Here is a 57671-nt window from a genome sequence, read left to right on the forward strand (position 1 = left end):
CCGCCGAGCTGGGCGGCGACTGTGAGTTCGTCGACCGGGCCCCGCACGGCACCCTGGTCCGGCTCCGCCTCCCCCTCCCGCCCCCCGACGACACCGCCCCCACCCCGCCCGCCCCCACCCCGCCCGCCCCCGGCCCGCCCGCCCCCACCCCGCCCGCCCCCGGCCCGCCCGCCCCCGGCCCGCCCGCCCCCGGCCCGTCCGATTCCGGTGATCAAGAGGTTTGCGTCAGAATCCGCCCGGAGGATGACGCGAACCTCTTGATCACCGGGGGCTCCCGGGACCCGGCGTGGGGCGGGGCGGGTGGGGGTCGGGTGGAGGACGGCGCTGCGGGAGGGGGAGGGCATTGACGGGAGAGGGTGCTCGTGGCGGGGCGGTCCGGGTGCTGGTCGTGGACGACCACCCGGTGGTCCGCCGTGGGCTGCGGACCATGCTGGAGGGCGAGAGCTGGGTCGGCGGCGTCCTGGAGGCGGCGACCTGTGCCGAGGCGATCGGCATCGCGCTGACCGAGCCGGTGGGGGTGGTCGCGATGGACGTGGCACTGCCGGACGGCGACGGCGTGGAGGCGACCCGCCGGATCGTGCAGGGCCGGCCGGACATCCGGGTGCTGATGGTGACCATGGCCGACGACGAGGACGTGGTCGGCCGGTCGCTGCGGGCCGGTGCCCGGGGATACGTGCTCAAGGACACCGACCCGGACGTGATCGTCGACGCGCTGCGCACGGTGGCCGGCGGCGGGCTCGTCCTCGGCCCCCGGATCGGCCCCCAGGTGCTGACCAGCCTGCGCCGCCAGCCGGTCGAGCTGCCGCCCCCGTTCGACCGGCTCACCCCCCGGGAACGGGACATCCTGCGCCGGTTGTCCGCCGGGGACACCAACGCCCGGATCGCCCGGCACTTCGGGATCAGCGAGAAGACGGTACGCAACCAGCTCTCGGCGGTCTTCGCCAAGCTCGGCGTCGCCGACCGGGTCCAGGCCGCCCTGCTCGCCCGGGACGCCGGCCTCACCGGCTGACCCGCCCACCGCTGCGGGGCAGTCGGCCCGGACACCGATGATCAGGCGGACAGAATGAGTAGCGGGGTGACACCGGGGAAGGAGGACGGCATGGGGACCGATGCGAAGCACGAGCAACCGGTGGGCAATCCGGCGGCGGGCGTGGTGCACAGCCTGCACGAGCGGCAGCAGACCTTGGCCACCGTCGAGTCCCTGACCGGGGGGCTGCTCGCCGCCGCGATCGTGGACATCGCCGGAGCCAGCGCCGTCTACCGGGGTGGACTGGTGACGTACGCCACGGAGCTGAAGGCGCGGCTGGCCGACGTACCCGAGGAGTTGCTGGCCGAACGCGGACCGGTCGATCCGGACGTGGCGATCGCCCTCGCCGAGGGTGGCCGGCGGCGCTGCGCCGCCGACTGGGGGTTGGCCACCACCGGGGTCGCGGGTCCCGAGCCGCAGGACGGCAGACCGGTCGGCCTGGTCTATGTCGCGGTGGCCGGACCGGGTGGCCCGGTGGTCCGTCGGCTGGACCTCGACGGGGGCCGGGACCACATCCGTGCGGCCACGGTGATCGAGGCGTTACGCCTGTTGGTGGCCCGGGTCCACCGGGCCTTCCCGGAAGCCGGGCGGGCCCCGGTGCCGGGGTCGCCGGCCGCCGTCCCACCGGCCGGCGCGGGTCGTCGCTGACCGGCCTTGTCCAGATCCGACAGGCGGGGTGGGATGTCGCCGGGCCGACCAACGGGTACGGTTGCGGGAAGGCTCCGGCGTTCGGCGTCGGCGGCGGCGCGGTCCACCGCGTCCGGCGCGGACGATCATCCGCCCGGAGAGTGAATCCCGTCAGGGGGAGGTGCGATGGTCCTGCTACGCCGGGTGATCGGTGACGCACTTCGGGCGCGCCGCCAGGGTCAGCACCGCACCCTGCGCGAGGTCTCCACCGCCGCCAACGTTAGCCTCGGTTACCTGTCCGAGATCGAGCGTGGCCAGAAGGAGCCCTCCAGCGAGCTGCTCGCCGCCATCTGTGACGCGCTCGGTGCCCGCCTGTCCGAGTTGCTGCGGGAGGTGAGCGACACCGTCGCGCTCGCCGAGCAGCTGCCGGGCGTGCTCATGCCGGTGCAGGACGAGCCGGCCGCCGCCGGGCCCGCCGGCACCGTGCGCAAGGCCACCGGTCGGGGTGTGCGCCAGGTGACCACCGACGGCGCGGTCGCCGTCTCGGTCCGCCAGGACTCCCCGCTGAAGGCCACCCTGCGTAGCTCCCGGGTCCGTCCCAGCGACCGCGACGTGGTCTGCGCCGCCTGACCCCTGTCCGGTCCCGTGGCCGGGGTGGCCGACGCCGCGTAGTGTTGATCGCAGGCCGCCGGAGCACCCCCACGGCACGAACGCCCCTGCTGGCGTCGGGCTGCGACGATGGGGAGCGCGCCGGGCGGCCCGTCCGGCCCCGGTGTGGCCGAGGCGCAGCGACGCTACTGAGGGGATACCGCGGAGATGGCGAACCCGTTCGTCAAGGGCTGGCACTACCTGATGGCGCTCTTCGGTGCCAAGATCGACGAGCACGCCGATCCGAAGGTGCAGATCCAGCAGGCCATCGAGGACGCGCAGCGTCAGCACCAGGCGCTGGTCCAGCAGGCGGCGGCGGTGATCGGCAACCAGCGGCAGCTGGAGATGAAGCTCTCCCGGCAGATGACCGAGGTCGAGCGCCTCCAGGGCAACGCCCGGCAGGCGCTGGTCCTCGCCGACCAGTCCCGGGCCAAGGGCGACGAGACCGAAGCCGGTCGCTACGAGCAGTCCGCCCAGGTGCTCGCCACCCAGTTGGTCTCCGCCGAGCAGGCCACCGAGGACCTGAAGACCCTGCACGACCAGGCGCTCGGTGCCGCCGCCCAGGCCCGCCGCGCGGTCGAGAACAATTCCATGATCCTCCAGCAGAAGCTCGCCGAGCGCACCAAGCTGCTCAGCCAGCTCGAACAGGCCAAGATGCAGGAGAGCGTCGCCCGTTCGCTGGAGTCGATGTCCTCGATGACCGCGCCGACCAACACCCCCTCGCTGGACGAGGTGCGTGACCGCATCGAGCGCCGCTACGCCAACGCGATGGGCCGGGCCGAACTGGCCGGCAACTCCGTCGAGGGGCGGATGCTGGAGATCCAGAAGTCGACCCTGGACAGCGCCGGGTCGTCCCGGCTGGAGCAGATCCGGGCCAGCATGGCCGGCGACCAGCTCGGTGGCCGGCAGGAGCAGCCGGCGGCGCAGCAGCAGGCCCAGCCGGCCGCCCCGACGGCCGACCCGGCCGCCGCCGCCCGGCTGGACGAGATCCGGGCGAGCATGAGCCGCGACCGCGGCGTGGGGGACAGCACCGCCGGCTGAGCGGCCGGCACGAGGAGGTACGGGTGGCCGACGAGCGAACGCGACACTTCCGGCGACTGGACCGGCTACGACGCTCCGCCCGCCGGTGGAGCGTCCTGGCCGGTGGGCTCACGGGCACGGCGGCGGTGCTGACCCCGTACGCCGGGCTGGGGCTGCCCGACGCGGCCTGGGCCGGTGCCGCGGGAAGCGCCGTCGCGCTGGCCGCCTGGCGCTGGATCGACCTGCGGGCGTTCGCCGCGCGCCCGGCCCCACCCGCCCTCGACCCGGCCGAAGCCGCCGCCCGGTCCCGGGCCCGGCTGGTCGCCGCCGTCGAACGACTCCCGGTCGGCCCCGGCGTGCTGGCCGAGGCCCGACGGTTCCGCTCCCGGTTCGCGTTGCGGGGCACCTCCGCCGCCGAGTCCTGGGCCCGGCTGGACCGGGCCGCGCTCACCCTGGCCGGGATCGCGCCCCGGCTGACCGGCCTGGCCGAGCCGGCGGTGCTGGAGGCCGCCGCCGCCGACCGTTCGCTGCGGGACCTGGCCGACCGGACGGCCGGCGTGGAACGCGCCCTGCGGCTGGCCCCGCCCGAGGCCCGACCCCGGCTCGCCGAGGCGCACCGGGCCCTGGGCGACCAGTTGGTCAGCGGGGTGACCGCCTACGAGGGGCTGGTCGTCGCCGCCGCCGGCTACGTCGCCGAGGACGCCCACCCGGGGGTCGTCGCCGACCCGTCCGCCGCCCGGTTGATGGAGGCGACCGACCTGCTGCACGGCGTCGCCGCCGCCCTGGCCGAGCTGCGCACCGTCGGCGAGCCCCTGCGCGCCCCCACCCGCTGACCGACGCCTCAGTGGGGGATGTGCACCGACACCGGGCCGGTCCACGGGGAGTGGCCCACCACGTTGAACGAGCGGACCCGGTAGTGGTAGGTGACGCCCCGGTCCAGGCCGGTGTTGGTGAAGCTCCGGCTGGCGACGGTGAAGGTGACCACCTCCCGGCCGAACTGCGGGTCCACCGCGCGCTGCACCACGAACCCCGCCCCCGGACCCGCCGGGAGGCTCGCCGCCCAGGCCAACGACACCGTCGCGGTGTCCGGCGCGGGGACGGCGACCGTCGCGGCGACCCCGTTGGGCACCTCCGGCACGGGCGGGGTGGTCACCGTCGCCACCGTCGACCACGGTGACGCCGTACCGAGGTAGGTGGTCCGGACCCGGTAGTAGTACGTGGTGTCCGGGGCGACCGCCGGATCGAGGTGGCGGTCGGCGACCGGGACGGCGGTGGTGCCCGGACCACTGGTGAAGGTCGGATTGGTGGCCCGTTGCACGTCGAGACCGGTGGCGAAGGACCGGTTCACCCAGCGCAACGCCACCCGCAGGGGCGTGGCCGGCGGCACCGTCGCGGCCAGTCCGCTCGGCGCGGGCAGGCGTACCGACGCCGGGCTGCTGTTCGACCAGGTCGAACAGCCGGCGGCGTTCTCGGCCCGGATGCGGTAGTGGTAGGTGACGCCGGGGGTGATGGTGGCATCGGTGTAGCGGGTGGCGGTCCCCGCCACGGTGACGGTGGTCAGCCCGGTGCCGAAGTCGGCGTCGGTGGCCCGTTGCAGCAGGTGGCTGGTGGCCGCCGGCCGGCTGCCGTTGCCCGTCCAGGCGAGCGCGATCGCCGGCAGCGCGGTCGCCGAGCCGGGCACCGGGGTCGCGGTCAACCCGGTCGGCGCGCGGGGCGAGACCCGCAGCATCAGGGGCCGGCTCATGCCCAGGTCCCGCAGCCCGGCCGCCGCGCTGGACCAGCGGAACTCCCAGCCCAGGTTGACCGGTTGGTTGACCACCGTCGCCGGCCGGCCGTCCCAGGGGCTGACCGGGGCGGCGTCGAGGCGTACCCCGGCGGGTCGGGTCGGGTCGAGCAGTCGCAGGCTGTCGGCGACCTTGAACGGCAGCGGCGGCACCTCGGGTCGCAGGGCCACCACCAGCTCCTCGGCCGGGTTGACCCGGACGGTCTGCTTCCAGCCCAGTTCGCCACCGTCCGGGGCGCGGACCGTGCCGTCCCCGCCGATCCGGTGGACCACCTGCACGTCGCAGCCGTCGAAGCGGACCGGGTGGGTCTGCCGGCCGGTCCCGCTGATCCGCCACAGCTGGATACCGTCGGCAGGTTCGTCCACACCGGCCGTCGGGTCGGCCGCGACGAGGATCTCGGTGGCCGGTTCGGTCGGGCCGAGCGGCAGGGTCACCGGGCCGAGCGGGCCGGCGGTCGGGTGGGGCACCCCGAGCCGGCCGGCCCGCCGCCCGTACTCCGGCTCGAAGACCGTCCCGACGGTCTTCACCTGGATCGGCAGGGTGACCGGTCCGGTGGCGCCGGGTGGGGTGAAGGTGACCGAGGTGGCGTGTGCGGGGGCGACGACACCCCGGGCGGTGGTGGTGCCGAACGCCCGGTCGTACTCCCGTTGCGGCACGATCGGCGGTCGCTGGCTGGCCGCGTACGCGGCGGGTAGCCGGTCGGCGAGCCGGTGTGGGTCGTACCGGCCGGTGGGGGTGCCGGTGACCCGGAACTGGAGCAGGGTACGGGTGTTCGGGCCGTACCCGGGCAGGCTGCCGGAGCCGGCGTCCCCGGTGGCGCTGTGCCGGTCGTAGCGGGGGTCGCCGCCGGGCAGCGGGGCCGGGCAGTCGTTGTAGAGCAGCACCGTCGCCCCGGGCGGCAGGGTGGAGAAGTCGACCACCACGTCGGCCCGCTCACCCGGAGCGAGCAGCAGCGCGGCCGAGTCCACGTTGAGCACCGTCGGATCGCGGCGGTCGTACCGGTAGCCGACCGGGCGGTTCGGCACCACGACCGGGGCGGGGAGCAGCCCGCACTCGTTGCCGATCTGGATCATGGGTGGGCCAGCGGCGGCCGGGTCGGGCACCCCACCGTCGCGGCCGTCGGTGGGCCAGTCCGCCGGCCGGCCGGGGGCGCGCCCGGCGTCCACCATCGGCACCTCGCCGGCGTCGGCGTCGGCGAGACTCCCGTCGGCCTGCCACATCGGCCCGTCCGCGCGGGCCCGGTAGAGCTGGAGGTTGAGGGCCCGGTCGGCGCAGCCGTTGACGATCCGGAACCGGTACGCCGTCGGCCGCACCCGCAGGTACGGATAGGCGACCCCGTTGACCAGCATGGTGTCCCCGTACGCCTCGGGCACGGCGCTGGGGTGCGGCGTGCCGGGCGCCCGGGGCGGCTCCTGGGGCGCGGCCTCCGGATCGTGGTGCGGGTTGTCGACCGGGCCGACCCGGGGCGCGTCCCGGCCGTCGGCACCGGGCAGCCACGGGCCGTAGTCCCAGCGTCCGGTGGGGTTGCGCCCGCAGTCCCGGTACGGGTCCTGCCGGGGCTGGTAGACGTGCGGGTGCCACAGGTTGCCCCGGGTGCCCCAGCGCTCCCGGTCCCAGGTGGGGTCCTCGGCGGCGAGTTGGGCGTCGTCGGGGACGAAGGTCCGGTCCTGGATCACCAGGGGGAGCTGGTCGGCGGGGAGCACCCCGTCGGCGACCAGCTCGTCCTCGGCGGGGTCGGTGAGCAGATAGAGGGCGAACTGGCCGGACAGGACGGTCAACCGGGACAGCCCGAGGGTGTTGTCCTGCAGGCACATCAGCCGGCCGCTCTGCGCGTTCGGGTAGTAGAGCGTGGTGGCCCCCGCCCCGGGCGGCGGCATGTCCGGCACGTGGGTCAGGCCCGGCCCGGTCGGGTACGGGGTGATCTCCCCGGCCGGGGTCACCCACTGCCACGGGTTGCCGGCGCTGATCCAGCCGGTGTGCGCGCCGGACAGCTGCGGCACGGCCCGGTTCTGCGGGTAGGGCGCCGGTCCCTCCAGCGGACCCGGCCCGGCCCCCGGGAGGCTGGTGTCCACCGGCAGGAACAGGTCCCCGGCCCGGCCGGTGGGGAGCTGGTTGATGAACTTGATCCGCACCGGGCGGCCCCGCCGCGCCATGATCAGCGGCCCGAGGTGGTATGGCCGCTCCGGCGGGGCGACGGTGTTGTGCCCGTCCGGGTCGGTGCCCAGATTGAGCTGGCGGTAGCCGCGCAGCCGGGTGGTGGGCAGGTCCCGGTGCAGTCGCTGGGTGTACTCGGACAGCCCGATCTCGTAGTAGTCGCAGCCCGGCCAGCTGACCGTGTCCGGGGTGGCGACCGGCAGGTGACCGCCCAGCTCGGTGCGGCCCGCCGGGCCGGGCACCGGGAGCGCGTCGACGAACTTGCGCAGGCCGGTGCCGGTGACCACCCGGCCCTGCGGGTCGCGCACCGGTCGCGGGCTGTCGGCGAAGTTCGGCACCGGGCCGAAGTAGCCCGGCACGGCGGCCGGGTCCAGGCTCGCCGGGGCGGGATCGGCGGTGCCGGTCCGGGCCGCCGGCACGACGGGCCGGTCGGTGCGGACGACCCGGGTCGTCCAGTGTGGTCGCAGTCTGCGGAACAGGGCCATGGTTCTCCCCGGGCACGGGGACCCGCCGCCCCCACCCCGGCGTGGTGGGCGGTCGTGTCCGGTGGTGACGAACGGTGAGCACTCCAACGCAGCATGCGACGTCGGCGGCCGGATAGGAATTACCCATTCGTCCGTGTCTGCGGGTCGTCCCGCCAGGCGGGAGGGTGGCCCGGCGCTGGTCGCGCCCGCTCAGCCGGCCTCCGGGGTCGGGGCGGGTGGCGGCTGGCAGGTCGGGCACCAGTAGGTGACCCGGTCGCCCAGCTCCTCCTTACCGATGGCGGTGCCGCAGCGGCGGCACGGCTGGGCCCGCCGGCCGTACACGTAGCTGGTCTGGCCCCGGCGCAGCGAGCCGGTGGTGCTCTGGGTCCACCGGCCCCGGTTGGCGGCGAGCAGCCGTTGGGCCAGGGTTACCGTGCCGGCCAGGTCGGGCACCGCGCCGACCGGCGTCCAGGGGGAGAGCCCGCGCAGGAACAGCAGCTCACACTTGTAGAGGTTGCCCACCCCGGCCAGGTTGCGCTGGTCCAGCAGCGCCTCACCGATGGTCACCTCCGGTGCGGCGGCGAGCCGGCGGACCGCCTCGTGCGGGTCCCAGTCCGTGCCGAGCAGGTCGGGACCGAGGTGCCCGAGCAGGCGCTCCTCCTCGGCGGTGGGCAGTAGGGCCAGCTCGTGCAGGTGGTAGCCGACCGCCACCGCCTCCGGGCTGTGCAGCACCACCCGGATCAGGTGCGCCGGCCGGTCCGTCCACCGTTCCCCCGGGGCGTACGCCCGCCAGGTGCCGTCCATCCGCAGGTGGGAGTGGAGCGTCCAGTCGGCGGCCGGTGCGGCCTGCGGGGGTGCGGTCAGCCGGAGCAGCAGGTGCTTGCCCCGGCTGGCCGACTCGCGCACCGTCCAGCCGGACAGGTCGGTGGTGGCCAGCGTGGGCACCCGGAAGTCGCTGCCGGTGAGCCGGGTGCCGGCGAGCGCCCGGTGCAGGACGCGGGCGGTGTTCCAGACGGTGTCTCCTTCGGGCACCCCGGCATTCTCCCTCGTCCGAGCAGAATTCGCATGTATCGCTATTTGTAGCGTGCTTCCTGTCGATCTACGAAAAAATGCACTATTGGGGGGTTCTGAGGAGAATATTATGGCCGTTGGCCCCCGTGGTACCTCATCGTCCCTGCTGGTCGGTCTGCTGACCGTGACCCTGGCCGGTGCCCTCACCCCGGCCGCCGCGACCGCCGCACCCCACGCCCTCGATCGCTCCGCGCTCGACCGCGCGGCCCTGGAAGGCTCCGCGCTCGACCGGTCGGCCCTGGAGCGGTCCGCGCCCGACCCGTCGGGCCTGGACCGGTCCGCGTCCGACCCGTCGCGGTCCGGGCGGCAGAGCGGCACGACGGCCGCCGGTGAGCGCTGGTCCGTCGACCTCACCGTCGTCGGCGGCGACGACGTGAACGTCCGGTTCGGTGCCGGCCTGCTGCGCCTGGCCGACCCCCGTCCGACCCGGCGCAACCGGCCCGCCGCCCTGCACGCGCCGGTCGCCGAGGGAGTGCTCCTCGCCCCCGTGCGGACCCTCGCCGGCCCGGCCAACCGGGTCCGCGCCGCGCTCACCGCCGAGGTGCCCACCGGTGCCGCCGTCGGCGTCCAGGTGCGCGGCTGGCAGGGCACCGGCTGGACCGAGTGGCGGGAGGCCGGCACCGCCCCGGCCGCCTTCGACCGACCGGTCAGCCGGGTCCAGGCCCGGGTGCTGCTCACCACCCGCGACGCGAAGGCCGCCGCCTCGGTACGCGCGGTCCAGCTCACCGCCGACACCATCGCCGTCGCGACGCCCACCCCCACCGCCGTACGCAGCTACCGGGTCTTCGCCACCCGGGAGGGTGAGGTCGGCGGGGTGACCGCCAACGGCCGCACCATCCAACCCCGGGACCACTTCGTCGCCCTGCCCTCCCGGCGCGGGCTCTCCCCGATCAACACCGGCGACTACACCGTGCGGGTCTGCACCACCAGCGGCAGCCGATGCGAGTACGCGCCGGTCTGGGACGTCGGCCCGTGGAACACCCGCGACGACTACTGGAACCCCACCGCCGTCCGGGAGAACTGGAAGGACCTGCCGCAGGGTCGCCCCGAGGCGCAGGCCGCCTACCAGTACGGCTACCACGGCGGCAAGGACCAGTTCGGCCGTACCGTGCTCAACCCGGCCGGCATCGACCTCGCCGACGGCACCTTCTGGGACGGCCTGCTGCTGACCGACAACGCCTGGGTCGACGTGACGTACCTGTGGACCGGCACCGGGCCGCGCGGCGTGATCGGCTCCGGGCCGCTCAACATCCGCACCGGCCCCGGCACCTCGTACCCGACCCGGGGGCTCGCCGCCACGCACGCCAACGTGCCGATCCAGTGCTACGTCAAGGGGCAGACGGTCGCCGGGACGTACCGGACCACCAACCGGTGGAACCGGCTGGCCGGCGGCCAGTACGTCAGCCACGCCTACGTGGCCACCGTGTACGGCGGCACCGTGTCACCCTGCTGACCGGTGAGCCGCCGCCGCTGACAGGACCGCCCTCGACCGGCCGGGTCGCCGGGCGGGTCGGCTCAGGGCCGCTCGTCGGGGCGGGGCGGCCGGACCATGTCCTGGTAGCGGGGGTGACTCGCGCCGTACACCGCGAAGTTCAGCCGGGCGTGGGTGAGACTCAGCTCACCGTTCGCCCCGCCCCGCACCACGTCGGCGTCGGCGTCACCCTGGCCGTCATCGGTCCAGAAGCAGACCGGACAGGTGCCCCCACCCGTCCGGGACGCACAACAGGGACAGCCCACCGGAACCCACACTTCACCCACCGCAGCAGCATTCCACACCGGACGTCGGGCAGGGAGCGCAGCTCACCCCCTGATACGCCCCCGCACCGTGACCGTGGCACCCGGGGCGACCCCGAGCAGGTCCACCGCCCGGCCGCCGTTCCGGGCCACCGCCACCAGGCCGGCGGAGTCGACGAGGACGACCAGCGAACCGGGTGCCGCGTCGGCGAACGTGCGGCCGCGTACCGCCGGTCGGCCGGCGACCTCCACCGGCCCGGCCAGCGACGCCAGCAGGTCGGCCCCGGCGGCGAGCTGCACGTTGCCGAATTGGTCCACGGTGAGCACCTCGGCGGTGAACCCCTCGGCCTCCCGGCGCAGCACCGGCGGGGGCAGGGTCACCAGGGTGGCCGGGTCGACCTCCGGCCCGGCGTCGGTCGGCCGGTCGCCGAGGGCCAGCCGCGCCGCCACCGGGGCGAAGACGTCCCGGCCGTGGAAGGTGTCCGACACCTCCGCCGCCAGCCACCCCGGCGCGGTCAACTCCACCGCCGAGGTGATCCCGCCCAACGCCTGCGCCGCCGCCGTCAGCACCCCGTTGTCCGGCCCGACCAGCAGCCCGCCCGGTGCGACCAGCGCCACCGCCCGCCGGGACGTGCCGACCCCCGGGTCCACGACCGCCACGTGCACCCCGTACGGCAGGTGCGGCACGGCCTGGGCGAGCACCGCCGCGCCCCGCCGGACGTCCCCCGGCGGCACCAGGTGGGTCACGTCGATCACCCGTGCCGTCGGGGCGATCCGGCCGATCACCCCGTGGCAGACGGCCACGAACCCGTCGGTGAGCCCGTAGTCGGTGGTCAGCGAGATCCAGGGGGTCGGGGCCATGCCGGCAGGCTAGTGCGGCGAGCGCACTATCACTGACCGGACACCCCGATCGGCCGACCGGCCGGTGCCGCCCCCGCACCGGGTTCGGCAGACTGCCGGGGTGACGAAACGCCTTCGTATCCTGTCCACGACCGCCACCGTCCTGATCGCCCTGGCCCTGGCCGGCTGCGGTGACGATCCCGCCGACGAGCGGGACGGCGGGGCGTGGGCCGACGGCCGGTCGAAAGCCCCGGCCACCACCGAGGCCGCCCCGGCGGAGGAACCCGCGAAGGCCGCGAAGCCGGGCGCCACCCCCCTGGAGAGCCCCTCCACGCCACCGTTCGTGCTGCCGACCAAGAAGACGAGCGCCCCCGCCGCCCGCAAGGTGGTCGACGCGTTCAAGGCCGCCGGCCTGAAGGTGCCCGACCCGCGCGACCGGTCCAAGGACTGCGGACCCAACGGTACGGGGGTCGGCTGCGCCCAACTGCTCGTCACCGACGCCGTCTCCGTCTACGTCTTCCCCGACGAGGCGACCGCCACCAACCAGACCGACATGTGGGGGGTCAAGGCGTACCGGGCGGGTGCGGTGGTGCTCAACTACCTGGGCACCCGGACCAGCGCCGCCGAGCAGAAGCGCTACAACGACGTGCTGGCCAAGCTCGGCTGAGCCGCCCCGCGTCAGCCGCGCAGCCGCAGGCCACGGGGGGTGGCCCGGAAACCGGCGGCGGCGAGCGCGTCGCGCAGCGGTGAGGAGTGCACCGCCTCACCGTCGGCCCGCTCCACCGACATCGCCCCCAACGCCCCGGAGTGCACCGCGTCGGCGAGCGCCTTGCCGGCGGCGGTCAGCGTGTCGGCGTCGACGGTGAAGGAGAGGATCGTCCGCCCGCCCCGCTCGACGTAGAGGGCCAGGTCACCACCGACCAGCACCACCACCGCCCCGGCCTTGCGCCCGGCCCGGTGCCCGGTGCCCGGTGCGGCGCCGTCACCCGAGTCGACGGCCCGCTCCGGCCAGGGCAGCGCCGCGCCGTACGGGTTGGCCGGGTCGGTGGCGGCGAGCACCACGGTCGGCCCGTCGCCCCGCCCCCGGTCGGCCGGCTCGGCGAGCGCCCGCAACCGGTCCACCGCACCGGGCACCGCGAACTGCGCCGCGCCCAGCCCTTCCACGAAGTAGCCCCGCCGGGCCGCGCCCCGCTCCTCCAGCGCGGCGAGCACCGGATAGACGGCGGCGAACCCGCCGGTCACCTGCTCGGCCAGCACCGCCCCCCGGGTCACCACCCCGTGCCGGTCGAGCAGCAGATCGGCCAGGGCGGCGGCCCGTCGGGTCGGGTCGGTGTCCCGCTCCGGCAGCCGGGACCAGCGCCCGGCCACCGTGGGCGGGCCACCCCGGCTGGGCAGCGCCACCCGACCCGGACGGCGGTAACGGGTGCGCGGGGCGGCCGGCCGGGACCGGTGCGCGCCACCCGCGCCGAGCGCCGCCCGCAGCGGGGCGAGGGTGTCGTTGGTGAGCTGCCCGGCCCAGACCAGATCCCAGATCGCCGCGGTCAGGGCGGTGTCGTCGTCGGAGCCCACCCGGTCGGACAGCGGGCGGAAGAAGAGCGCCTGGCCGTCGGCGAGGGCGTCCAGCACGGCGGCGTGCAGCGGGGTGCCGGCGAACGCGTCGTCCGCCGGGGGGAGCAGCAACGGCGCGACATCCGCGTACGCCAGGGTGAGCCAACCGTCGCCGCCGGAGATCGCCCCCGAGCCGGCCCACACCACCTCGCCCCCGGCGCACAACTCGTCGAGCTGGGCGGGGGAGTAGTCGGCGACCCGGGCGGGCAGCACCAGCCGCTCCCACGCCGACGCGGGCACCGCCGTGCCCTGCAACTGCTCGATCGTGGCGGCCACCGCCTCCACCCCGCGCGCCGACGAGCCGATCTGCTGCCAGCGGGGCAGGAAGCCGGCCAGCACCCGGGGCGGCACCGGTTCGATCTCCCGACGCAGCGCGGCGAGCGACCGGCGGCGCAGCAGCCGCAGCACCTCGGCGTCGCACCACTGGGTGCCCACGCTGTCCGGGGCGAACTCGCCGGAGACCACCCGCCCGGTCGCGGCGAGCCGACGCAGCGTCTGCTCCACCACGAACACCCCGAGCCCGAAGCGGGCGGCGCAGGTCGCGGCGGCGAACGGCCCGTGGGTACGGGCGTACCGGGCGACCAGGTCGCCGAGCGGATCGGCCACCGGCGTCAGGTACGCCTCGGCCACCCCCACCGGCAGCGCCACCCCGAGCGCGTCGCGCAGCCGGGCGGCGTCCTCGATGCCCACCCAGCGTTCCTCGCCGGCGATCCGGACCCGCAGCGCCCGGCGGGCCGCCACCAACTCCGCCGGCCAGTCCACCGGCACACCCCGCTCGGCCAGCTCCGCCTCGGTCAGGTCACCGAGGACCCGCAGCAGTTCGGCGACGTCCTCGGCGTCGCGGGGCCGGCGCTGGTCGGTGCGCCAGCGCAGCTGCCGTTCGGTCTCGGCGAGCACCGCCGGGTCGAGCAACTCGCGCAGGTCCACCCGGCCGAGCAGCTCCCCGAGCAGGGTCGGGTCCAGCGCCAGCGCGGCGGCCCGCCGCTCGGCCAGCGGGGCGTCCCCCTCATAGAGGAACGCGCCGACATAGCCGAAGAGCAGCGACCGGGCGAACGGCGAGGGGCGTTCGCTCTCCACCTCGACCAGGCGGACCCTGCGGCTGGCCAGGTCGCGCATCAACCCGGCCAGGGCGGGCTGGTCGAAGACGTCCTGCAGGCACTCCCGGGCGGCCTCCAGGGTGACCGGGAAGTCGGCGTACTCGCGGGCCACGTCGAGCAGTTGGGCGGCGCGCTGGCGTTGCTGCCACAGCGGCTGCCGGCGGCGCGGGTCACGCCGGGGCAGCAGCAGCGACCGGGCGGCGCACTCGCGGAACCGGGCGGCGAACAGCGCCGAGGTGCCCACCGACTCCTCGACCAGCTGGGTGATCTCGTCGGGCTCGAAGACCACCACGTCGGCGCCGGGCGGCTCGTCGGCGGTGTCCGGCAGCCGCACCACGATCCCGTCGTCGGAGGGCATGACCTGGGCGTCCACTCCGTAGCGCTCGGCCAGCCGGCGGCCGATCGCCAACGCCCACGGTCCGTTGACCCGGGCCCCGAGCACGCTGTGCACGGCCAGCCGCCAGTCACCCAGCTCGTCGCGGAACCGCTCGACCAGCACCGTGCGGTCGTCGGGCAGCGAGCGGGTGGCGGCCTGCTGCTCGCGCAGGTAGGCCATCAGGTTGCCGGCCGCCCAGTCGTCCAGGCCGCCGGCCCGCAACGCGGTCAGGGCGGTGGCGTCGTCCTGGCGCACCAACGCCCGGACCCGGGCGCCGATGGCCCGACCCAGCTCGACCGGTCGGCCCAACTGGTCGCCCTTCCAGAACGGCATCCGGGCCGCCTGGCCGGGAGCGGGGGAGACGAGCACCCGGTCGGGGGTGATCTCCTCGATCCGCCAGGACGAGGAGCCGAGCAGGAAGACGTCGCCGATCCGGGACTCGTAGACCATCTCCTCGTCCAGCTCGCCGACCCGGGCGGCGCGCTGCGCCCCGGCCAGGAACACCCCGAAGAGCCCTCGGTCGGGGATGGTGCCCCCGCTGGTGACGGCGAGGCGCTGGGCACCCGGCCGGCCGGTCAGCACGTCGGTGGCCCGGTCCCAGACCAACCGGGGACGCAGCTCCGCGAAGGCGGTCGACGGGTAACGGCCGGAGAGCATGTCGAGCACGGCGTGCAGCGCCGAGTCGGGCAGCTCGGCGAAGGGCGCGGCGCGGCGGACCAGCACCGCCAGGTCACCGACCGGCCAGGGTTCGAGGGCGACCATGGCGACGATCTGCTGGGCGAGCACGTCCAGCGGGTTGCGCGGGTAGTGCAGCTCCTCGATGGCGCCGGTCGCCATCCGCTCCGCGACCACGGTGCAGGAGAGCAGGTCGCCCCGGTGCTTGGGGAAGACCACTCCCCGGGACACCGCACCCACCTGGTGCCCGGCCCGGCCGACCCGTTGCAGGCCGGCCGCGACACTCGGGGGGGCCTCGATCTGCACCACCAGGTCGACCGCGCCCATGTCGATGCCCAGCTCCAGGCTGGAGGTGGCCACCACGGCGGGCAGCCGGCCGGACTTGAGCGCCTCCTCGATCTGCTTGCGTTCCTCCCGGGAGACGCTGCCGTGGTGGGCGCGGGCGATCACCGCATCCGTACCGGCCGCCGCACCCGACTGGGCCATCACCTCGGCCGGCGGCCCGCCGTCGGCGGCGGGCACCTCCTCGGCGGCCAGCTCGTTCAGCCGGGCGCAGAGCCGTTCGGCGCTCCGCCGGGAGTTGGTGAACACGATGGTCGAGCGGTGTGCCCGGATCAGCGCGAGGACCCGTTCCTCCACGGCGGGCCAGATCGACGCCCGGCGCGGGCCGGGGCCGCCCAGGTCGTCCTCGGGGGGTTGCGCGGTCTCGTCGAGCCGGGTCATGTCCTCCACCGGGACCTCGACGCTCACCTCGATCGTCTTGGGGGTGGCCGGCTGCACCACGTCCACCGGGTGGGCGCCGCCGAGGAACCGGGCGCAGACGTCGATCGGCCGGACCGTGGCGGACAGGCCGATCCGCTGGGCGGGCCGGGCCAGCAGTTCGTCCAGACGCTCCAGGGAGAGCGCCAGGTGGGCGCCGCGCTTGGTGCCGGCGACGGCGTGCACCTCGTCGACGATGACGGTCTCGACGCCGTGCAACGAATCCCGGGCCGCCGAGGTGAGCAGCAGGAACAACGACTCGGGGGTGGTGATGAGGATGTCCGGCGGGGTGCGGGCGAAGGCCCGGCGCTCGTCGGCGGGGGTGTCGCCGGTGCGCATCCCGACGGTGATGTCCGGCGGTGTCACGCCGAGTCGGGTGGCCGCCTGCCGGATGCCGGTGAGCGGGGTGCGGAGATTGCGTTCGACGTCGACGGCGAGCGCCTTGAGCGGGCTGACGTAGAGCACCCGGCAGCGTTGTCGGGCGTCGGCCGGAGCAGGCGTGTCGGCCAGCCGGTCGAGCGACCAGAGGAACGCCGCGAGCGTCTTGCCCGAGCCGGTGGGTGCGACCACCAGGGCGTTGCGGCCGGCGGCCACCGAGGCCCAGGCGCCGAGCTGGGCGGGGGTGGGCGCGGCGAAGGCGGCGGTGAACCACTCCCGGGTGGCCGGACCGAATCCGGCCGGCACTCCCGCGCCGGCAGCCGGGTCCGCCGGGCCGCCGCTCGCGCCGCCCGCTCCCGCCCCACCCCGCCTCGTCACGTCCCCATCCTGCCCCGACGGTGTGACATCGCGCCGGGGCGGATGCTGATCTGTCCGACGCCGCGAGAGAATGGCGAATTAGCCGATTAGTACGTTAAGTCTTACTTAACTGCTTGCTTGTGACCCACAACATAAAGTAACTTCACCCGGACTGCCGTAACGGGTGAGAGGAATCGGATGTTCGTCGAGGAGCGAGGCCCGACGCCCGGCACCGACGTGCTCATCCGCAAGGTCGAAGGGCACCTCACCGCCCTGCGGACCAGCCTGCGTGGCCCTGAGCTGGAGCTGGCCGAGCGTCTCGCCGACAGCCTGCGGGAGCTGGTCGTCTCCACCGCCCAGGCCAGCGCGGCCGACCGGGGTCAGGTGCGGGTCGCCGTGCACTACTTCGTGCTCCGTCGGGAGAGCCGCGGCAAGCTGCTCCCGGTGCGATCGCTGGCCGTCGCCCAGCGGGTGGTCGACAAGGTCGCCCTCCAGCTCGGCCGCCCCGATCTGCTGGTCGAGCCCCGGCGGGCGCTGACGCCCGCGCTTCCCGGCGGCGAGGCACCACCCGGCTGACTGCGATTTCCCGAAACCCCCCCATAGGGGGCTGAACTGGCGTGTGATCGGTGCGGACCGGAACAATTCGCCCGGTGCGCGCCGCCAGTTCGACGGGAGGACGCGTGCTCGTACTGCTGCTCCTCCACCTGCTGGCGGCGCTCCTCGCGCCACTGCTGGTCCGGTGGTGGGGTCCGCGCGCCTGCTATCCGCTCGCGTTGGTGCCCGCCGCCGCGTTCGGCTGGGCGCTGACCCGCACCCGGACGGTCCGCGACGGCGGCGCGGTCGTCGAGACGTACCACTGGATCGGTCAGCTGGACCTCGACGTGGCGTTGCGGATGACGACGCTGTCCTGGCTGATGACCCTGCTGGTCGGCGGGGTCGGCGCGCTGGTGCTGGTCTACTGCGGCCGGTACTTCGCGGCCGACGCGGCGGGCCTGCCCCGGTTCGTCGCCGTGCTGGTCGCCTTCGCCGGCGCGATGCTCGGCCTGGTCCTCGCCGACGACCTGCTGCTGCTCTACGTCTTCTGGGAACTCACCACCGTCTTCTCCTACCTGCTCATCGGGCACAGCACCGAGCGCCGCGCCAGCCGGTGGGCGGCGGCCCAGGCGCTGACCGTCACCACGCTGGGCGGGTTGGCCATGCTCCTCGGCTTCCTGATCCTCGGTGGGCACGCCGGCACCTACCACTGGTCGGAGATCGCCGCCGCACCGCTGCCCGGCGGCGGGACACTGGTCGCCGCGGTGCTGCTGATCCTGGCCGGCGCGCTGGCCAAGTCGGCGATCGTGCCGTTCAACGGCTGGCTGCCGGTGGCGATGGCCGCGCCCACCCCGGTCAGCGCCTACCTGCACGCTGCGGCGATGGTCAAGGCCGGCGTCTACCTGATCGGTCTGCTCGCCCCGGTGCTCGCCGACGTCGGCCCGTGGCGTCCCGTGCTGCTCACCCTCGGCCTGGTCACCATGCTCGTCGGCGGCTGGGCGGCGCTGCGCCAGTGCGACCTCAAGCTGCTGCTGGCCTACGGCACGGTCAGCCAACTCGGCCTGCTGACCGTGATGATCGGCACGGGCAGCGCGGACGCCGCACTCGCCGGGGTCGCGATGCTGCTCGCCCACGCCCTGTTCAAGGCGGCGCTGTTCCTCGTGGTCGGCCTCATCGACCATGAAGTCGGCACCCGTGACCTGCGGGAACTCTCCGGTCTCGGTCGTCGGGCACCGGTGCTGGCGGTCGTCGCCACGCTCGCCGCCGCCTCGATGGCGGGCGTGCCGCCGCTGCTCGGCTTCGTGGCCAAGGAGGCGGTCCTCGCCGCCCAGGCCGACCGGCCGGTGCTGCTCGTCGGCCTGGTCCTGGGCACGGTGCTCACCGTCGCCTACAGCATCCGCTTCCTCTGGGGTGCCTTCGCCACCCGCCCCGGCGTCGCCGCCGCCGAGCCGGGGCCGCTCCCGCTGCCGATGCTCGCCCCACCGGCCCTGCTCGCGCTGGCCGGGCTGGTCGCCGGCCCGGCCGCCGCCGGGATCGACGGCCTGCTCGGCCCGTACGCGGAACTCTTCGGCCCGCCGCACGAGAAGCTCGCCCTCTGGCACGGCCTCACCCCCGCCCTCGGCCTCTCCGCGCTGGCGCTGGCCGGCGGGGCCGTGCTGCACGCGGTGCGCGGCCCGCTCGCCCCGACGCTGGCCCGGTGGCGGCTGCCGTTCACCGGAAACCAGGGGTACGAGTGGGCCACCCACCACTTCGACCGGCTGGCCATCGAGGTCACCGGCGCCACCCAACGGGGCTCACTGCCGCTGTATCTCGGCACCATCCTGCTGGCCCTGGTGCTGGTGCCCGGCACCGCCCTGGTCAGCACGAGCCCGTGGCAGACCCGGATCGCGTTCTGGGACAGCCCGCTGCAACTGGTGGTCGGGCTGGTCATCGGGGTCGCGGCGGTCTTCGCGGTGAACGCCCGACGGCGGTTGACCGCGATGCTGCTGGTCGGGGTGACCGGTTACGGCACCGCGATGCTGTTCGTGCTGCACGGCGCGCCCGACCTGGCGCTGACCCAGTTCCTGGTGGAGACCTCCACCATCGCCGTCTTCGTCCTGGTGCTGCGGCGGCTGCCGGAGCGGTTCTCCGCCCGGCCGCTGCGCCGCAGCCGGTGGGCCCGCCGGGTGCTCGGCGTCGCCGTGGGCGTGGTACTGGCGGGGCTGGCGCTGGTCGCCTCCGGGGCCCGGACCGCGGTGCCCATCTCCACCGCGTTCCCGGCGCTCGCCGTCGCCGAGGGGTACGGACGCAACGTGGTCAACGTGACCCTGGTGGACATCCGGGCCTGGGACACCATGGGCGAGATCTCGGTGCTGGTGGTGACCGCCACCGGGGTGGCCAGCCTGATCTTCGAGCGGTCCCGCACCGGGCCCCGTCCCCGCCGGGTCGAACCCGCCTCGCCCCGGCGCGACGACCGGCCGGTCTGGTTGCGCGGCGGGGCGACCCTGCACGCGCGACGCCGGTCCATCGTCTTCGAGGTGGTGACCCGGCTGCTCTTCCACACCATCGTGCTCTTCTCGCTGTTCCTGCTCTTCTCCGGCCACAACGCGCCCGGCGGCGGCTTCGCCGGTGGGCTGGTGGCGAGCCTGGCGCTGGCCGTGCGCTACCTGGCCGGCGGCCGTTACGAACTGGCCGAGGCGGCCCCGGTCGGGGCGGGCACGGTGCTCGGCGCAGGCCTGGCGATCTCCGTCGGCGGTGGCGTGCTCTCCCTGCTGGCCGCCGGGACCGTGCTGGAGAGCTTCAAGATCGACCTGCCGCTGCCTGGCCTCGGCGGACCGTACCTGGTCACCTCGCTCTTCTTCGACATCGGCGTCTATCTGATCGTGGTGGGGTTGATGCTGGACATCCTGCGCAGTCTCGGTGCCGAGATCGACCGGCACATCGAGGCGGCCGGCAAGTCCGACCGGGGGCTCGTCGTCGACCACGAGGGGGACCGGCGGTGAGGGACGGCGGGGTGGGTCCGACGCTGGTACTGGTGATCGCGGTGGGCGTGCTCACCGCCACCGGGGTGACCCTGCTGCTGGAGCGCAGCCTCACCCGGATCCTGCTCGGCGTGATCCTGTTCGGCAACGGGGTGAACCTGCTCATCCTGGTCGGTGGCCGTTCCGGTGGGGCGCCGGTGGTCGGCGCCGGCCCGGACGAGGAGATGAGCGACCCGCTGCCGCAGGCGATGGTGCTCACCGCCATCGTGATCACCTTCGGGCTGACCGCCTTCCTCGCCGCCGTGGCCTACCGCAGCTGGTACCTCGGCGGCGACGACGAGGTCCAGGACGACGTGGAGGACCAGCAGATCGTCGCGCTCGCCGCGCGCAACGAGGTGGCCAACGCCGACCTCGGCGGCGAGGGGCCCGGTGACGACCCGGAACAGGTGGACCCCGAGCCGCCGCAGCGGCCACGCCGGTCGGGGGGTACCCGGTGAACCAGCTCCTCCCGCTGCCGGTGGTGGTGCCGCTGCTCGGGGCCGCCCTCACCCTGATCCTGGTCAACCGGCCCCGGCTGCAACGTGCCGTCAGCGTGGTCGCGCTCGGCACCAACCTGGTCGTCGCGGTGCTGCTGCTGGTGCGGGCCCACCGGGACGGGCCGGTGGTGACCGAGGTGGGGGGCTGGCCCGCGCCGGTCGGCATCGTGCTGGTCGCCGACCAGCTCGCCGCGCTGATGCTGGTGGTCTCGTCGGCGGTCACGCTCTGCGTGCTGGTCTACTCGATCGGGCAGGGCCGCGCCGAGACCAGCGAGTCCGCGCCGGTGAGCATCTATCACCCGACCTACCTGGTGCTGACCGCCGGGATCTGCAACGCGTTCCTCGCCGGTGACCTGTTCAACCTCTTCGTCGGGTTCGAGATCCTGCTCGCGGCGAGCTTCGTGCTGATCACCCTGGGTGGCACCGAGGCCCGGCTCCGCACCGGCTCGACGTACGTGGTGGTCGGCATCCTCTCCTCGATGATCTTCCTGGCCGGGGTGGGGCTGGTGTACGCGGCCACCGGCACCCTCAACCTGGCGCAGCTCGCCGGCCGACTCGACGCGCTGCCCGACGGCGTACGCCTGGCGTTGCAGTTGATGTTGCTGCTCGCCTTCGGCATCAAGGCGGCGGTCTTTCCGCTCTCCGCGTGGCTGCCGGACAGCTACCCCACCGCCCCGGCACCGGTCACCGCGGTCTTCGCCGGCCTGCTCACCAAGGTCGGCGTCTATGCGATCATCCGGACCGAGACGTTGCTCTTCCCCGGCGGCCAGGTGGCCAACCTGCTGATGGTGGTGGCCGGGTTGACCATGGTGGTCGGCGTGCTCGGCGCGGTGGCCCAGTCGGACATGAAGCGGCTGTTCTCGTTCACCCTGGTCAGCCACATCGGCTACATGATCTTCGGGGTGGCGTTGAGCACCACCGCCGCGCTCTCCGGCGCGATCTTCTACGTGGTGCACCACATCACCATCCAGACCACGCTGTTCCTGGTCGCCGGCCTGGTCGAGGAGCGGGCCGGCAGCACCGACCTGCGCCGGCTCGGCGGGCTGGCCCGGGTCACCCCGCTGCTGGCGGTGCTCTTCTTCGTCCCCGCGATGAACCTGGCCGGCATCCCACCGTTCTCCGGCTTCCTCGGCAAGGTCGGCCTGCTCCAGGCCGGGGTGGCACAGGGCGGCCCGCTGCCCTGGGTGCTGGTCGTCGCCGGCACGGCGACCAGCCTGCTCACCCTCTACGCCGCCTCCCGGGTGTGGAACATCGCGTTCTGGCGGGCCCCGCAGTTGGCCACCGCCGAACCGGTCACCCGGCTCCCCGGGCTGATGGTCGGGGCCACCACCGCCCTGGTGGTGCTGGGGCTGGCCCTCACCGTCGCCGCCGGCCCGCTGTTCCAGGTCACCGCCGACGCCGCCACCGACCTGCGGCTGCGCACCCCGTACGTGCGGGCCGTCCTGCCCGGCGGCCCGCCGTGACCGGCGCGTCGTCGCCGCGACCCGCCGGACGCCGCCGGGACCAGCTCATCGCCCTCGGCTGGCTGGTCGTGGTCTGGAACCTGCTCTGGGGTCACTTCTCCCCGGCCAACGTCCTCACCGGCCTGTTGGTCGGCGGGGCGGTGCTGCTGTTCTTCCCGCTCCCGTCGGTCTCCTTCGGCGGCCGGCTGCGGCCCCGGGCGGTGCTGGTGCTGGCCGGCACCTTCGTGACCGAACTGGTCAGCGCCAGCATCCACGTCGCCGCCATCGCCGTGCGCCCCGGCTTCCGCCCGCGCGGCGCGATCATCGGAGTGCCGCTGCGGGTCCGCACCGACCTGAACCTGGCGCTCACCGCCGAGTTGATCTCCCTGGTGCCGGGCACCCTGATCGTCGAGGTGGACCGGGAGGCCGGCGTCCTCTACGTGCACGTGCTCGACGTGCGCTCACCGGCCGACCTCACCGGCAGCCGGGACCGGATCCTCGCCGTCGAGGAACGCATCGTCCGGGCCGTCGGCTCCGAGGCCGAGCTGCGGCAGCTCACCACCGCACCCACGGAGGCACCGTGACCGTCGTCCTCGCCATCGTCCTGACCGTGCTGCTGTCGACCACCGCGCTGCTGGCGCTGGCCCGGATCTACCGGGGCCCGTCGCTGCTCGACCGGGTCATCGCCGCGGACCTGCTGCTCGCCGCCATGCTCGGCGCGGTCGGCGCGGAGGCCGCGGTGAACCGGCACGCGACCACCTTGCCGGTGCTGGTGGTGCTCTCCCTGCTCGGCTTCGTCGGCTCGGTCGCCCTGGTCCGCTTCGCCGCCCGGGAGGAGTCGTGAGCGTGGGTACGGTGGTCGACTGGCTGGCCGCCGTCGCCCTGGTGTCCGGGGCGTTGCTCAGTCTCGCCGCCGGGATCGGCGTGCTGCGTTTTCCGGACGTGCTGGACCGGATGCACGCCGCCACCAAACCCCAGGTGCTCGGCGTGCTGCTCCTGCTGGTCGGGCTGGCGCTGCGGCTGCGTACCGCCGCCGATCTGGGCATGATCGTGCTGGTCGGGGTCTTCCAGCTGGCCACCGCCCCGGTCGCCGCCCAGATGATCGGCCGGGCCGCCTACCGGTCGGGTCGGGTCGACCGCAGCCTGCTCGATGTCGACGAGCTGGCCGAACACCGGCCCGAGGAGGGTGATTCCCGGCCTGAGCGCGATGGCTCCCGGCCTGAGCGTGGCGAGCAGCGGCGCGGTGGTTCCCGGTCCGGGCCCGGCGAATAGCGGGGTGACGCGGCGGACAACGGGAGGAGCAGGAACTTTGTGCCCACCCTCAGCGGGCTTGCAGCGAGCGCCGATAGAATTGCCGGATGATCGACTCTTCTGCCCAGGAGGGCAGCAGTAGCCAGCCGGGTCGTGCCCGGCAATCCCCCGCCCCGACGTCCACGGGAGCCCTGAGCGACCCGTGTTGATCGTCGTCGGCCTCGCACTCATCATCGTCCTCACCGCCGCCACCGGCTACTTCGTGGCCCAGGAGTTCGGCTACGTCGCCGTGGACCGGGGCAAGCTCAAGCAGCTCGCCGACGACGGCGACGCCAAGGCCGCCCGCGCCCTGGAGGTCACCGGCCGGTTGTCGTTCATGCTCTCCGGGGCGCAACTCGGCATCACCGTGACCGCCCTGCTGGTCGGCTACGCCGCCGAGCCCTACCTCGGTGCCGGGCTGGCCGAGCTGCTCGGTGGCGTCGGCGTCTCCACCGGCATCAGCCTGCCGTTGTCGGTGGCGCTGGCCCTGCTCATCGCCACCGTCGTGCAGATGGTCCTCGGCGAGCTGGCCCCCAAGAACCTGGCCATCGCCCGGCCCGAGGCGTTGGCCCGGGCGCTGAGCCGGTCCACCCTGATCTACCTGAAGGTGGCCGGACCCCTGATCACGCTCTTCGACCGGGCGGCAGTGCGGCTGCTGCGCCGGATCGGCATCGAGCCGATCGAGGAGCTGCCCAGCGGCGCCACCCCGGCCGACCTGGAGCAGATCATCGCCGAGTCCCGGGAGGAGGGGCGCCTCGACGCCGAGATGTCCGACCTGCTCGACCGGGGTCTCGACTTCCGGGAGCTGACCGCCGGGGAGGCCATGGTCCCCCGGGTCGACGTGCACACCATCCGGTCGCACGAGCCGGTCAGCCGGGTGGTCGAGCTGCTCGACACCGGCCACTCCCGCTTCCCGGTACGCGGTGCCGAGGGCGTCGACGACCTGGTCGGCGTGATCGGCATCGCCGACGTGCTCGGGGTGCCGCCGGCCGAACGGGCCACCACCCCGGTCAGCGCGGTGGCCGTACCGCCGCTGCTGGTGCCGGAGACGTTGCCGCTGCCCACGGTGCTGGACCGGCTCCGGTCCGGGCACCGGCAGCTCGCCTGCGTGGTCGACGAGTACGGCGGCTTCGCCGGCGTGATCACCCTGGAGGACATCGCCGAGGAACTGGTCGGGCCGATCCGCGACGAGGACGACCCGCCCGACCGGGCCCCGGCCCGGCAGGAGGACGGTTCCTGGGTGGTGCCGGCCCGCTGGCGCATCGACGAGGTCGCCGACAGCACCGGCATCTCGCTGCCCGAGGCCCCGGAGTACGACACCGTCTCCGGGCTGGTCATGCGGGAGCTGGGCCGGGTGCCCGAGGTCGGTGACCGGCTGGAGGTCGTCCTGCCGGCCGACGGCGATGAGCCGGCGGAACGGCCGAAGGCCCTGATCGAGGTGCTCGCGGTGGACCGGCACGTGGCCGACTCCGTCCGGCTCACCATGGCCGACGCCGAGGACGCGGGCGCGCAGCCCCCGACCACCCGCGGCGGGGGCGACCAGCGCCGCCGCGCGAACGTCCGCGCCACCGGCACCGGACGCGACCGACGCGGTGGTACGAATGCCCGCGCCACCGGCCCGGGTGCGGACGTGCGCTCCTCCCGGGGCCGGGAGGAGCGGTCATGAGCCCCGTCGTCGCACTGCTGGTCTCGGTGCTGCTGCTCGCGCTCAACGGCTTCTTCGTGGCCGCCGAGTTCGCCCTGGTGGCGTCCAAGCGCTACCGGTTGGAACAGACCGCCGCCGGTGGTGGCCGGGCGGCCCGTGCCGCCCTGGACGGGGTACGCGAACTCTCCCTGATGCTGGCCGGCGCGCAGCTCGGCATCACCCTGTGCACGCTGGGCCTGGGCGCGTTGGCCGAACCGGCGATCGAGCACCTGCTCAGCCCGTTGCTGCACGCCGTCGGGCTGCCGGCGGCAGCCAGCCACATCATCGCGTTGATCTTCGCGTTGGGGCTGGTGACGTTCCTGCACCTGGTGGTCGGCGAGATGGCCCCGAAGTCGTGGGCGATCACCGACGCCGAGCGCTCGGCGACGCTGCTGGCGCTGCCGTTCCGGGCCTTCGCCCGGGTCGCCCGGCCGGTGTTGTCCCTGCTCAACGCCCTGGCCAACGCGATGCTGCGGCTGGTCGGGGTGCAGCAGCAGGATCAGCTCGCCCAGGTCCACGGACCGGACGAACTGCGCATCCTGCTGGAGCAGTCCCGCGAGCACGGGCTGCTCGGTGCCGAGCAGCACCAGATGCTGACCAGCATGCTGGAATTGCAGGGCACCACCGTCGCCCAGGTGATGGAACCCTTCGACCAGATCGTCACGGTCCACCGGGACGACACCGCCGAGCGGATCGAACAGGTCAGCCGGGACAGCGGCCGATCCCGGCTCGCCGTCCTCGACGGCGGTGGCGAGGTGTGCGGGCTGGTGCACGTCCGGGAGGCGGTCCGCGCGGTCACCACCGGTCGGGCGGCCACCGCCGCCGAGCTGATGAGCCGGTCGTTCACCCTGCCGGCCACCTCCTCGGTCACCGAGGCGGTCGCCGCGATGCGCGCCGACCAGGCCCAGTTGGCGCTGGTACGCAACGGCGGCGGGCCCACCCGGCCGATCGGTTTCGTAGCGCTGGAGGACCTGCTCGAGGAGGTCATCGGCGAGTTCGACGACGAGACCGACCCGATTCCCCGGGGTCGCCGCCTGCGCTGACCGACGCGGGAGCCCCGCCCCCTGACCGGCCAGGGGCTTCCCGATCCACCGACCGGCCGCCGGGTCTCCCCGACCCGGCGGCCGGCCCGTGTCCCTCGGCCGGCCCGTGTCCCTCGGCCGGCCCGTGTCCCTCGGCCGGCCCGTGTCCCTCGGCCGGCCCGTGTCGTGGAGATCGACTCATCTGGGTCGATGTGGCGGCATCGATGTGCGGCGAACACCGCAATATCACCCCCACTGAGTCGATCAACCACCGCCCCGAGCGTCGGCTGGCTTCTCGGACGGGCCGGGTGCTGGTCTGGAGGCGGTCGAGGAGTGCCGGGCCGGACAGCGGGAATCCGCCCATTGGTCGGCCAGGTCGTTCCTCGGTCACGGTCCGCCAGTCAGGGGGAGGGGTGGGATGCGGTTGACCGGGGTGTCCCGGGAGTCCGGTGCGACCGGATTGTCGGTGAGCACCACCCTGACCAATCCGAGCACCCGTCCAGGGCTGCGGCTGCCGGGGCGGGTGATGCTCAGCGCCGGGTCGCAGGACGTGCCGGTCCGGCACGTACGGCTCGGGCTGGTGGCGACCGCCGAACCGGAGGACCCCCGGGCACCCCGCAGCCTCGTGCAGTACCACCAGGTGACGGTGGGGGGCCGGTTCGTCGTACCGGCCGGGCGGCGGCGGGCCATCGACTTCGCCGTACCCCTGCCGTGGGAGACCCCGGTGACGATCTTCGGCGGGGTGCCGTTGATGAGCCTGCGCACCGGGCTGCGTACCGAGGTGTCGGTGGACCCGGAGCGGGAGCAGGGCGCGATGGTGCCGATCTTCGTCCACCCGCTCCCCACCCAGCAGCATGTGCTCGCGGCGCTGGACACCCTCGGTTTCGTCCTGCGGCAGGTGGGCCTGGTGTCGAGCCGGCTACCGGGGGTCGCGCAGAGCCTGCCGGTGCACGAACGCCTCGGCTACTGGGTCGCCCCGCTGTACGCCGGACCGATCACCGAACTGGAGCTGATCTTCGTGACCAATTCCGCCGGCCTGGAGGTGCTGCTCTGGATGGACCGGCGACTCTCGCTGACCGGCATCAGCCACCAGAGCATCAGCCGGTTCCGGATCTGGCACACCGGTGCCGATCAACAGGACTGGGTCTCCGTCGTGGACGGCTGGCTGCGGGCGGCGATCAACCGGCATGCGGCGGCGGCCTCGAACGCACACTGGTCGGCCCGGATCACCGAGTCGGCCCATGTCAGCCGGCCGCCGGACGCGCCGGTGCGACCCGGTTACGGACTGGGTGGTGCCGGTGGCGGCGGTGGCATCGGTGGTGGCGGTGGCGGCGACGGCACCTGACCGGCGGGATGTTGCGGGCCGCTGGCCCTGCCGGCAGAGGTGTCGGTGGCGACGAGGGTGCGCGACCGGCGGGATGTCGCCGGTCGATCGTCCGCCCGTCGGCGAGGACGGGTGCGTCAGACCGAGGCGGTGGCGAGCTTGATGCCGAAGCCCAGGAAGAGCACCGCGACACCGGTGGTGGCTCCTGCGGCCAACCGGCGGCGCTGCCGGAACTGGGCGGCCAGGAAGGTGCCCGCGAAGATCAGCGCGGTCAGGTAGAGCACGCTGGTCACCTGGGCGATCAGCCCGAGCAACAGGAACGACAGCGCCGGCCAGGCGTAGCCGGGGTCGACGAACTGGATGAAGAACGAGATGAAGAAGAGGATCGCCTTGGGGTTGAGCAGGCTGATCACCAGCGCCTTGCGGAACGGGCTGCGCAGCGCCGCCGGCTCGGCCGCGTCGATCAGCCGGGGCGTCGCCGGGTCGTGGCGATCGCGCCACCGTCGCCAGGCTCCGCGCAGCATGGTCAGCCCCACGTACCCGAGGTAGGCCGCGCCGGCGTACTTGATCACGAGGAAGAGTGGTGGATACGCCTTGAGGAGCGACGCCACCCCGGCGGCGGAGAGGAGCATCAGCACCGCGTCGCCGAGGAACACCCCACCCGCCGCCCGGTAACCGACGGCTACCCCCCGCTTGGCGGCGGTGGAGAGCACGAAGAGGGAATTCGGCCCCGGCAGCAGAATGATCGCCACGGTGCCCAACACGTACGTCCAGATGTCGGTGATGCCCAGCACGCCCGTCATCCTCGCCCCGCCGGTGGCGTACTGCGAAGCCTTTCCCGCAGCCTGGCCTGTGCGTTCGGCCACTCATCGACGGTCATCGCGTACTGCACGGTGTCGCGCCAGGAGCCGTCCGGACGCTGTCGGTGCATGCGCAGCACGCCTTCCCGGGTCGCGCCGAGCCGGGCGATCGCCGCCTGGGAGCGGGTGTTGCGGATGTCGGTGTGCCAGACCACCCGCACCGCACCCAGCGTGTCGAACGCCCGGCCGAGCAGCAGCAGCTTGGCCTCGGTGTTGATGCCGCTGCGCCACCAGGGTCGGCCGAGCCAGGTGTAGCCGATCGCGACGCTGCGCCGCTCCGGGTCGATCTCGTAGTAGGAGGTGGTGCCCACGACCGCTCCCGTCCGGGCGCAGCGCTGCACCCAGGGCACCCGCTCGCCGTCGTGCCGGGCGGCCAACGCGGCGGCGACGACCACCCGCATCGCGGCCGGGTCGGCGGGCAACGGGTGGCCCAGGTGGGCCCAGACCTCCGGCTCGGCGGTGGCGGCGAACAACTCGTCGGCGTGCGCCGGGGCCAACGGCTCCAGCAGCACGTGCGCGCCGTGCAGCGGCACCGGCTCCCGCCACGGTGACCCACCGGAATCCGGCGCCGGCAGGCCGGCGGAAACCGGTGCCGGTGACCCGCCGGAGTCCGGCCCCGGCGAGCCGGTGCCGGGCAGGTAGGCCGGGACCGGCGCGACCACCCCGGCGTCCGGCTCGGGCGGGCCGGCGGCCAGCCGGAGCGGCACCACCCCGGCCCAGTGCGGCAGGTCGAGATCGGCCGGTTCGTCGCGGACCCCGCCGGTGCGGGCACGCACCGACACCTCGCGCAGCGGCAGGGCCAGGACGGCCGTCTCGGCCAACTCCCGACGGCTCGGTGGGCGGCTGTCGGCGGCCCGACCCACCCCGACCTTTTCCACCAGGGCGGTCATCGCGGCGCGCTTGTCGTCGTCGTCGGTGACCAGGTGGGCGGTGCCGTGCGCGACGACCGACCGGTAGTTGGCGCTGTGGTGGAACTGCGAGCGGGCATAGATCAGGCCGTCGAGCAGGGTCACCGTGACGCAGACGGGCAGCCCGGCGTCGCCCCGGGCGGCGAGCAGCGGCCGGCTGCCGGTCGACCCGTGCAGGTAGAGGGTGTCACCGACCCGGACGTGCAGGGTGGGCAGCAGCCGTGGCTCGCCGTCCACCACGAACCCCAGCACGCAGTGGTACGCCTCGTCGAGCACGGCGTGGGCGGCGGCCCGGTCGTAGCTCATCCGGCCCCGGGTGCGGCTGGCGGTGGTGCGTGCGGTCGGCGCGTACATGTGACATCCCGCCTTTGTTCTAGTACGATCCTGGAACTGTGGCAGCACATTATCAGATCCTCGGTTCCACGTCCGCCGCGATCTCGGCGAGTGTGGAAACCGGCATCCGCACCGGGGTGCTCGCGGCCGGCGACGCGTTGCCGCCGGTCCGCTCCCTGGCCACCACGCTGGCGGTCAGCCCGGCCACCGTCGCCCGCGCCTACCAGGAGCTGCGCCAGCGGGGTCTGGTCGTCACCGCCGGCCGGCACGGCACCCGGGTGCGGCCCCGGCCCCCGGTCGCCCCCCGCCGCGCCGCCCGGCATCCCGCGCCCGCCCCCGGCACCCGCGACCTGTCCCAGGGTCAGCCCGACCTCCGGCTGCTGCCGCCGCTCGGCCCGCATCTGGCCGCGCTCGCCGCCGACATCGGCCCGCCCGCCGGTTACGCCTCGACCGGCGTGCACCCCGCACTGGCGGAGGCCGCCCGTTCCCGGCTCGCCGCCGACGGGGTGCCCGCCGACGAGCTGACCGTCACCGGGGGAGCGCTCGACGGCATCGAGCGGCTGCTCGCCAGCCAGCTGCGGCCCGGCGACGCGGTCGGGGTAGAGGATCCGGGCTGGGCCAACCTGTTCGACCTGGTCGCCGCGCTCGGCCTGCGGCCGGTCGGCGTCCCGGTCGACGACGACGGGCCGACCGTCGCCGGGGTCCGGGATGCGCTGATCCTGGGGGTACGGGCGATGGTGGTCACCAGTCGGGCGCAGAATCCGACCGGCGCCGCCATCTCCGCCGATCGGGCCCAAGCCCTGCGGGCACTGCTCGCCGGCCGGTCCGACCTGCTGTTGATCGAGGACGATCACGCCGCCGAACTGTCCCGCCTGCCCCTGCACCCGCTGGCCGGGGCCACCCCGACCTGGGCGTTCGTCCGCTCGACGAGCAAGCCCTTCGGTCCTGACCTGCGGCTCGCGGTGCTGGCCGGTGACGAGGTGACGGTCTCCCGGGTGGCCGGCCGGGCCAGGGTGGGCGCCGGCTGGGTCTCCACCGTCCTGCAACGACTCGTCCTGTCGCTCTGGCGTGATCCGGGCACCACGACCCTGATCGACCGGGCCGCCGACGCGTACGACAGCCGCCGCTCCGGCCTGCTCGCCGCGCTCGCAGACCGGGGCCTGGTGGGGCACGGCCGCAGCGGCATCAACGTCTGGCTGCCGGTGCCCGACGAAACCACCACGGTCACCGCCCTGCGCGACGCCGGCTGGTCGGTCGCCCCCGGCGGCCTCTACCGGATCGGCGCCCCGCCCGCCGTACGGATCACGGTCAGCTCGCTCGACGACGCCGACCTCGGTCCGCTGGCCGACGCGGTGGCGGCGGCGGTCCGCCCCACCGACCCGATCGGCTTCACCGCCTGACCCGGTCCGTCTGCCTTCTCCTGCCGGGCTGTGCGGGGACGGGAGCGGGTGGCGTGGTCAACCCCGCCGGCTGCACGAAGATCCTCCGGCGGGAGACCGCATCCCCGGCCGCGTTCAGCTGGTATCCCTCTAACCAGACCCATCCGTCGTACGTGGGCCAGTCGAGCACCCGGATCACCCGGAACCGGATGGGCCGGAGAAACTGCACGCTGGCGGCCCTGGTTACGTACACCAGATCGCCGGCCTTCACCGGCGCTCCCGGTCCCGCCAGGCGCGCAGCGTCTCGCCCGCGTCGACCAGGCGGGCGCACGAGCCGTCCGGCTGGCAGCGGGAGCAGGCGTTGCGATGGTGGAAGTCGACGACGTAGCCGGCCATGAGCACGGCGAACGGCGGCTCGGCGGATCGCTGCTCAGGCATCCGGCCAGGACCCCCGGTGGAGCTTTCGGGCATTGCGGGTGCCCCACCTGGTCTCCGAAGTCATCTGATGTGGCACCGCCGGGCGGGTGGCGAAGGGGCCGTTCCGCCCGGATGTCGCAGTCGCAGGCAGGGGCACGGCCTGCTGTACGACGTCAACGGGTTCAGTGGGCCGATGGAACCACTTCCAGCGAGACATACGCTCTCCCAGGCACTCGCGTGGTTGACAATCGTCCAACTATAACCCAACTCAATTGGAGCTATATAAGCAATATAGTATTACTCGTAACAACCTAAATCGGACCTACGCTTTCCGCTATGGCACTGCTCAGAGGCACGCAGCTTGAGGTCTGGGGAGCTGCCGAGATCCAGGAACGCCTGGGAGTCTCAAGGCAGCGCACCTACATCCTGATCAGCCGCAGGGACTTCCCGCCTCCGGCAGCTGTTCTCAAGATGGGTCAGATCTGGTTGAAGTCCGATGTAGAGGCGTGGATCGTCGAGAAGCGACCTCACCTGCTTGAGGTGAACGAGAAGCTGTAACCGGACAATCCGGTAACCGGCCCAGCGCCTCTCCGGAGGCGGGGTCGCCGGCCACGCCTGATGCTCCTGGATGGGAAGAGGACCGGCGGGTCCCTTGTGGGGTGTCTCGTGGGACCGGGTAGAACAGTCGCCATGGCCGAGCAGACCGACCCACCCGGTGCCCAGCAGTTCATCCCGCCACAGGCCGGCACACTGGCCGAGCTGCGTACCGCCGCCACCGGCTGCCGGGGCTGCGAGCTGTACCGGGACGCCACCCAGACCGTCTTCGGCCGGGGCGACGAACGCGCCCGGGTGGTCTTCGTCGGCGAACAGCCCGGCGACCTGGAGGACCAGCACGGGCTGCCCTTCGTCGGCCCCGCCGGCCGGCTGCTGCGCCGGGCGGTCGACGACGCCGGTCTCGACCCGGCCCACCTCTACATCACCAACGCGGTGAAGCACTTCCGACACGAGCTTCGCGGCCGCCGGCGCATCCACCAGACCCCGGATCGGGTGCACATCGTCGCCTGCCGGCCGTGGCTGGTCGCCGAGTTCGCCCGGCTCCGCCCCGAACTGGTGGTGGTGCTCGGCGCGACGGCGGCGAAGGCCCTGCTCGGCCCGGCGTTCCGGGTCACCCGGCAGCGCGGCGAGTTGCTGCCCTGGCCGGCCGCCGCCGAGCACCCGGAGGACTTCCCCCGGGTGGACGACGCCGGCCCGGTCGCCGACGCGCCCGCCGCCCGGGTGCTGGCCACCATCCACCCGTCGGCGGTGCTGCGCGCCGACAACCAGGACGTCGCCTACCGGGGGCTGGTCGACGACCTCACCGTGGCCGCCCGCGCCCTGGCCGGCTGACCGGGTGCGGGTCCCGGCACGGCGGCACGGGGAACGGGACGGGGCGTTCCCGACCACACCCCGCCGCGCACCGACCGGTAACCCCGGTGCGGGCGGCGGACCGGCTGCGCGACGATGGGCCCCCCGAACCAGGAGCGTGCGATGACCGTCGACCTGCGCGCGCCGGCCCGGCCCGACGTCGCCCCGATCCAGCGGCGCACGCTGCGGTTGCTCTTCGTCACGCAGATCATCGGTGGGGTCGGGGTGGCCATCGGGATCTCGGTCGGGGCGTTGCTGGCGGCCCGGGTCGCCGGCACCGCCGTGGCCGGGCTGGCGCAGAGCTGCGGGGTGGTCGGCGCGGCGCTGCTCGCCGTACCGGTCACCCGGATCATGAACGGGCACGGGCGTCGCCCGGGGCTGGTGGTGGCGTACCTGATCGGGGCGGTCGGGGCGCTGCTGGTGGTGCTCGCCACGGTCACCGGTGGGGTGCCGCTGCTCTTCCTGGGGATGCTGCTGTTCGGCGGGGGCACGGCGGCCAACCTCCAGGCCCGCTACACGGCGGTGGACCTCGCCGAGCCGGCCCGCCGGGGCCGGCAACTCTCCCTGGTCGTCTGGGCCACCACCATCGGCGCGGTGGCGGCACCCAACTTCGCCGCGCTCGCCGACGGGTTCACCCGAGGCTGGGGCCTGCCGTCGCTGTCCGGCCCGTTCGCGTTCAGCGCCGTCGCGTTCGGCGTGGCTGCGGTCGTACTGCTGCTGCTGTTGCGGCCCGATCCGCTGCTCACCGCGCGGCGGCTCGCGGCGGCCGACGCCGGGACACCGCCGGTGGCCGGGGCCGCCGCGTCGCCGGTGACGGACACCGCGCCGGGCGCGCGGCGGGTCGGCATGCGGGCGGCCTGGCGGGTGGTCCGTGGGCGACCGGGCGCCCGACTGGGCATCGCCGCCGTCGCGGTCGGCCACCTGGTGATGGTCGCGGTGATGGCGATGACTCCGGTACGCCTCGGCGAGTCGCACTCCGACGCGGACGTGCTGCGGGTCGTCGGCATCGTGTTGAGCCTGCACATCGCCGGCATGTACGCCCTCTCCCCGGTGGTGGGCTGGCTCACCGACCGGCTGGGCCGTCGCGCGGTGATCCTCGGTGGGGTCGGCATGCTGCTGGCCGCCTGCGCGGTGGCCGGCACCGCCGGGCACCACACGCCGCGCCTCTCGGTCGGCCTGGCCCTGCTCGGGCTGGGCTGGTCGGCGACCATGGTGGCCGGTTCGACGCTGCTGTCCGAGGCGGTCCCGTCCGGGGTGCGCCCCAGCGTGCAGGGGCTGTCCGACCTGACGATGGGGCTGGCCGGGGCGGGCGCGGCGGCGGCCAGCGGGTTCGTCATGCGGCTGGCGGGTTATCCGACCCTCACCCTGCTGGCGGCGATCGCGGTGGTGCCGCTGGTGGCGCTAGCGTTGCGTCGGGTGCCACCGACGGCACCCGACGAGGAGGAGTGATCACGTGCGGCTGACCGACTTCTGGACCCGGCTGGACGAGGCTTTCGGGCCGGGTTACGCGGCCAGCATCGCCAGCGACCAGGTGCTCTCCCAACTCGACGGGCGGACCATCACGCAGGCGCTCGCCGCTGGTGAGCAGACCCACGTCGTGTGGCGGGCGGTGGTCGCCGCATACCCCGACCGGGTGCCCGCACGGCTACGTTGAGCTGCCGTTTCGGCACTTCTGCGTGTCGCTTGCCGGCTCGTACACCTGTTCGGCTATTGTCCACAGCGGGGTGCTCGTCCACAGCTCACGGCCCGTCGGCTGGTTTTCTGTCGGACCTAGCGCCTAGCGTGTCCGCGTGACGCGAAGCTCAGGAAAGACGCCGGCGAAGGCAGGGGTGGCAAACATGGCCGCAGGGCCCGACCGGGAGAAGGCACTCGACCTTGCTCTCGCTCAGATCGATAAGCAGTTCGGTAAAGGGTCGGTGATGCGGCTGGGCGAGCGCCCGGTCATCCAGACGTCGGTGATCACGACCGGGTCCATCGCGCTCGACGTGGCGCTCGGGGTGGGTGGCCTGCCCCGGGGCCGGGTCGTCGAGATCTACGGCCCCGAGTCCAGCGGTAAGACCACGGTCGCCCTGCACGCGGTGGCCAACGCCCAGCGGGCCGGCGGCATCGCCGCCTTCGTCGACGCCGAGCACGCGCTCGACCCCGACTACGCGAAGGCGCTCGGCGTCGACACCGACGCCCTGCTGGTCTCCCAGCCGGACACCGGCGAGCAGGCGCTGGAGATCGTCGACATGCTGGTCCGCTCCGGCGCGATCGACATCATCGTGATCGACTCGGTGGCGGCCCTGGTGCCGCGCGCCGAGATCGAGGGCGAGATGGGCGACAGCCACGTCGGTCTCCAGGCCCGGCTGATGAGCCAGGCGCTGCGGAAGATCACCGGCGTGCTCAACAACACCGGCACCACGGCGATCTTCATCAACCAGCTCCGCGAGAAGATCGGCGTCATGTTCGGCTCGCCCGAGACGACCACCGGTGGTCGGGCGCTGAAGTTCTACGCCTCGGTCCGGCTCGACGTGCGCCGCATCGAGAGCCTCAAGGACGGCACCGACGTGGTCGGTAACCGCACCCGGGTCAAGGTCGTCAAGAACAAGGTCGCCGCGCCGTTCAAGCAGGCCGAGTTCGACATCATGTACGGCAAGGGCATCTCCCGCGAGGGCTCGCTGATCGACGTCGGCGTGGAGCAGGCGATCATCCGCAAGTCCGGCGCTTGGTACACCTACGACGGTGACCAGCTCGGCCAGGGCAAGGAGAAGGCCCGGGAGTTCCTCAAGGAGAACCCGGACGTGGCCGCCGAGATCGAGAAGAAGATCCTGGAGAAGCTCGGCGTCGGGGTCGGCGCGGGTGACGCCGCCGGTGGCCCTGAGCTGCCGCCTGTCGACTTCTGACCGGTCGCGGTCGAATGGCAGGACGACGCGCCCGCACGGGGCGGGGCTGGGATGCCGCCCCTCCCCGCGCGGATGCCGACCACTCATCCCGGGCGGATGCCGACGACCCGGTCGGGGCCGACCCCGGCCCGCCCTGGGCCGAAGGCACCAGGCCTCGGCGGGGTCGCCGGGGGCGGCCCGACGGGACCGGGCCGACCCCGGTCGAGTCGACGCCCCGCGACGAGAGCGAGATGGCCCGGGAGATCTGCCTGCGGCAGCTCGCGGTGCGTCCGCGCACCCGGGCCGAGCTGGCCGGGTCGTTGGCCAAGAAGGGCATCTCCGACGAGGTGTCCGCCCAGGTGCTCGACCGCTACGACGAGGTCGGCATCATCGACGACGCGGCCTTCGCGCGGGCCTGGGTCTCCAGCCGGCACAACGGTCGCGGGTTGGCCCGCCGGGCGCTCGCCAACGAGCTGCGCCAGCGTGGCGTGGACGGCGAGGTGGCCAGCGAAGCGCTCGGTGAGCTGGACGAGGAGACCGAGGCGGAGACCGCCCGGACCCTGGTCGACCGGAAGTTGCGCACCGCCCGGGGCGAGCCCGACGCGGTGTTCCGCCGGCTGGTCGGCATGCTGGCCCGCAAGGGCTATCCACCCGGGGTGGCGATCCGGGCGGTGAAGGACGCCCTCGCCGCCCAGAGCGCCGAGGCCGCCGAGTTCGCCGAGCAGATCGACGCCGACGCCCTGGCCGAGGCCGAGGGCGAGCGGGGCTGACCGGGCGTGTGGAAGGCGTCCCTCAACGGCACCCGCTCGCGTGCCGAGCACCCCGCCGTGCCGCTGACCGCCGCCGAGCTGGCCGCTGACGCGGTCCGCTGCGCCGCGCGGGGAGTGGCGGCGGTGCACGTACACCCACGGGACGCCGACGGTGCCGAGTCGCTGGCGCCGCCGGTGATCGCCGGGGCGGTGACCGCCATCCGCGCCGTCCGGCCCGGCCTGCCGGTGGGGGTGAGCACCGGCGCATGGATCGCGCCCGACCCGGCCGACCGGGTGGCCGCCGTACGCGCCTGGTCGGTGCTGCCGGACTTCGCCTCGGTGAACGCGCACGAGGATGGTGCCGAGGCGGTTCGCCGGGGTCTGGACACCCGGATCGGCCTGGAGGACACCCTGCACCTCCCGGACGGCTCACCCGCCCCCGACAACGTCGCGCTGGTGACGTGCGCCTGCGCGTGGGGTGTCGGCTGACCCTGCCGCCCCGCCTCGCTGCCGTCGGGCGCTGATCCTGCCGGCCGGTGCGGCCCGCGCAGGGAGCTGAAGCGGACCGGTCGGGCGGAAGAATAAACTTTTTATGGCGTGGTGTCCGGATTTGGATCACCAATGGGTGACGTTGTCAACTCTCTCCGTTCGGGGGGTTTGATCATGAGTTCTTGACCGATCGGCCTTCCGAGACCTAGCCTCGCCATACAGGCTCACTTTGCCCGACCAGCGCAGGCTAAGCGCACAACATAGATCTCGTAACAGAACCGCATCACTTTGGCCAGCTCCACCGGCCTTGACGGTCGCTCCGGACAGCCGGTCCGGAGCCGACCCGACAACTGCACCCGGCTGTCGGCGATGCCGCATGGGCACCGCCGACGGAGAGCTATCCCCACGGCCAGCCGCTCGGTCGGGCGTCCAGAGCCGCAGAGGTGCGTGCCCATCGGCACGGTGCCCCTGCGGCGTAGACGTTTGGGGAGGCACGACCATGGCGGTGGGTCGGCACAGGGACCGGGGGTCCCCAGAAGGCGGTGGCGAGCGCGGGTGCGCCGACGCGGTGTGGCGGCCCACCGGCCCCGGTGACGGGACATCGGCATGAACGCCTTCGACGTGGTGCTCCTGGTCGTTGTCGGGGTCCTCGCCCTGGTCGTGGTCGGCGCCGTCCTGATCGGCGTACGGGCGCTGCGCCGCATCGGTGCCGCCCCGGCCCCGGAGGACCCCGCCTTCATCGCCGAGAAGGACCGCCAGGAACAGTCGCTGGCCGCCCTGCGGACCGCCGCCGACGAGGTGAACAGCACCATCGACGTGGCGAAGTCCGCCGCCTCCGCAGCCCGTGCCGAGGCGGCCGGGGCCAAGGCGGAGGCGAAGTCGGCCCGGGCGGAGGCCCGCCGGGTCCTCGACGACGCCCGCGCCGAGGCGGACACCGTCCTGGAACGCGCCCACAAGCAGGCCGAGGCGGACGCCGAGCAGTTGCGGGCCAGCGCCCGGCGCAGCGGTGAGCGTGAGGTGGCGGTGCTCGCCGCGACCACGCGGGAACAGGCGGCCGAGGTGGAACGCCGGGCCGCCCGGATGGACGAGCGGGAACGGCTGCACACCGAGGAGGTGGAGCGGCTGGCCGAACGCGAGCGGCAGCTCACCGCCGCCAGCGCCGCGCTGGCCGAGCGGGAGGCGGCGATCAGCGCCCGGGAGGCCGCGCTGAGCGTGGCCGAGGAGCAGCGCCGTCGGGAGCTGGAACGCGTCGCCGGACTGACCGCCGACTCGGCCCGCACCGAGCTGATCGAGGTGATCGAGACCCAGGCCAAGCGGGAGGCGGCCCTGCTGGTGCGGGACATCGAGTCCGACGCCCGCAACACTGCCGAGCAGCGCGCCCGGCACATCGTGGTGGACGCCATCCAGCGGGTGGCCAGCGAGCAGACCGCGGAGAGCGTGGTCAGCGTCCTGCACCTGCCGGGGGACGAGATGAAGGGGCGGATCATCGGCCGGGAGGGGCGCAACATCCGCGCCTTCGAGTCGGTGACCGGGGTCAACCTGATCATCGACGACACCCCGGAGGCGGTGCTGCTCTCCTGCTTCGACCCGGTCCGCCGCGAGGTGGGTCGGCTCACCCTGGAGAAGCTGGTCCTCGACGGGCGCATCCACCCGCACCGGATCGAGGAGGTGCACGACCTGGCCCGGCAGGAGGTGGAGGAGCTGTGCCACCGGGCCGCCGAGGACGCGCTGGTGGAGGTGGGCATCACCGAGATCCACCCCGAGCTGGTCACCCTGCTCGGTCGGCTGCGCTACCGCACGTCGTACGGGCAGAACGTGCTCAAGCACCTGGTGGAGACCGCGCACATCGCCGGGATCATGGCCGCCGAGCTGCGGCTGGACGTGCCGACGATCAAGCGGTCGGCGTTCCTGCACGACATCGGCAAGGCGCTCACCCACGAGGTGGAGGGCAGCCACGCCATCATCGGCGCCGACCTGGCCCGCAAGTACGGCGAGAGCGAGGACGTGGTGCACGCCATCGAGGCGCACCACAACGAGGTGCCGCCGCAGACCATCGAGGCGGTCCTCACCCAGGCGTCCGACGCCTGCTCGGGCGGGCGGCCGGGGGCCCGGCGGGAGAGCCTGGAGGCGTACGTCAAGCGGCTGGAACGGATCGAGGAGATCGCGGCCGGCAAGATCGGCGTGGAGAAGGTCTTCGCCATGCAGGCGGGCCGGGAGATCCGGGTGATGGTCAAGCCGGACGACGTCGACGACATCGGCGCGGCGGTCCTCGCCCGGGACGTGGCGAAGCAGATCGAGGAGGAGCTGACCTACCCGGGGCAGATCCGGGTGACCGTGGTCCGCGAGTCCCGGGTCACCGAGATCGCCCGCTGACCGGCGGCGGCCCGGCCGCTTCACCACCCACCCGGCCGGGGTGCCACCGGCCCATCACCCGGCGGGGCCGCCGCCGGCCAGGGGAAACGCGCGACGAGCGCAACGGAACGACCTGGCGTGAGGCGACAGCGACCGTCGAACGACACGGCGAGGGCCGGCCCGGATCTCCGGGCCGGCCCTCGCTCAGCTTGTGCAGGTGGGTGTCAGTTGCCGCCGCCGCCTCCGCCGCCCTCGGCCTGCGAGACGAGCGCGGTGGCCGGGGGCTGCGGGGCCGACGTGCCGGCCGACTTACGGCCCCGGGAGAGTCGCCGCTGGACGTACTGGGCCAGCTTCGACAGCGAGTAGTTGAACAGGATGAACAGCGCGGCGATCACCACGTAGACCTGGATCGGGTTGTCCAGCACGCCGATGAGCTGCTTGCCGATGTTGAGGGTCTCCTCGTAGCTGATGATGAAGCCCAGCGAGGTGTCCTTGAGCACCACGACGAGCTGGCTGATCAGCGCCGGCAGCATGATCCGGAACGCCTGGGGGAGCAGGATCATCCGGGTGGTCTGCGCGGGGGAGAGGCCGATCGCGGCGGCGGCCTCGGCCTGCCCGCCGGGTAGCCCCTCCATGCCGGAGCGGAGGATCTCGGCGATGACCACGGAGTTGTAGACGGTCAGGCCGATGACCAGGTACCACAGCGAGTCGAACGAGATGCCGAACTCGGGGAAGCCCCGAGCCACGAAGAAGATGGTGAGCACCACCGGCAGGCCCCGGAAGACCTCGACGCAGACCCGGGTGACCGCCGAGAGGGTGCCGCTCAACCCGCGCAGCAGGTATGCCAGCGGGGTGGCCAGCCCGGTGAAGCGTCGCCGGGTCAGGCTCTTGAGCTGGATTCGCAGCAACCCGAGCAGGGTGCCGACCACCAGCGAGGCGACGATGGCCAGCACCGCGGCGGTCAGCGTGTTCTTCAGGCCGAAGCCGATCCGGTCCCAGACCTGGGAGAAGTTCTCGTGGGAGGGGTCGACCAGCGGCCCCCACAGCTCCATCGAGAACTGGCCCTTGTCGTCCAGCGGCCGGTAGATCAGGAAGTACGCGCCGACGGCCAGCAGCACGGTGGCGACGATGCTGCCGATCAGGGTGATCCGTCGCTGGCGGGGACCGGGGACGTCGTACAGGACGCTGGTCTGCTGACTCATCGGGCCACCGCCTGTCGCTTCTCCAGCCGGTCGAGCAGTGCGCCGAGCGGCACGGTCATGATCAGGTAGCCGATCGAGATGCCGACGGCGACCGGGATGAAGGCGTAGCCCTCGGCGGAGGTGAGCTGGTCGGCGGTCTGGGACAGGTCGCCGACCACGCCGAAGAAGCCGATCAGCGCCGAGTTCTTGATCATCGCGATGATCACCGAACCGAGCGGGACCACCGACGCCTTCCAGGACTGCGGCAGCACCACGTGCCGCAGGTTCTGGCCGAAGGTCAGGCCGAGCGACCGGGCCGCCTCGGCCTGACCTGGCGGCACCGCGTTGACCCCGGAGCGCAGCGCCTCGCAGACGAACGCGGCGGTATAGAGCACCAGGGCGAGCAGCGCGAAGCGGAAGTACGGCAGGTCGGTGCCGAGCCGGGTGAAGAGCGAGTCCAGCACCGGGATTCGCAGGAAGTCGGCGTTGGAGCCGAGCGCCGGCAGACCGAAGGCGGCGAAGAACATCACCACGGTCAGCGGCATGTTCCGGAACACGGTCACGTAGGCGGTGCCGACGGCGCGCAGCGGCGGCACCGGCGAGATGCGCAGCACCGCCATGACGGCGCCCAGGATCAGGGCGCCGATCGCGGCGAGCACGCAGATCTGGAGGGTGAGCCAGAAACCACCCGCGAAGACGTCGAACTTGTCGATGAGCACACTCACGGGCCGGTGTTCCTCCCCACCCTCCAGATCGAGGTCAGATCAGTAACGGTTGATGGTGGGCGCGGTGCCCAGCTCCGCGCCGAACTTGCCGGCGGTGTCGTCCCACGCCTTCTTCCAGCTGCCGTCGTTGAACGCCTTCTCCAACGTGTCGTTGATGAAGTTGCGGAAGTCGGTGTCCTCCTTCTTCACCCCGATGCCGTACGGCTCCTTGGTGAAGTTGTCGCCGGCCAGCTTGAACGACGCCTCGTCCTCGGCGATGTAGCCGAGCAGGATCACGTTGTCGGTGGTGACGGCGTCGACCTGGCCGCCCTTGAGGGCGTCGCGGCACTTGGGGTAGGTGTCGAAGAGCACCAGCTGGGTGCCGACGTCCTTGATGGACTTCTTGATCTCCTCGGCCGGGGTGGACCCGGTCACCGAGCAGACCTTCTTGGTGCCGTCCTTGAAGGAGTCCGGGCCGGTGATGGTGGTGTCGTCCTTCTTGACCAGGATGTTCTGGCCGGCCTCGTAGTACGGGCCCGCGAAGGCGATCCGCTCCTTGCGCTTGTCGTTGATCGTGTAGGTCGCCGCGACCAGGTCGACGGTGCCGTTGACGATGGCGTCCTCACGGACCTTCGACGGCGTCTCGACGTACTCGATCTTGTCGGCAGGGATGCCCAGCTCCTTGACGATGAGCTTGGCCACCTCGACGTCGAAGCCCTCCGGCTTGCCCGACAGGCCCTTCTGGCCGAAGCCGGGCTGGTCGAACTTGGTGCCGACCTTGATCTTCTGCGCCTTGTTGAGCTTCTCCATGGTGCTGCCGGCGGCGAAGGACTTGCTGCCGGAACCGGTGCCCTCGTCGGCGTCGTCGCCGCCGCAGGCGGCCAGGCCGAGCGCCAGAGTAGCCGCCGCGGCGACTGCCGCCACGCGCTTCATACGCATACTGATCTCCTTCTTCGTCGGAATGCACCGGTGACCGGCACGCTCCACTACGGACGCCTAGTGCGTGAGGATCTTGGAGAGGAAGTCCCTGGCCCGCTCACTGCGCGGGTTGGCGAAGAACTCCGTCGGCGGGGCGTCCTCGACGAGCTGCCCGTCGGCCATGAAGATCACCCGGTTGGCGGCGTGCCGGGCGAAGCCCATCTCGTGGGTCACCACCACCATCGTCATGCCCTCGCTGGCCAGCGAGGTCATCACGTCCAGCACCTCGCCGACCATCTCCGGGTCGAGGGCGCTGGTCGGCTCGTCGAAGAGCATCGCCTTGGGCTGCATGGCCAGCGCGCGGGCGATCGCCGCCCGCTGCTGCTGGCCACCGGAGAGCTGGGCCGGGTACTTGTCGGCCTGGTTGGCGATGCCGACCCGGTCGAGCAGGGCCAAGCCGCGCTCGCGGGCGGCGGCCGGCTTCTCCTTGCGGACCTTGATCGGCCCGAGTGCGACGTTCTCCAGGATGGTCTTGTGGGCGAAGAGGTTGAACGACTGGAAGACCATGCCGACCTCGCTGCGCAGCTTCGCCAGCGCCTTGCCCTCGGCCGGCAGCGGCTGGCCGTCGAAGACGATCGTGCCGTCGTTGATCGGCTCCAGCCGGTTGATCGCCCGGCACAGCGTCGACTTGCCGGAACCGGACGGCCCGATCACCACCACGACCTCGCCCTTGTCGACGGAGAGTGACACGTCGTGCAGCACGTGCAGCGGGCCGAACCACTTATTGACCCGGTCCAGCACGATCAGCGGTTCGCCGGTCGCCACGTCGTCCACCGTCCCTGTCGTCGTACCGGAAGCGGGGTCGGTCGACCCCCGGTTGAGCCACTGTAGGCGGGGCGACGTGGCGGATCGCCACTCAGCGGGTCACGGAGAGGTAACACCGGTGTCAGGTGTGCTCCGGCGTCCGAATTCCGCCACCCGGCGGCCCCGTCGGGTGGCGGGTCGGGCGGGTGACGGAGATCATGGGGGGATGACCGACCGGGTCCGCCTGACCGAGTACGCGCGTGGTGGCGGCTGCGCCTGCAAGATCCCGCCGGGAGAGCTGGAGGCGATGGTCGCCGGTCTCGGCCCGGCCACCGGCACCGCCGAGTTGCTGGTCGGCCTGGACCACGGCGACGACGCCGCGGTGGTCCGGCTGGACGAGCGGACCGGCCTGGTCACCACCGCCGACTTCTTCACCCCGGTCGTCGACGACGCCTACGACTGGGGGCGGATCGCCGCCGCCAACGCCCTCTCTGACGTGTACGCCATGGGCGGCACCCCGCTGGTCGCCCTGAACCTGCTCTGCTGGCCCCGGGACACCCTCCCGCTGGAGCTGGCCCGGGAGGTGCTGCGCGGCGGTCAGGACGTGGCCCGGGAGGCCGGCTGCCACCTGGCCGGCGGGCACAGCGTGGACGACGACGGCCCCAAGTACGGGCTGGCGGTGACCGGGCTGGTGCGTCCCGAGGAGCTGATCACCCTGGACGGCGGCCGGGCCGGGCTGCCGCTGTCGCTGACCAAGCCACTCGGTGTCGGGGTGCTGAACACCCGGCACAAGGCCACCGGTGAGGTGTCCGCCGAGGCGGTGGCGTTGATGACCACCCTCAACCGGGACGCGGCCCGCGCCGCCGTCGCGGCCGGTATCCGCTGCGGCACCGACGTGACCGGCTTCGGACTGCTCGGGCACGCCTCGAAGCTGGCCCGGGCGAGCGGGCTCACGGTGGCGATCGACGCCGCCCGGGTGCCCTACCTGCCCGGTGCCCGGGAGGCGGTCCGCGACGGGTACGTCAGCGGTGGCACCCGCCGCAACCTGGACTGGGTGGCGCCGTGGACCGGGTTCGGGTCGACCGGTGAGGAGGATCGGCTGCTGCTGGCCGACGCGCAGACCTCCGGTGGGCTGCTGCTCGCCGGCGAGGTGCCCGGCGGCACGGTGATCGGCGAACTACTGCCCCGGGGCGAGTCGATGGTCGTCATCCGCTGACGCGCCGTCCGGCTGGCCAGCCGGGGGCACCGTACCCGATAAACTGTCATCTTCCCGCTACTCCGTGCAATGAGGCACTGGGAAATTTTGCCCGGAATGGTCACAGACCGGTAACTTGCCCCCGGTTGAGGTCAAATGCCCCCCACCATCGTGAGTAAGGCCCGATCCGGAGGCCGGTGGGACTAACGCAGCGAGGAGGCGGCATGACCGAGCTGTGGAACTGGAGAATCGACCGCGCCGCACCCGTGGAGGTGTACCCGGCCCTGGCCGAGGCGCTCGGTCGGGTGGTGATGCCCCTGGCCGTGGCCGATCCGGCCCGGCTGCCCACGTACGCGGTGATCTGCGACGTCTGGGAGGCCCCGGGGGAGTTCGGCACGATCGTCGACTGCTACGGCGTACCCGAGTCGCTGCACGAGCTGAGCGCGGTCGCCGCGCTGGCCCGGCTGCTCGACCGGGACTGCCTGCTGCCCGACGACACCCTCGACGCCGGCCGGCACCTGCTGGTCGCGCCGGGAGGCACGATCCGCCCGGTGCACTTCGAGGTGACCGAGACCGACGACGGTGAGGTGCTGTCCGCCCGCCGGCTCTGCACCCTGGCGCACCCGGGCTGTCGGGGCTGGTCGCGGTGCTGCCGCTCGCGTTGGGCACCCGACTCGGTCAACCCGGCCCTGGCCGCCGCCTGACCGCCCCCGCCTGACCAACCCGCCCCGGGCCGTCCTGCGGGTTCGCCACCCGGACCCGCCGGGTGCGGCCGTCCGGCCCGCTGCGGGCCCGTCCACGGCCGGTGGGCCAGGGCGCAGCCGGTGAGTCAGCCGGTGGCCCGTCCACGGCGGGTGGTCCAGCGGGTGGGTCAGGGCGCGGCGGTGGGGCGGACGCCCCGGACCTGCAACTGGTCCAGCAGGGTCGCGGTGGCGGCGGTCACCGCGCTCACCGCCGCCTCGAACGCCGCCGCGTTGTGCGCGGCCGGGGCCCGGAAACCGGACACCTTCCGCACGTACTGCAACGCCGCCGCCTCGATGTCGGCCGGCGTGACCGTCGGGACGTACGGCTCACGCAGGGTCTTGATGCTCCGGCACATGGCTTCTCCTCGTGGGGGTCTTCCCGGTCGGCCCGGACCGGGCGGCCCGGATACGCTGTGCATGTCATGACTACCGCAGCCGTGGGCAGCCCGCGCACCTACCAGGTGCGCACGTACGGCTGCCAGATGAACGTGCACGACTCCGAGCGCATCTCCGGCCTGCTGGAACAGGCAGGTTACGTGCGGCTCGCCGAGGCCGACGACAACCCGGACGTGGTGGTGTTCAACACCTGTGCCGTCCGGGAGAACGCCGACAACCGGCTCTACGGCAACCTCGGTCACCTGCGCCCCGTGAAGGACAGGCATCCGGGGATGCAGATCGCCGTCGGTGGCTGCCTGGCCCAGAAGGACCGCGGCGACATCGTCCGCAAGGCCCCCTGGGTGGACGTGGTGTTCGGCACCCACAACATCGGCTCCCTGCCGGTGCTGCTGGAACGGGCCCGGCACAACACCGCCGCCGAGGTGGAGATCCTCGAATCCCTCGACGTCTTCCCGTCCACCCTGCCGGCCCGGCGCGAGTCGACGTACGCCGGCTGGGTGTCGATCTCGGTGGGCTGCAACAACACCTGCACGTTCTGCATCGTGCCCGCCCTGCGCGGCAAGGAGAAGGACCGCCGCCCCGGCGACGTCCTCGCCGAGGTGCGTGCCCTGGTCGCCGAGGGGGTGCTGGAGGTGACCCTGCTCGGCCAGAACGTCAACTCCTACGGCGTCGAGTTCGGCGACCGGTACGCCTTCGGCAAGCTGCTGCGCGCCTGCGGCGACATCGACGGGCTGGAGCGGGTCCGGTTCACCAGCCCGCACCCGAAGGACTTCACCGACGACGTGATCGCCGCGATGGCCGAGACCCCGAACGTCTGCCACTCGCTGCACATGCCGTTGCAGTCCGGCTCCGACGACGTGCTCAAGGCGATGCGTCGGTCCTACCGGTCCGAGCGCTACCTGGGGATCATCGACAAGGTCCGGGCGGCGATGCCGGACGCGGCGATCACCACCGACATCATCGTCGGTTTCCCCGGCGAGACCGAGGCCGACTTCCAGCACACCCTGGACGTGGTGCGCGCGGCCCGGTTCTCCTCGGCGTTCACCTTCCAGTACTCCAAGCGCCCCGGCACCCCGGCCGCCACCATGCCCGACCAACTGCCCAAGCAGGTGGTGCAGGAGCGTTACGAGCGGCTGATCGCCACGGTCGAGGAGATCACCTGGGCGGAGAACAAGCGCCTGGTCGGCGAGACCGTCGAGGTGCTGGTCGCCGTCGGCGAGGGCCGCAAGGACGAGCGCACCGGCCGGCTCTCCGGCCGGGCCCGCGACGGCCGCCTGGTGCACTTCGCCACCGGCGCGACCGGCCAGCCCGGCGCGAGCAGTCAGCCCGGCGCGATCCGGCCGGGGGACATCGTGCACACCACCATCACGTACGCCGCCCCGCACCACCTCAACGCCGACGGCGCCCCGCTGGCGCACCGGCGCACCCGGGCCGGTGACGCCGCCGAGGCGGGCCGCGCCCCGCGTACCCCCGGGGTGGTGCTCGGGTTGCCCACGGTCGGTGTGCCGGCCGCGCCGCCCGCGCCGACGACCGGCTGCGCCGCGCACTGACCCGTCGGGTCCGGCGGCGCCCCCTGCCCGGGGGCGGGCCGACCCCGACCGGGGCCCGCGAGCGGCGGACCCCGATCGGTGCGCGGGCGGCGATCCGGCAGGCGGGTCGCCGGCCGACGGGCAACGTCGACCGGCGACCCGCCGGTGGGCACTACGGACGGTCTCGGCTCAGCAGGCGGTGCCCTGGAGCTTCACCGTGGCCGGGGCGGCGGCCGTACCGTTGGCGGTGAAGCCCACGGTGACCGACGCGCCCGCCGCCAGGGACGGCGCGTAGCTCGGCCCGGCGGCGGTCACCGTCGTGCCGGACTGGGTGACGGTGGCGTTCCAACCGCTGACCAGGGTGACCCCGGCCGGCCAGGCCCAGGTCACCGACCAGGGGTTGGCCGCCGACGAACTGGTGTTCTTCACCGTCAGCTCGCCCTGGAAACCACCCTGCCACGCGCTGACCTGCTTGTAGGTGGCGGTGCAGCCACCGGTCGGCGGGGGCGTGGTGGTCGGCGGCGGGGTGGTGGTCGGCGGCGGCGTCGTCGGGCCGGTGGTGGTCGGCGTCGGCGTCGGGGTGCCGGTCGGGTCGGTCCCGCCACCCACCGGCGCGATCAGGTACGGCTGGAGGATCGCCTGCTTGGCGGTGTTGATGTTGGTCCAGTCGTCCAGCGCGATGCCCCCGGTGTCACCCGAGTTCGGGTTCCACGACCAGTAGGTGAAGGACATCCCGTTGACCCCGGTGCCGGTGTAGGCCATCAACTTCTCCAGCCACACCTTGTCCCGGGGGTCGGCCAGGGTGCTGCCGAACTCACCCATCATGATCGGGGCGATGTTCTGCTTGTAGAGGTAACCCCAGTACCTGTCCCAGATCGCCGGCAGGTTCGCCGGGTAGTCGGCGGCCTTGAACCAGTTCTGCTCGTAGACGCTGGTGGCGTACTCGTGCGGCGAGTAGACCAGCCGGTTCGCCACGTTCAGCCGGACCGGGAACTGCCCGGCCTTGGACAGGTTGCCACCCCACCAGCCGCAGTCCTCGTCGTTGCTGGGGTCGTTGTCCCAGACGTTCGACAGGCCGCCGCTGGGGCAGCTCACCCCCTCCACGAAGATCAGCCAGTTCGGCTGCACGCCGAGGATGGCGTTGCCGGCCCGCTCGGCGGCCAGCCGCCAGTCCCGGGTGGTGTCGCCGCAGCCCCAGCAGGCGCCGGTGGCGGCCGGGTTGGTGCCCTCGGCGTGCGGCTCGTTGTGCAGGTCCGCGCCGATCACCGTGGTGTTGCCGGCATACCGCTGGGCCAGCATCTTCCAGTCGGCGAGCCAGGTCGCCTCGGAGACCGTCGGGGTGTACCAGAGCGGCGACTGCCCGGCCGCCGTCGGCCGGTGCCGGTCCAGGATGACCCGCATGCCCTTGCTGCCGGCGTAGGCGATCACCTTGTCCAGGATCTGCAACGGCGAGAGCCCGACCAGGTCCGGGTTGACGAAGTCGTTGATCCCGCTGGCCGTCGCGCCCGGCTTCACCGAGTCGTTCGAGTACGGGACGCGCAGCGTGTTGTAGCCCAGGCTGGCCATCTTGTCGAGCTGCCCGCGCCACGGGTTGTTCGACCACAGGCCGTGGAACGTCCGGTTGTCGGTCTCCATGCCGAACCAGTTGATGCCGGTCAGCCGTACCGTCGCGCCGGTGGCGTCGACGATCTTGTTGCCGTTCGTGTGCAGGTAACCGGTGCCGGTGCCGCCGACTGCGGCGGCGGCCGGCGTGGTGCTGATGGCCGTGGCGACGAGCACGCCGGCCGCGGCGGTGGCGAGCGCGGTGAGCGCAGCGCCGATGATGCGGGGTCGGTACATACGGGCTCCACTTCGAATGCCCGGCGTCGCGACGGCGACGCAGGGCGGAGAACCAGGGATTCACCGGCCGCCGCCCGCCCGTCCCGCTCCTGCGGGGGTACGCGGACAGTGCGCGGCACGCCGGGTCACGTGGACGCGGCCACTCGCTGCGGTGCACCGGCGACTCCCGACGACGGTGTCCGTCGTCGGTGCCCTCGCGCCGGTGGGATCGACCTGGCTCTGCCGCTCATTCTGATCAGCCGGCCTCGATGCGTCAACCGCTGGCCCCGCGCCCGCCCCCGCGCCCCTCCCGCCGACCCGTCGGTGGGTCCCCGGCGATCCGGGTACGCGTGAGCCCCCGGTCCCAGACGGGACCGGGGGCTCACGGATCGGCTCTGCTCAGCCGGCGGCCTGCTCAGCCGGCGGCCTGCTCGGCGAGCTGGAGGAACTGCCGCTTGGAGGCGAGCGCCTGCTCGGCCTCCTTGACCCGACGGGCGTCCCCGGCGGCCTGGGCCCGGGCGAGCCGCTCCTCGGCCTCGGCGACCTGCGCCCGCATCTGCGCGAGCAGCGGGTTGTCCTCCTTGGTGGTCCGCCGCCAGGCGGAGTCCATCACCTCGCGGACCTTGTCGTCGATCGCCCGCAGTCGCCGTTCCAGGCTGGTGGCCGCCTCCCGGGGCACCCGGCCGGCCTCGTGCCACTGGGCCTGGATGTCCCGCAGCCTGGCCTGTGCACCCTTCGGGTCACCGTCGACGTCCAACGCCTCGGCCTCGACCAGGAGCGCCTGCTTGCGCTCCAGGTTGGCCCGCTGCTCGTTGTCCCGGGCCGAGAAGACCTCGCTGCGCCGGCTGAAGAAGGCGTCCTGCGCGGCGCGGAACCGTTCCCAGAGCTTCTGCTCCGACTCCTTGGAGGCGCGCGGGGCGGCCTTCCACTGGTTCATCAGTTCCTTGAGCTGGTTGGCGGTGGCCGCCCAGTCGGTGGAGTCGGAGAGCTTCTCGGCCTCGGCGACCAGCTCCTCCTTGGCCGTGTGCGCCTGCTTGCGCTGCTGGTCGAGGGAGGCGAAATGGGCGCCCCGACGCCGGGTGAAGCCGTCCCGGGCGGCGGCGAACCGCTTCCACAGCTCACCGTCGGCCTTCTTGTCGACCCCCCGGATGGTCTTCCACTCGTCGAGGATCTCCTTGAGCCGGTCACCGGCGGTCTTCCAGCCGGTCGACTCGGCGGCCAGCTTCTCGGCCTCCTCGACCAGGGCGGTCTTGCGGGCGAGCGCCTCACCCCGGGCAGCCTCCCGGGCGGCGCGGGCCTCGCCGGCCTTCTCCTCGGCGACGACGGCGAGCTTGTCCAGGCGCGCGGCGAGGGCGTCGATGTCCCCGACGACGTGCGCCTCGGCCAGCGAGCCACGGATCCGCCGGACCGTGCTCAGCGAACCACCCGCGTCGGCGGCGCCGGAGTTGAGCCGGGCCTCGGTCAGGTCCACCTCGGTGACCAGGTCGGCGAAGCGGCGGGCGAAGTGGGCCAGCCCCTCCTCGGGGGCCCCCGCCTGCCAGGATCCGACCACCCGCTCGCCCTCGCTGGTCTTCACGTACACGGTGCCGTCCGCGTCCACCCGTCCGAAGGCAGTCCAGTCGCTCATGTGCACATCCTCGTTCTCCCGGCGTCGACGGGAAACCCCCCGCGATCGCCGCCACGGCGCAGCCAACTTGCTCCCGGCATTGTCACAGGTCCGCCCCCGTCCGCGTCGAGCGCCTGTCTCTGACCGTGACCATACGGTGTCCTAGCACCCACACACAGACTCCGCGGGGGGAGTGTCGCAATCCGCCGTACGCTGTACCGTACGACGTACGAGATGCTGCCGCCCGATCGACGGGCGGGCGAGGAGGAGCAGGATGACCCAGTCCCAGACCCGGATGACGCCCCCGGCCGACCCCGGTTTCGTGCCCGACGCGGCCGATTTCGCCGAGTTGGACGAGTGGTTCCGCCACTACGACGCCCTGGCCGAGGCGGGTGACGTCGCCGGCACCGCCGAGTTGGCGATGTTCCCGCTGAACACGGTCACCGACGACGCGGCGGGTGAGGGCTCCGCGCGTCAGCTCGACCGGGCGGCATACCTGGAGATGATGGGCGGCGTGCTCGGTGGCGGTGGCGACCTGCGGATGGAGAGCCGCCGCACGCCGTACTTCCTCACCCGGAGCCTGGCCGTGGTGCTCACCGAGGCCGAGTTCACCCTCGACGGCGCACGCCAGCGGGTGCGCTACGCCGACCTGCTGGTCCGCACCGGTGGGCAGTGGCGGTTCCAGACCATGGTCCAGGGCGGCTGGGGCGGCCAACCGGGCTGATCCCGGCATCGGGGTTGCCGACCGGGTGGGTCCGGGCGGCGGCGCTGATCCCGGCGTCGGGCTGCCGGCCGGGACGGTCCGGGCGTTCGGGCTGCCGCCCGGGACGGTCCGGGCGTCGTGCTGCCGGCCAGGTTGGTCCGGTGGCGGGCTGCCGACCGGGTCGGTTCGGGCGTCGCGTTGCCGACCGGGTGGGTCCGGTGGCGGGCTGCCGCAGCGGTGGGGCAGGCGGGGCGGTCGGGGCCGGGCCGCTAACGTTGCCTGGTGCCCCTGGTCGCCGCCGCCGTCTGCCCGCATCCGCCGCTGATCGTGCCCGAGCTGGCCGGGGCCGCCGCGCCCGAACTGGCGGAACTCCGCGCCGCCTGTGCCGCCGCGGTCACCGCCCTCTACGCCGCCGGGGCGGCCACCGTCGTGCTGGTCGGCTCCGGTGGGCACACCGCCGAACTGGACCTGCCCCGGCAGGGCAGCTTCGCCCCCTGGGGATTGCCCCTGGCGGTGCGCCTCGGCGGGGGATCGGCCCGTACCGACCCCGGCAGCGGCGACGATCTGCTGCCGCTGAGTCTGCTGGTCGGGGCCTGGCTGGTCGACCGGGTCGCCCCCCCGACGCCGACGGCCTGGCGGATGGTGAGCGTCGGGCCCGACGAGCCGGTCGACCGGTGTGCCGCCCTCGGGGCCGGACTCGGGGTGGACGGGCCGTGGGCCCTGCTGGTGCTGGGCGACGGCTCGTCCTGCCACGGCCCGAAGGCGCCCGGCTACGACGACCCGCGCGCCGGGGCGTACGACGAGGGGGTGGCCCGGGCCCTGGCCGACGCGGACGCCGACGCGCTGCTCGGCCTGGACCCGGCGGTCTCGGCGCAGCTGGGGGCCGCCGGCCGGCCCGCCTGGCAGGTGCTGGCCGGCGCGGTCCGCGCGGCCGGCGGCGACTGGCGCGGCGAACTGCGCCACCACTCGCATCCCTACGGGGTGGGCTACCTGGTGGCCTCGTGGTCCCGGCCGACGCAGGCGGGACCGGGCGAGGACCAGGCGGATGCGACGGTGCCGGTTGCCGTCGGACCGGGCGGGGCATGGACCGGCGGGCCGGCGCGGTGAGCGGCACGGTCGTGGCCGTGGTCGGGCCGACCGCGGCGGGCAAGTCGGCGCTGAGCATCGCCCTGGCGCACGCCCTGGGTGGTGAGGTGGTCAACGCCGACTCGATGCAGCTCTACCGGGGCATGGACATCGGCACCGCCAAGCTCACCCCGGCCGAGCGGGACGGGGTGCCGCACCACCTGCTGGACATCTGGCCGGTCACCGCGCCGGCCAGCGTCGCCGAATACCAGCCGCTGGCCCGCGCGGCGGTCGACGACATCCTGGCCCGGCGGCGGGTGCCGCTGCTGGTCGGCGGCTCCGGCCTGTATGTGCGGGCGGTGCTGGAGCAGTTCGAGTTCCCCGGCACCGACCCGGTGGTACGCGGACGGCTGGAGGCGGAGCTGGCGCACCTCGGTCCGGCCCCGCTGTACGCCCGGCTGGCCGAGGCGGACCCGGTCGCGGCGGCCGGCATCCTGCCCGGCAACGGTCGACGCATCGTCCGGGCCCTGGAGGTGATCGCGCTGACCGGGGCCCCGTTCACCGCCTCGCTGCCCGACCCGACCCCGTACTACCCGGCGGTGCAGCTCGGGGTGGACCTGGACACCGCGCTGCTGGACGAGCGGATCGCGCTGCGGGTCGACCGGATGTGGGCCGACGGGCTGGTCGCCGAGGTCCGCGCGCTGTGCGGGCACGGCCTGGCCGAGGGACGGACGGCCAGCCGGGCGCTCGGCTACCAGCAGGTGCTGCGGTTCCTGGCCGGGGAGACCGACGAGGCGCAGGCCCGCGACGAGACGGTCCGGGCCACCCGGCGGTTCGTCCGACGGCAACGCTCCTGGTTCCGCCGGGACCAGCGGATCCACTGGCTGGACCCCACGTCGCCGACGTTTGTCGACACTGCGCTGCGGGTGGTCGCCGCGCATCGGCAATGATGGGGGCGTGGAGTTCACCAAGGGTCACGGCACCGGCAACGACTTCGTCATCCTGCCCGACCCGGACGGCGCCCTCGACCTGACACCCGACCTGGTCGCCGGGATCTGCGACCGACGACGCGGACTCGGCGGCGACGGCGTGCTGCGGGTGGTGCGCGCCGCGAAGCACCCCGACGGGGTGGCACTCGCCGATACGGCCGAGTGGTTCATGGACTACTGGAACGCCGACGGCTCGTTCGCCGAGATGTGCGGCAACGGGGCCCGGGTCTTCGTCCGCTACCTGCTCGCGACCGGGCTGGCCACCGCGACCGACGGCACCCTGCCGGTGGCCACCCGCGCCGGCCTGGTGCGGGCCCGGGTCGACGGCGACACCATCGCCGTCGAGATGCGCCGCCCCCGGCTGTACGACACGTCGCATGCCACCCTGGGCGGGCTCACCCTGCCCGGCATGGCGGTGGACGTCGGCAACCCGCACCTGGTCTGCGCCCTACCGGCCGGCATCGACCTGGCCGAGCTGGACCTGACCCGCGCGCCCGACTTCGACCCCCGGGTCTTCCCGCACGGGGTGAACGTCGAGTTCACCACCCCCGGCGGCCCGCTGGACGGCTCCGACGGCCACGTGCTGATGCGGGTCTACGAGCGCGGCTCGGCGGAAACCCTCTCCTGCGGCACCGGCGCCTGCGCGGTCGCCGCGGTGGCCCTGCGCGACGCCGCCCGGGACACCGGCACGATCACGGTCGACGTCCCCGGTGGCCGCCTCACCATCACCGTCACCGAAGACTCCTGCTGGCTGGCCGGCCCCGCCGCCCTCACCGCCACCGGCACTCTGACCCCCACTGCCCTACACCCGCGATAACCCATCCCTGCCGGGCTGCCGGGTGCCCTGCTCGCCCCTGCCCGGGTGGGTCCTGGCCGTCATGATCGACTCCTGTGGGCCGATGTAGCGGTATCGCAGTACCGGCGATACCGCCACATCGACCCCATTGAGTGGCTCAAATGGGTGCCGGACCGACAGGTGGCCGGCGTGTCTGGTACGTCAGAGGGTGAGTCGGACCGGCCGGGTGGCCCGCTCCCACCTCATCACTGTCAGGGGGTGGCGCTGGCGGTGGCGGCTACCTCGGGGAGGTCGGCGGGGCCGGGGTCGGCGGCCGGGGGTGGCGTCGCCGCCGGGTTCTGGGCGGCGGCGCGGACGGCGGCGGCGACCGCCGGGGCGACCCGTGAGTCGAAGACGCTCGGCACGATCACCGTCGGGTTGATCTTGTCTTCGCCGACCACGTCGGCGATGGCGCGGGCCGCCGCGATCGCCATCTCCTCGGTGAACTCCTCGGCGTGCGCGTCGAGCATGCCCCGGAACACCCCGGGGAAGGCGAGCACGTTGTTGATCTGGTTCGGCTGGTCGGAGCGGCCGGTGGCGACGATCGCGGCGTGCTTGCGGGCCTCCCGGGGGTCGACCTCCGGATCGGGGTTGGCCAGCGCGAAGACGATCGCGTCCTTGGCCATGGTGGCGACGTCGTCGCCGGTGAGCAGGTTGGGGGCGCTCACCCCGATGAAGACGTCCGCGCCCCGGACCGCGCCGGCCAGGTCGCCGGAGTAGTTGTCCCGGTTGGTGTTCTCGGCCAGCCACTGCCAGGCCGGGTTGAGCCCGGTCAGCCCACGGTGCAGGGCACCCTGCCGGTCGTACGCGATGATGTCGCCGACGCCCTGGCGCAGCAGCAGCTTCATGATCGCGGTGCCGGCCGCGCCGGCCCCGGAGACGACCACCCGGACGTCCGCGAGCTGCTTGCCCACCACGCGCAGCGCGTTGGTCAGCGCGGCCAGCACGCAGATCGCGGTGCCGTGCTGATCGTCGTGGAAGACCGGGATGTCCAGGAGCTCCCGCAGCCGGGCCTCGATCTCGAAGCAGCGCGGCGCGGCGATGTCCTCCAGGTTGATCCCGCCGTACGCGGGGGCGATGGCCTTGACGATCGCCACGATCTCGTCGGTGTCCTGGGTGTCCAGCACCACCGGCCAGGCGTCCACCCCGCCGAAGCGCTTGAACAGCGCCGCCTTGCCCTCCATCACCGGCAGCGACGCCGCCGGGCCGAGGTTGCCCAGGCCGAGCACGGCCGAGCCGTCGCTGACCACGGCGACCGTGTTGCGCTTGATGGTCAGCCGCCGGGCGTCCGCCGGGTTCTCCGCGATCGCCATGCAGACCCGGGCCACCCCCGGGGTGTACGCCCGGGACAGCTCGTCGCGGGTCCGCAGCCCGACCTTCGAGTGCACCTCGATCTTGCCGCCCAGGTGCAGCAGGAACGTGCGGTCGGAGACCTTGCGCACGTCCACCCCGTCGAGCGCGGTGAGCGCCTCGACGACCTGGTCGGCGTGGCCGGCGTCGGCGGTGTCGCAGGTGAGGTCGACGATCACGTTGGTCGGGTCGGAGTCGACCACGTCCAGCGCGGTGACGATCGCGCCGGCCTCGCCGACCGACGTGGTCAGCCGGCCGATCGAGGAGGCGTCCGCGGGGACCGCGATCCGGATCGTGATCGAGAATCCGGCACTTGGCAGTCTGGTGATGGCCACGGAAATACCTCCGTCGTCGCTGGCGGCTCGTCAGCATTTCTACTCGCCCACCGGGCCACGGCGGCAGCCGCCCCCGCGTTCGGCGACCTGTACCACGGGCATATAGCGGTCGCGTTCCGCGTTGACCCGTGTCAGGATTACTCGGTACATGCACAGAACGGACAGGAGACGCAGCTTGCGAGACCAGGAGACCCACACCCCCTTCTCGGACGACGACCTCGACGCCACGACCGGTGAGTACGAGCTGTCGGAGCGGCAGGCGTTGCGGCGGGTCCCCGGCCTCTCCACCGAGCTGACCGACGTCACCGAGGTCGAATACCGCCAGCTCCGGCTGGAGCGGGTCGTCCTCGTCGGGGTCTGGACCGAGGGCAGCCAACGCGACGCCGACAACTCGCTGACCGAGCTGGCGGCGCTGGCCGAGACGGCCGGTTCCCAGGTGCTCGAAGGGCTGATCCAGCGCCGCAGCCGCCCCGACCCGGCGACGTACGTCGGCCGGGGCAAGGTCGACGACCTCAGCGCGGCGGTGCTCTCCACCGGGGCCGACACGGTGATCTGCGACGGTGAGCTGTCCCCGTCCCAGCTGCGCAACCTGGAGCAGCGCACCAAGGTCAAGGTGGTCGACCGTACCGCGCTGATCCTCGACATCTTCGCCCAGCACGCCAAGAGCAAAGAGGGCAAGGCGCAGGTCGAGCTGGCCCAGCTCGAATACCTGCTGCCCCGGTTGCGGGGTTGGGGCGAGTCGCTCTCCCGGCAGAGCGGTGGCTCCGGGCGCGGTGGCGGCGCCGGCGGCGGCGTGGGCCTGCGTGGCCCCGGTGAGACCAAGCTGGAGACCGACCGGCGGCGCATCCGCAACCGCATCGCCCGGCTTCGCCGGGAGATCAAGGCCATGAAGACGGTACGCCAGACCAAGCGCGCCCGCCGGTCCCGTAACGCCGTGCCCGCGGTCGCCATCGCCGGTTACACCAACGCCGGCAAGTCGAGCCTGCTCAACCGGCTCACCGGCGCGGGCGTGCTGGTGGAGAACGCGCTCTTCGCCACCCTGGACCCGACCACCCGCCGGGCGACCACCGCGGACGGGCGGCTCTACACGCTGTCCGACACGGTCGGCTTCGTCCGGCACCTGCCGCACCAGATCGTCGAGGCGTTCCGCTCGACGCTGGAGGAGGTCGCCGAGGCCGATCTGGTGGTGCACGTGGTCGACGGCACCCACCCCGATCCGGAGGAGCAGGTCCGCGCGGTGCGTGAGGTGCTCTCCGAGGTCGGCGCGGACCGGCTGCCCGAGCTGCTGGTGGTCAACAAGACCGACGCCGCCGACGAGGAGACCCTGCTGCGGCTCAAGCGGCTCTGGCCCGACGCGGTCTTCGTCTCCGCGCACAGTGGGCGTGGTCTCGACGGGCTGCGCGAGGTGATCGAGCAGCGGCTGCCCCGCCCCGCCGTCGAGGTCCGCGCGGTCCTGCCGTACGACCGGGGTGACCTGGTCGCCCGGCTGCACCGGCAGGGCGAGGTGCTCAGCACCTCCCACCTGCCGGAGGGCACGCTGCTGCACGTCCGGGTGGGGGAGGCGCTCGCCGCCGAGTTGACGCCGTTCGTGGCGGCGGGTGACCCGGCGGTAGCCGGTAGTCGGTGAGCGCTGCGGTGTGACCTGAGGTTCATGGCGGCATGCGACACTGACGCCATGCGCCGCGCTGTCTCCTCGGTCACGGTTGCCCTCGCCCTGTTCGGCGCGGCCGTGGCACCCGCCGTTGCCGCCGGAGCGGCACCGGTCTCCGCTGCCACCGCCGGGGCAGCACCGGTCCTGGCCGCCCCCGACGGGGTGGCGTCAGCACTGGCTGCCCCCGTCGGGGCGATACCGCTCGCCGCCGCCGTCGCCGGTAAGAAGCGGTGCACGATCACCGACGAGCGGCTGCGGGAGCTGTCCGGGCTGGTCGCCACGAAGACCGGCTACATCGTGATCAACGACGGCACCCTGGAGGAGGGCCGCAAGCGGGTCTTCTTCCTCGACACCAAGTGCAAGGTCGCCAAGGAGCCGGTGAAGTACTCCGGTGACGGCCCGTTCGACACCGAGGACCTGGCCCTCTCGCCGGACGACAAGACCCTCTGGATCGCCGACACCGGTGACAACGTCACCAGTCGGGAGCGGCGTACCCGGGTCGCGGTCTGGACGATGCCGGTCAGCGGGTCCAAGCAGCCGGTGCTGCACCGGCTGTCGTACCCGGAGCGCAAACCGCACGACGCCGAAGCGCTGCTGATCGGCACGGACGGGCTGCCCCTGGTGATCACCAAGGTGCCCAGCGGCAAGGCGGAGATCTACACCCCGGAGGCGAAGCTCGACAG

50 protein-coding genes and 3 pseudogenes (1 of these 53 running past the window's edge) are annotated in these 57671 nt (G+C 73.4%); 36 read left to right on the forward strand and 17 right to left on the reverse strand.

Annotated elements, in window-relative coordinates; genetic code table 11:
* From GA0070216_RS35035 to pspM, 6 genes and pseudogenes are all read left to right on the forward strand, one after another.
* Positions 1–347 (forward strand): annotated as a pseudogene (locus GA0070216_RS35035) (hypothetical protein); the annotation flags it as partial.
* Positions 344–1009, forward strand: coding sequence for a response regulator (locus GA0070216_RS21905; RefSeq protein WP_245722636.1), 666 nt, complete (start codon positions 344–346; stop codon positions 1007–1009). The pseudogene GA0070216_RS35035 and the gene GA0070216_RS21905, both read left to right, overlap by 4 nt.
* A 90-nt stretch (positions 1010–1099) precedes the next feature.
* Positions 1100–1675: a CinA family protein gene (locus GA0070216_RS21910; protein ID WP_091249405.1), complete on the forward strand. Its 576-nt coding sequence runs from the start codon at positions 1100–1102 to the stop codon at positions 1673–1675.
* Positions 1676–1840: 165 nt separating this feature from the next.
* Complete coding sequence (locus GA0070216_RS21915) at positions 1841–2284, forward strand: helix-turn-helix domain-containing protein (protein WP_091249409.1); 444 nt, start codon at positions 1841–1843, stop codon at positions 2282–2284.
* A 186-nt stretch (positions 2285–2470) separates the two neighbouring features.
* A complete protein-coding gene (locus tag GA0070216_RS21920; RefSeq protein ID WP_091249413.1) occupies positions 2471–3343 on the forward strand; it encodes a PspA/IM30 family protein in 873 nt (290 codons plus the stop codon).
* A gap of 23 nt (positions 3344–3366) precedes the next feature.
* Positions 3367–4155, forward strand: coding sequence for a phage shock envelope stress response protein PspM (pspM, locus tag GA0070216_RS21925; RefSeq protein ID WP_091249416.1), 789 nt, complete (start codon positions 3367–3369; stop codon positions 4153–4155).
* A gap of 8 nt (positions 4156–4163) precedes the next feature.
* Here pspM and GA0070216_RS21930 read toward each other — a convergent pair whose 3' ends face one another.
* Both GA0070216_RS21930 and GA0070216_RS21935 read right to left on the reverse strand, forming a co-directional pair.
* Complete coding sequence (locus GA0070216_RS21930) at positions 4164–7745, reverse strand: hypothetical protein (RefSeq protein ID WP_091249420.1); 3582 nt, start codon at positions 7743–7745, stop codon at positions 4164–4166.
* 189 nt (positions 7746–7934) lie between these two features.
* Positions 7935–8756: a DNA-formamidopyrimidine glycosylase family protein gene (locus tag GA0070216_RS21935; protein ID WP_091249423.1), complete on the reverse strand. Its 822-nt coding sequence runs from the start codon at positions 8754–8756 to the stop codon at positions 7935–7937.
* 109 nt (positions 8757–8865) lie between these two features.
* Between GA0070216_RS21935 and GA0070216_RS21940 the strand changes: the two genes are divergently transcribed.
* Positions 8866–10248: a hypothetical protein gene (locus tag GA0070216_RS21940; protein ID WP_245722637.1), complete on the forward strand. Its 1383-nt coding sequence runs from the start codon at positions 8866–8868 to the stop codon at positions 10246–10248.
* 62 nt (positions 10249–10310) lie between these two features.
* Here the strand turns inward: GA0070216_RS21940 and GA0070216_RS21945 are convergent, their stop codons facing one another.
* Positions 10311–10553 carry a CPCC family cysteine-rich protein gene (locus tag GA0070216_RS21945; RefSeq protein ID WP_084261072.1) on the reverse strand — a complete coding sequence of 81 codons (243 nt, stop codon included), beginning with the start codon at positions 10551–10553 and terminating at the stop codon, positions 10311–10313.
* A gap of 42 nt (positions 10554–10595) precedes the next feature.
* On the reverse strand, positions 10596–11390 hold the full coding sequence (locus tag GA0070216_RS21950) for an SAM hydrolase/SAM-dependent halogenase family protein (RefSeq protein ID WP_091249426.1): 795 nt from the start codon (positions 11388–11390) through the stop codon (positions 10596–10598).
* A gap of 100 nt (positions 11391–11490) precedes the next feature.
* On the opposite strand from GA0070216_RS21950, the gene GA0070216_RS21955 reads away from it, so the two are divergent.
* Positions 11491–12036 (forward strand): hypothetical protein, encoded by a 546-nt coding sequence (locus tag GA0070216_RS21955; protein ID WP_141723158.1) that lies wholly within the window; start codon positions 11491–11493, stop codon positions 12034–12036.
* An 11-nt stretch (positions 12037–12047) separates the two neighbouring features.
* On the opposite strand, the gene GA0070216_RS21960 is transcribed toward GA0070216_RS21955, so the two are convergent.
* Complete coding sequence (locus GA0070216_RS21960) at positions 12048–16568, reverse strand: ATP-dependent helicase (protein ID WP_091249432.1); 4521 nt, start codon at positions 16566–16568, stop codon at positions 12048–12050.
* 249 nt (positions 16569–16817) lie between these two features.
* On the opposite strand from GA0070216_RS21960, the gene GA0070216_RS21965 reads away from it, so the two are divergent.
* From GA0070216_RS21965 to GA0070216_RS22010, 10 genes and pseudogenes are all read left to right on the forward strand, one after another.
* Positions 16818–17195 carry a hypothetical protein gene (locus GA0070216_RS21965; RefSeq protein ID WP_091249434.1) on the forward strand — a complete coding sequence of 126 codons (378 nt, stop codon included), beginning with the start codon at positions 16818–16820 and terminating at the stop codon, positions 17193–17195.
* A gap of 104 nt (positions 17196–17299) precedes the next feature.
* The gene (locus GA0070216_RS21970; protein WP_091249437.1) at positions 17300–20134 is read left to right on the forward strand and encodes a Na+/H+ antiporter subunit A; all 2835 of its coding nucleotides are present in this window, start codon (positions 17300–17302) and stop codon (positions 20132–20134) included.
* A gap of 11 nt (positions 20135–20145) precedes the next feature.
* On the forward strand, positions 20146–20610 hold the full coding sequence (locus GA0070216_RS21975) for a Na(+)/H(+) antiporter subunit C (RefSeq protein ID WP_245722638.1): 465 nt from the start codon (positions 20146–20148) through the stop codon (positions 20608–20610).
* Positions 20607–22112: a Na+/H+ antiporter subunit D gene (locus GA0070216_RS21980; RefSeq protein WP_091249443.1), complete on the forward strand. Its 1506-nt coding sequence runs from the start codon at positions 20607–20609 to the stop codon at positions 22110–22112. The genes GA0070216_RS21975 and GA0070216_RS21980 overlap by 4 nt, the downstream gene beginning before the upstream one ends.
* Positions 22109–22675, forward strand: a complete 567-nt coding sequence (locus GA0070216_RS21985; RefSeq protein WP_091249446.1) for a Na+/H+ antiporter subunit E — start codon at positions 22109–22111, stop codon at positions 22673–22675. The genes GA0070216_RS21980 and GA0070216_RS21985 overlap by 4 nt, the downstream gene beginning before the upstream one ends.
* The gene (locus GA0070216_RS21990) at positions 22672–22935 is read left to right on the forward strand and encodes a monovalent cation/H+ antiporter complex subunit F (RefSeq protein ID WP_091249448.1); all 264 of its coding nucleotides are present in this window, start codon (positions 22672–22674) and stop codon (positions 22933–22935) included. Before GA0070216_RS21985 ends, GA0070216_RS21990 begins: the two co-directional genes overlap by 4 nt.
* Positions 22932–23363, forward strand: coding sequence for a monovalent cation/H(+) antiporter subunit G (gene mnhG / locus GA0070216_RS21995; RefSeq protein ID WP_245722639.1), 432 nt, complete (start codon positions 22932–22934; stop codon positions 23361–23363). The genes GA0070216_RS21990 and mnhG overlap by 4 nt, the downstream gene beginning before the upstream one ends.
* A gap of 181 nt (positions 23364–23544) precedes the next feature.
* Positions 23545–24879 (forward strand): annotated as a pseudogene (locus GA0070216_RS22000) (hemolysin family protein); the annotation flags it as partial.
* A 164-nt stretch (positions 24880–25043) separates the two neighbouring features.
* Positions 25044–26108, forward strand: a complete 1065-nt coding sequence (locus GA0070216_RS22005) for a hemolysin family protein (RefSeq protein ID WP_091249453.1) — start codon at positions 25044–25046, stop codon at positions 26106–26108.
* A gap of 397 nt (positions 26109–26505) precedes the next feature.
* Positions 26506–27432: a sporulation protein gene (locus tag GA0070216_RS22010; protein WP_091249455.1), complete on the forward strand. Its 927-nt coding sequence runs from the start codon at positions 26506–26508 to the stop codon at positions 27430–27432.
* Between the two features lie 116 nt (positions 27433–27548).
* On the opposite strand, the gene leuE is transcribed toward GA0070216_RS22010, so the two are convergent.
* Positions 27549–28214, reverse strand: coding sequence for a leucine efflux protein LeuE (gene leuE / locus GA0070216_RS22015; protein ID WP_091249458.1), 666 nt, complete (start codon positions 28212–28214; stop codon positions 27549–27551).
* Positions 28211–29533 (reverse strand): bifunctional pyridoxamine 5'-phosphate oxidase family protein/GNAT family N-acetyltransferase, encoded by a 1323-nt coding sequence (locus GA0070216_RS22020; RefSeq protein ID WP_091249461.1) that lies wholly within the window; start codon positions 29531–29533, stop codon positions 28211–28213. Before GA0070216_RS22020 ends, leuE begins: the two co-directional genes overlap by 4 nt.
* Positions 29534–29571: 38 nt before the next feature.
* Between GA0070216_RS22020 and GA0070216_RS22025 the strand changes: the two genes are divergently transcribed.
* On the forward strand, positions 29572–30912 hold the full coding sequence (locus GA0070216_RS22025; protein ID WP_091249464.1) for an aminotransferase class I/II-fold pyridoxal phosphate-dependent enzyme: 1341 nt from the start codon (positions 29572–29574) through the stop codon (positions 30910–30912).
* Here GA0070216_RS22025 and GA0070216_RS22030 read toward each other — a convergent pair.
* Together GA0070216_RS22030 and GA0070216_RS34650 are read right to left on the reverse strand one after the other, a co-directional pair.
* Positions 30902–31162 carry a hypothetical protein gene (locus tag GA0070216_RS22030; RefSeq protein WP_091249467.1) on the reverse strand — a complete coding sequence of 87 codons (261 nt, stop codon included), beginning with the start codon at positions 31160–31162 and terminating at the stop codon, positions 30902–30904. The two genes, GA0070216_RS22025 and GA0070216_RS22030, sit on opposite strands and share 11 nt — an antisense overlap.
* A complete protein-coding gene (locus GA0070216_RS34650; RefSeq protein WP_176739079.1) occupies positions 31159–31329 on the reverse strand; it encodes a hypothetical protein in 171 nt (56 codons plus the stop codon). The genes GA0070216_RS22030 and GA0070216_RS34650 overlap by 4 nt, the downstream gene beginning before the upstream one ends.
* A gap of 315 nt (positions 31330–31644) precedes the next feature.
* Here GA0070216_RS34650 and GA0070216_RS22035 point away from each other — a divergent pair, with 315 nt between their 5' ends.
* The 8 genes from GA0070216_RS22035 to rny all read left to right on the forward strand — a co-directional run bounded on the left by GA0070216_RS22035 (position 31645) and on the right by rny (position 39187).
* Positions 31645–31866, forward strand: a complete 222-nt coding sequence (locus tag GA0070216_RS22035; protein WP_091249470.1) for a helix-turn-helix transcriptional regulator — start codon at positions 31645–31647, stop codon at positions 31864–31866.
* 132 nt (positions 31867–31998) lie between these two features.
* Positions 31999–32694, forward strand: a complete 696-nt coding sequence (locus GA0070216_RS22040) for a UdgX family uracil-DNA binding protein (protein WP_091249473.1) — start codon at positions 31999–32001, stop codon at positions 32692–32694.
* 141 nt (positions 32695–32835) lie between these two features.
* Complete coding sequence (locus GA0070216_RS22045; protein WP_091249476.1) at positions 32836–34161, forward strand: MFS transporter; 1326 nt, start codon at positions 32836–32838, stop codon at positions 34159–34161.
* A 4-nt stretch (positions 34162–34165) separates the two neighbouring features.
* A complete protein-coding gene (locus GA0070216_RS22050) occupies positions 34166–34366 on the forward strand; it encodes a DUF3046 domain-containing protein (RefSeq protein ID WP_091249479.1) in 201 nt (66 codons plus the stop codon).
* A 184-nt stretch (positions 34367–34550) separates the two neighbouring features.
* A complete protein-coding gene (gene recA, locus GA0070216_RS22055; protein ID WP_091249483.1) occupies positions 34551–35597 on the forward strand; it encodes a recombinase RecA in 1047 nt (348 codons plus the stop codon).
* A 14-nt stretch (positions 35598–35611) separates the two neighbouring features.
* Positions 35612–36346: a regulatory protein RecX gene (locus tag GA0070216_RS22060; protein WP_091249486.1), complete on the forward strand. Its 735-nt coding sequence runs from the start codon at positions 35612–35614 to the stop codon at positions 36344–36346.
* Between the two features lie 6 nt (positions 36347–36352).
* Positions 36353–36814, forward strand: coding sequence for a 3-keto-5-aminohexanoate cleavage protein (locus GA0070216_RS22065; RefSeq protein WP_091249489.1), 462 nt, complete (start codon positions 36353–36355; stop codon positions 36812–36814).
* Positions 36815–37420: 606 nt separating this feature from the next.
* The gene (gene rny, locus GA0070216_RS22070) at positions 37421–39187 is read left to right on the forward strand and encodes a ribonuclease Y (RefSeq protein WP_091249497.1); all 1767 of its coding nucleotides are present in this window, start codon (positions 37421–37423) and stop codon (positions 39185–39187) included.
* 203 nt (positions 39188–39390) lie between these two features.
* Here rny and GA0070216_RS22075 read toward each other — a convergent pair whose 3' ends face one another.
* The 4 genes from GA0070216_RS22075 to GA0070216_RS22090 are packed head-to-tail and all read right to left on the reverse strand — an operon-like array spanning position 39391 to position 42803.
* A complete protein-coding gene (locus GA0070216_RS22075; RefSeq protein ID WP_091249501.1) occupies positions 39391–40368 on the reverse strand; it encodes an amino acid ABC transporter permease in 978 nt (325 codons plus the stop codon).
* Positions 40365–41072: an amino acid ABC transporter permease gene (locus GA0070216_RS22080; RefSeq protein WP_091249504.1), complete on the reverse strand. Its 708-nt coding sequence runs from the start codon at positions 41070–41072 to the stop codon at positions 40365–40367. Before GA0070216_RS22080 ends, GA0070216_RS22075 begins: the two co-directional genes overlap by 4 nt.
* 39 nt (positions 41073–41111) lie before the next feature.
* Complete coding sequence (locus GA0070216_RS22085) at positions 41112–41990, reverse strand: glutamate ABC transporter substrate-binding protein (RefSeq protein ID WP_091249507.1); 879 nt, start codon at positions 41988–41990, stop codon at positions 41112–41114.
* A gap of 57 nt (positions 41991–42047) precedes the next feature.
* Positions 42048–42803 carry an amino acid ABC transporter ATP-binding protein gene (locus tag GA0070216_RS22090; RefSeq protein ID WP_091249511.1) on the reverse strand — a complete coding sequence of 252 codons (756 nt, stop codon included), beginning with the start codon at positions 42801–42803 and terminating at the stop codon, positions 42048–42050.
* 196 nt (positions 42804–42999) lie between these two features.
* On the opposite strand from GA0070216_RS22090, the gene selD reads away from it, so the two are divergent.
* Both selD and GA0070216_RS22100 read left to right on the forward strand, forming a co-directional pair.
* On the forward strand, positions 43000–43989 hold the full coding sequence (gene selD, locus GA0070216_RS22095) for a selenide, water dikinase SelD (protein WP_091249514.1): 990 nt from the start codon (positions 43000–43002) through the stop codon (positions 43987–43989).
* Positions 43990–44192: 203 nt separating this feature from the next.
* A complete protein-coding gene (locus tag GA0070216_RS22100; RefSeq protein WP_091249517.1) occupies positions 44193–44672 on the forward strand; it encodes a hypothetical protein in 480 nt (159 codons plus the stop codon).
* Positions 44673–44839: 167 nt separating this feature from the next.
* Here the strand turns inward: GA0070216_RS22100 and GA0070216_RS22105 are convergent, their stop codons facing one another.
* Positions 44840–45067 carry a DUF2277 family protein gene (locus tag GA0070216_RS22105; RefSeq protein WP_091249519.1) on the reverse strand — a complete coding sequence of 76 codons (228 nt, stop codon included), beginning with the start codon at positions 45065–45067 and terminating at the stop codon, positions 44840–44842.
* A 66-nt stretch (positions 45068–45133) separates the two neighbouring features.
* On the opposite strand from GA0070216_RS22105, the gene miaB reads away from it, so the two are divergent.
* Positions 45134–46657, forward strand: coding sequence for a tRNA (N6-isopentenyl adenosine(37)-C2)-methylthiotransferase MiaB (gene miaB, locus GA0070216_RS22110; RefSeq protein WP_091249522.1), 1524 nt, complete (start codon positions 45134–45136; stop codon positions 46655–46657).
* 168 nt (positions 46658–46825) lie between these two features.
* Here miaB and GA0070216_RS22115 read toward each other — a convergent pair whose 3' ends face one another.
* Both GA0070216_RS22115 and GA0070216_RS22120 read right to left on the reverse strand, forming a co-directional pair.
* Positions 46826–48475 carry a cellulase family glycosylhydrolase gene (locus tag GA0070216_RS22115; RefSeq protein WP_091249525.1) on the reverse strand — a complete coding sequence of 550 codons (1650 nt, stop codon included), beginning with the start codon at positions 48473–48475 and terminating at the stop codon, positions 46826–46828.
* Positions 48476–48869: 394 nt separating this feature from the next.
* Entirely contained in the window at positions 48870–50081 is a 1212-nt protein-coding gene (locus tag GA0070216_RS22120) for a DUF349 domain-containing protein (RefSeq protein ID WP_091249529.1), read from the reverse strand.
* 253 nt (positions 50082–50334) lie between these two features.
* On the opposite strand from GA0070216_RS22120, the gene GA0070216_RS22125 reads away from it, so the two are divergent.
* The 4 genes from GA0070216_RS22125 (at position 50335) to dapF (ending at position 53634) form a co-directional block, all read left to right on the forward strand.
* Positions 50335–50784, forward strand: a complete 450-nt coding sequence (locus GA0070216_RS22125) for a hypothetical protein (RefSeq protein ID WP_218108255.1) — start codon at positions 50335–50337, stop codon at positions 50782–50784.
* 261 nt (positions 50785–51045) lie between these two features.
* A complete protein-coding gene (locus GA0070216_RS22130; RefSeq protein WP_245722640.1) occupies positions 51046–51870 on the forward strand; it encodes a class III extradiol ring-cleavage dioxygenase family protein in 825 nt (274 codons plus the stop codon).
* Positions 51846–52778 (forward strand): tRNA (adenosine(37)-N6)-dimethylallyltransferase MiaA, encoded by a 933-nt coding sequence (miaA, locus tag GA0070216_RS22135; protein WP_091249532.1) that lies wholly within the window; start codon positions 51846–51848, stop codon positions 52776–52778. The genes GA0070216_RS22130 and miaA overlap by 25 nt, the downstream gene beginning before the upstream one ends.
* Before the next feature lie 7 nt (positions 52779–52785).
* Positions 52786–53634 (forward strand): diaminopimelate epimerase, encoded by an 849-nt coding sequence (gene dapF / locus GA0070216_RS22140; RefSeq protein WP_091249535.1) that lies wholly within the window; start codon positions 52786–52788, stop codon positions 53632–53634.
* A gap of 230 nt (positions 53635–53864) precedes the next feature.
* On the opposite strand, the gene GA0070216_RS22145 is transcribed toward dapF, so the two are convergent.
* Entirely contained in the window at positions 53865–55337 is a 1473-nt protein-coding gene (locus GA0070216_RS22145) for an NAD-dependent malic enzyme (protein WP_091249538.1), read from the reverse strand.
* A gap of 175 nt (positions 55338–55512) precedes the next feature.
* On the opposite strand from GA0070216_RS22145, the gene hflX reads away from it, so the two are divergent.
* On the forward strand, positions 55513–56964 hold the full coding sequence (hflX, locus tag GA0070216_RS22150) for a GTPase HflX (protein ID WP_091249542.1): 1452 nt from the start codon (positions 55513–55515) through the stop codon (positions 56962–56964).
* A gap of 48 nt (positions 56965–57012) precedes the next feature.
* A pseudogene (locus GA0070216_RS22155) lies at positions 57013–57671 on the forward strand (hypothetical protein) (its annotated part continues 1264 nt past the right edge of the window); the annotation flags it as partial.

Origin of the sequence: Micromonospora matsumotoense (assembly GCF_900091525.1) — a bacterium.
GTDB lineage: Bacteria > Actinomycetota > Actinomycetes > Mycobacteriales > Micromonosporaceae > Micromonospora > Micromonospora matsumotoensis.

Coding starts and splice junctions, on each gene's coding strand:
- GA0070216_RS21910 (WP_091249405.1), top strand. CDS start 1,100: ATGGGGACCGATGCGAAGCACGAGCAACCGGTGGGCAATCCGGCGGCG.
- GA0070216_RS21915 (WP_091249409.1), top strand. CDS start 1,841: ATGGTCCTGCTACGCCGGGTGATCGGTGACGCACTTCGGGCGCGCCGC.
- GA0070216_RS21920 (WP_091249413.1), top strand. CDS start 2,471: ATGGCGAACCCGTTCGTCAAGGGCTGGCACTACCTGATGGCGCTCTTC.
- GA0070216_RS21930 (WP_091249420.1), bottom strand. CDS start 7,745: ATGGCCCTGTTCCGCAGACTGCGACCACACTGGACGACCCGGGTCGTC.
- GA0070216_RS21940 (WP_245722637.1), top strand. CDS start 8,866: ATGGCCGTTGGCCCCCGTGGTACCTCATCGTCCCTGCTGGTCGGTCTG.
- GA0070216_RS21950 (WP_091249426.1), bottom strand. CDS start 11,390: ATGGCCCCGACCCCCTGGATCTCGCTGACCACCGACTACGGGCTCACC.
- GA0070216_RS21965 (WP_091249434.1), top strand. CDS start 16,818: ATGTTCGTCGAGGAGCGAGGCCCGACGCCCGGCACCGACGTGCTCATC.
- GA0070216_RS22005 (WP_091249453.1), top strand. CDS start 25,044: ATGAGCCCCGTCGTCGCACTGCTGGTCTCGGTGCTGCTGCTCGCGCTC.
- GA0070216_RS22010 (WP_091249455.1), top strand. CDS start 26,506: ATGCGGTTGACCGGGGTGTCCCGGGAGTCCGGTGCGACCGGATTGTCG.
- leuE (WP_091249458.1), bottom strand. CDS start 28,214: ATGACGGGCGTGCTGGGCATCACCGACATCTGGACGTACGTGTTGGGC.
- GA0070216_RS22020 (WP_091249461.1), bottom strand. CDS start 29,533: ATGTACGCGCCGACCGCACGCACCACCGCCAGCCGCACCCGGGGCCGG.
- GA0070216_RS34650 (WP_176739079.1), bottom strand. CDS start 31,329: ATGCCTGAGCAGCGATCCGCCGAGCCGCCGTTCGCCGTGCTCATGGCC.
- GA0070216_RS22035 (WP_091249470.1), top strand. CDS start 31,645: ATGGCACTGCTCAGAGGCACGCAGCTTGAGGTCTGGGGAGCTGCCGAG.
- GA0070216_RS22040 (WP_091249473.1), top strand. CDS start 31,999: ATGGCCGAGCAGACCGACCCACCCGGTGCCCAGCAGTTCATCCCGCCA.
- GA0070216_RS22045 (WP_091249476.1), top strand. CDS start 32,836: ATGACCGTCGACCTGCGCGCGCCGGCCCGGCCCGACGTCGCCCCGATC.
- recA (WP_091249483.1), top strand. CDS start 34,551: ATGGCCGCAGGGCCCGACCGGGAGAAGGCACTCGACCTTGCTCTCGCT.
- GA0070216_RS22060 (WP_091249486.1), top strand. CDS start 35,612: ATGGCAGGACGACGCGCCCGCACGGGGCGGGGCTGGGATGCCGCCCCT.
- rny (WP_091249497.1), top strand. CDS start 37,421: ATGAACGCCTTCGACGTGGTGCTCCTGGTCGTTGTCGGGGTCCTCGCC.
- GA0070216_RS22075 (WP_091249501.1), bottom strand. CDS start 40,368: ATGAGTCAGCAGACCAGCGTCCTGTACGACGTCCCCGGTCCCCGCCAG.
- GA0070216_RS22085 (WP_091249507.1), bottom strand. CDS start 41,990: ATGCGTATGAAGCGCGTGGCGGCAGTCGCCGCGGCGGCTACTCTGGCG.
- selD (WP_091249514.1), top strand. CDS start 43,000: ATGACCGACCGGGTCCGCCTGACCGAGTACGCGCGTGGTGGCGGCTGC.
- GA0070216_RS22100 (WP_091249517.1), top strand. CDS start 44,193: ATGACCGAGCTGTGGAACTGGAGAATCGACCGCGCCGCACCCGTGGAG.
- GA0070216_RS22105 (WP_091249519.1), bottom strand. CDS start 45,067: ATGTGCCGGAGCATCAAGACCCTGCGTGAGCCGTACGTCCCGACGGTC.
- miaB (WP_091249522.1), top strand. CDS start 45,134: ATGACTACCGCAGCCGTGGGCAGCCCGCGCACCTACCAGGTGCGCACG.
- GA0070216_RS22115 (WP_091249525.1), bottom strand. CDS start 48,475: ATGTACCGACCCCGCATCATCGGCGCTGCGCTCACCGCGCTCGCCACC.
- GA0070216_RS22120 (WP_091249529.1), bottom strand. CDS start 50,081: ATGAGCGACTGGACTGCCTTCGGACGGGTGGACGCGGACGGCACCGTG.
- GA0070216_RS22125 (WP_218108255.1), top strand. CDS start 50,335: ATGACCCAGTCCCAGACCCGGATGACGCCCCCGGCCGACCCCGGTTTC.
- miaA (WP_091249532.1), top strand. CDS start 51,846: ATGGACCGGCGGGCCGGCGCGGTGAGCGGCACGGTCGTGGCCGTGGTC.